Annotated in this window: 50 protein-coding genes (2 of these 50 running past the window's edge); 16 read left to right on the top strand and 34 right to left on the bottom strand. The window is 47.9% G+C overall.

Features of this window, described 5'->3' with window-relative positions; all coding sequences use genetic code 11:
* Positions 1-810, top strand: partial view of a DUF3772 domain-containing protein gene (locus KU392_RS08395; protein ID WP_217735071.1) — the final stretch only. Its footprint begins 1572 nt before the window's first position; 810 of the gene's 2382 nt are visible here — the last part of the coding sequence; the start codon falls outside the window, past its left edge; it ends in the stop codon at positions 808-810.
* 156 nt (positions 811-966) lie between these two features.
* On the opposite strand, the gene KU392_RS08390 is transcribed toward KU392_RS08395, so the two are convergent.
* From KU392_RS08390 to KU392_RS08345, 10 genes are all read right to left on the bottom strand, one after another.
* On the bottom strand, positions 967-1554 hold the full coding sequence (locus KU392_RS08390) for a nitroreductase family protein (RefSeq protein WP_169294472.1): 588 nt from the start codon (positions 1552-1554) through the stop codon (positions 967-969).
* Positions 1555-1592: 38 nt separating this feature from the next.
* Positions 1593-2303, bottom strand: coding sequence for a pyridoxine 5'-phosphate synthase (locus KU392_RS08385; protein ID WP_169294473.1), 711 nt, complete (start codon positions 2301-2303; stop codon positions 1593-1595).
* Positions 2304-2322: 19 nt separating this feature from the next.
* Complete coding sequence (locus KU392_RS08380) at positions 2323-3771, bottom strand: efflux transporter outer membrane subunit (RefSeq protein WP_217735070.1); 1449 nt, start codon at positions 3769-3771, stop codon at positions 2323-2325.
* Entirely contained in the window at positions 3768-7025 is a 3258-nt protein-coding gene (locus KU392_RS08375) for an efflux RND transporter permease subunit (protein ID WP_169294475.1), read from the bottom strand. The genes KU392_RS08380 and KU392_RS08375 overlap by 4 nt, the downstream gene beginning before the upstream one ends.
* 8 nt (positions 7026-7033) lie before the next feature.
* Positions 7034-8236 (bottom strand): efflux RND transporter periplasmic adaptor subunit, encoded by a 1203-nt coding sequence (locus tag KU392_RS08370; RefSeq protein ID WP_217735069.1) that lies wholly within the window; start codon positions 8234-8236, stop codon positions 7034-7036.
* 272 nt (positions 8237-8508) lie between these two features.
* On the bottom strand, positions 8509-9303 hold the full coding sequence (locus tag KU392_RS08365) for an ABC transporter ATP-binding protein (protein WP_169294477.1): 795 nt from the start codon (positions 9301-9303) through the stop codon (positions 8509-8511).
* Between the two features lie 4 nt (positions 9304-9307).
* Positions 9308-10195 (bottom strand): ABC transporter permease, encoded by an 888-nt coding sequence (locus KU392_RS08360; RefSeq protein WP_169294478.1) that lies wholly within the window; start codon positions 10193-10195, stop codon positions 9308-9310.
* A gap of 112 nt (positions 10196-10307) precedes the next feature.
* Complete coding sequence (locus KU392_RS08355; protein ID WP_246587398.1) at positions 10308-11213, bottom strand: ABC transporter substrate-binding protein; 906 nt, start codon at positions 11211-11213, stop codon at positions 10308-10310.
* 158 nt (positions 11214-11371) lie between these two features.
* Positions 11372-12151, bottom strand: coding sequence for a spermidine synthase (locus KU392_RS08350; RefSeq protein WP_169294480.1), 780 nt, complete (start codon positions 12149-12151; stop codon positions 11372-11374).
* Positions 12151-13332 (bottom strand): acetyl-CoA C-acyltransferase family protein, encoded by a 1182-nt coding sequence (locus tag KU392_RS08345; RefSeq protein WP_169294481.1) that lies wholly within the window; start codon positions 13330-13332, stop codon positions 12151-12153. Before KU392_RS08345 ends, KU392_RS08350 begins: the two co-directional genes overlap by 1 nt.
* A 104-nt stretch (positions 13333-13436) precedes the next feature.
* Between KU392_RS08345 and xth the strand changes: the two genes are divergently transcribed.
* Entirely contained in the window at positions 13437-14210 is a 774-nt protein-coding gene (xth, locus tag KU392_RS08340; RefSeq protein WP_169294482.1) for an exodeoxyribonuclease III, read from the top strand.
* A gap of 110 nt (positions 14211-14320) precedes the next feature.
* Here xth and KU392_RS08335 read toward each other — a convergent pair whose 3' ends face one another.
* Both KU392_RS08335 and KU392_RS08330 read right to left on the bottom strand, forming a co-directional pair.
* On the bottom strand, positions 14321-14878 hold the full coding sequence (locus KU392_RS08335) for a SecDF P1 head subdomain-containing protein (protein ID WP_169294483.1): 558 nt from the start codon (positions 14876-14878) through the stop codon (positions 14321-14323).
* Between the two features lie 17 nt (positions 14879-14895).
* Entirely contained in the window at positions 14896-15621 is a 726-nt protein-coding gene (locus KU392_RS08330; protein WP_169294484.1) for a pseudouridine synthase, read from the bottom strand.
* A gap of 86 nt (positions 15622-15707) precedes the next feature.
* Between KU392_RS08330 and KU392_RS08325 the strand changes: the two genes are divergently transcribed.
* Complete coding sequence (locus KU392_RS08325; protein WP_217735068.1) at positions 15708-16292, top strand: chorismate--pyruvate lyase family protein; 585 nt, start codon at positions 15708-15710, stop codon at positions 16290-16292.
* A 36-nt stretch (positions 16293-16328) separates the two neighbouring features.
* Here KU392_RS08325 and KU392_RS08320 read toward each other — a convergent pair whose 3' ends face one another.
* Both KU392_RS08320 and KU392_RS08315 read right to left on the bottom strand, forming a co-directional pair.
* Entirely contained in the window at positions 16329-16667 is a 339-nt protein-coding gene (locus KU392_RS08320; RefSeq protein ID WP_169294486.1) for a P-II family nitrogen regulator, read from the bottom strand.
* A 64-nt stretch (positions 16668-16731) separates the two neighbouring features.
* Positions 16732-18402: an NAD+ synthase gene (locus KU392_RS08315; protein WP_169294487.1), complete on the bottom strand. Its 1671-nt coding sequence runs from the start codon at positions 18400-18402 to the stop codon at positions 16732-16734.
* Positions 18403-18533: 131 nt separating this feature from the next.
* Between KU392_RS08315 and argH the strand changes: the two genes are divergently transcribed.
* Positions 18534-19949, top strand: coding sequence for an argininosuccinate lyase (gene argH / locus KU392_RS08310; protein WP_169294488.1), 1416 nt, complete (start codon positions 18534-18536; stop codon positions 19947-19949).
* Between the two features lie 62 nt (positions 19950-20011).
* On the opposite strand, the gene recX is transcribed toward argH, so the two are convergent.
* The gene (recX, locus tag KU392_RS08305) at positions 20012-20707 is read right to left on the bottom strand and encodes a recombination regulator RecX (protein WP_169294489.1); all 696 of its coding nucleotides are present in this window, start codon (positions 20705-20707) and stop codon (positions 20012-20014) included.
* An 86-nt stretch (positions 20708-20793) separates the two neighbouring features.
* Positions 20794-21858: a recombinase RecA gene (gene recA / locus KU392_RS08300; RefSeq protein WP_169294490.1), complete on the bottom strand. Its 1065-nt coding sequence runs from the start codon at positions 21856-21858 to the stop codon at positions 20794-20796.
* Positions 21859-22212: 354 nt separating this feature from the next.
* Here recA and KU392_RS08295 point away from each other — a divergent pair, with 354 nt between their 5' ends.
* Positions 22213-23121 carry a recombination-associated protein RdgC gene (locus KU392_RS08295; RefSeq protein ID WP_217735067.1) on the top strand — a complete coding sequence of 303 codons (909 nt, stop codon included), beginning with the start codon at positions 22213-22215 and terminating at the stop codon, positions 23119-23121.
* 4 nt (positions 23122-23125) lie between these two features.
* Here the strand turns inward: KU392_RS08295 and KU392_RS08290 are convergent, their stop codons facing one another.
* The 4 genes from KU392_RS08290 to KU392_RS08275 form a co-directional block, all read right to left on the bottom strand.
* The gene (locus KU392_RS08290; protein ID WP_169294492.1) at positions 23126-23635 is read right to left on the bottom strand and encodes a hypothetical protein; all 510 of its coding nucleotides are present in this window, start codon (positions 23633-23635) and stop codon (positions 23126-23128) included.
* Between the two features lie 131 nt (positions 23636-23766).
* Positions 23767-24963 (bottom strand): serine/threonine transporter SstT, encoded by a 1197-nt coding sequence (gene sstT, locus KU392_RS08285; RefSeq protein WP_217735066.1) that lies wholly within the window; start codon positions 24961-24963, stop codon positions 23767-23769.
* 209 nt (positions 24964-25172) lie between these two features.
* Positions 25173-27446: a nitric-oxide reductase large subunit gene (locus KU392_RS08280; RefSeq protein ID WP_217735065.1), complete on the bottom strand. Its 2274-nt coding sequence runs from the start codon at positions 27444-27446 to the stop codon at positions 25173-25175.
* Between the two features lie 70 nt (positions 27447-27516).
* Positions 27517-28029 (bottom strand): hemerythrin domain-containing protein, encoded by a 513-nt coding sequence (locus tag KU392_RS08275; protein WP_246587386.1) that lies wholly within the window; start codon positions 28027-28029, stop codon positions 27517-27519.
* Positions 28030-28180: 151 nt separating this feature from the next.
* Between KU392_RS08275 and norR the strand changes: the two genes are divergently transcribed.
* Positions 28181-29722 carry a nitric oxide reductase transcriptional regulator NorR gene (norR, locus tag KU392_RS08270; protein ID WP_169294495.1) on the top strand — a complete coding sequence of 514 codons (1542 nt, stop codon included), beginning with the start codon at positions 28181-28183 and terminating at the stop codon, positions 29720-29722.
* 87 nt (positions 29723-29809) lie between these two features.
* On the opposite strand, the gene uvrB is transcribed toward norR, so the two are convergent.
* A complete protein-coding gene (gene uvrB / locus KU392_RS08265; protein ID WP_169294496.1) occupies positions 29810-31831 on the bottom strand; it encodes an excinuclease ABC subunit UvrB in 2022 nt (673 codons plus the stop codon).
* Between the two features lie 99 nt (positions 31832-31930).
* On the opposite strand from uvrB, the gene KU392_RS08260 reads away from it, so the two are divergent.
* Together KU392_RS08260 and lexA are read left to right on the top strand one after the other, a co-directional pair.
* Positions 31931-33130, top strand: coding sequence for an amino acid aminotransferase (locus KU392_RS08260; RefSeq protein WP_169294497.1), 1200 nt, complete (start codon positions 31931-31933; stop codon positions 33128-33130).
* Positions 33131-33210: 80 nt separating this feature from the next.
* The gene (gene lexA, locus KU392_RS08255; RefSeq protein ID WP_169294498.1) at positions 33211-33867 is read left to right on the top strand and encodes a transcriptional repressor LexA; all 657 of its coding nucleotides are present in this window, start codon (positions 33211-33213) and stop codon (positions 33865-33867) included.
* Positions 33868-33962: 95 nt separating this feature from the next.
* On the opposite strand, the gene KU392_RS08250 is transcribed toward lexA, so the two are convergent.
* The 4 genes from KU392_RS08250 to KU392_RS08235 form a co-directional block, all read right to left on the bottom strand.
* Entirely contained in the window at positions 33963-34994 is a 1032-nt protein-coding gene (locus KU392_RS08250) for an NADP-dependent oxidoreductase (protein ID WP_425514653.1), read from the bottom strand.
* A 181-nt stretch (positions 34995-35175) separates the two neighbouring features.
* Positions 35176-37809, bottom strand: coding sequence for a TRAP transporter permease (locus KU392_RS08245; RefSeq protein WP_217735064.1), 2634 nt, complete (start codon positions 37807-37809; stop codon positions 35176-35178).
* Between the two features lie 93 nt (positions 37810-37902).
* Positions 37903-38898: a TAXI family TRAP transporter solute-binding subunit gene (locus KU392_RS08240; protein ID WP_169294500.1), complete on the bottom strand. Its 996-nt coding sequence runs from the start codon at positions 38896-38898 to the stop codon at positions 37903-37905.
* A gap of 266 nt (positions 38899-39164) precedes the next feature.
* Positions 39165-39776: a transglycosylase SLT domain-containing protein gene (locus KU392_RS08235; protein ID WP_246587385.1), complete on the bottom strand. Its 612-nt coding sequence runs from the start codon at positions 39774-39776 to the stop codon at positions 39165-39167.
* A gap of 183 nt (positions 39777-39959) precedes the next feature.
* Here KU392_RS08235 and KU392_RS08230 point away from each other — a divergent pair, with 183 nt between their 5' ends.
* A complete protein-coding gene (locus tag KU392_RS08230) occupies positions 39960-41063 on the top strand; it encodes an AI-2E family transporter (RefSeq protein ID WP_169294501.1) in 1104 nt (367 codons plus the stop codon).
* Positions 41064-41210: 147 nt separating this feature from the next.
* Here KU392_RS08230 and eco read toward each other — a convergent pair whose 3' ends face one another.
* The gene (gene eco, locus KU392_RS08225; protein ID WP_217735063.1) at positions 41211-41690 is read right to left on the bottom strand and encodes a serine protease inhibitor ecotin; all 480 of its coding nucleotides are present in this window, start codon (positions 41688-41690) and stop codon (positions 41211-41213) included.
* Positions 41691-41868: 178 nt separating this feature from the next.
* Here eco and KU392_RS08220 point away from each other — a divergent pair, with 178 nt between their 5' ends.
* Genes KU392_RS08220 through KU392_RS08210 form a run of 3 tightly spaced genes read left to right on the top strand, consistent with a single transcriptional unit; the run spans position 41869 to position 44847 of the window.
* Positions 41869-42822 carry a Bug family tripartite tricarboxylate transporter substrate binding protein gene (locus KU392_RS08220; protein ID WP_169294502.1) on the top strand — a complete coding sequence of 318 codons (954 nt, stop codon included), beginning with the start codon at positions 41869-41871 and terminating at the stop codon, positions 42820-42822.
* Complete coding sequence (locus KU392_RS08215) at positions 42812-43327, top strand: tripartite tricarboxylate transporter TctB family protein (RefSeq protein WP_246587384.1); 516 nt, start codon at positions 42812-42814, stop codon at positions 43325-43327. Before KU392_RS08220 ends, KU392_RS08215 begins: the two co-directional genes overlap by 11 nt.
* 32 nt (positions 43328-43359) lie before the next feature.
* Entirely contained in the window at positions 43360-44847 is a 1488-nt protein-coding gene (locus tag KU392_RS08210; protein WP_217735062.1) for a tripartite tricarboxylate transporter permease, read from the top strand.
* Between the two features lie 19 nt (positions 44848-44866).
* Here the strand turns inward: KU392_RS08210 and KU392_RS08205 are convergent, their stop codons facing one another.
* Positions 44867-45349 (bottom strand): Lrp/AsnC family transcriptional regulator, encoded by a 483-nt coding sequence (locus KU392_RS08205; protein ID WP_169294505.1) that lies wholly within the window; start codon positions 45347-45349, stop codon positions 44867-44869.
* Positions 45350-45497: 148 nt separating this feature from the next.
* On the opposite strand from KU392_RS08205, the gene mdeB reads away from it, so the two are divergent.
* Positions 45498-48161 carry an alpha-ketoglutarate dehydrogenase gene (mdeB, locus tag KU392_RS08200; RefSeq protein ID WP_217735061.1) on the top strand — a complete coding sequence of 888 codons (2664 nt, stop codon included), beginning with the start codon at positions 45498-45500 and terminating at the stop codon, positions 48159-48161.
* 67 nt (positions 48162-48228) lie between these two features.
* Here the strand turns inward: mdeB and ahpF are convergent, their stop codons facing one another.
* The 5 genes from ahpF to KU392_RS08175 form a co-directional block, all read right to left on the bottom strand.
* A complete protein-coding gene (gene ahpF / locus KU392_RS08195) occupies positions 48229-49815 on the bottom strand; it encodes an alkyl hydroperoxide reductase subunit F (protein WP_217735060.1) in 1587 nt (528 codons plus the stop codon).
* A 122-nt stretch (positions 49816-49937) separates the two neighbouring features.
* The gene (ahpC, locus tag KU392_RS08190; protein ID WP_169294508.1) at positions 49938-50501 is read right to left on the bottom strand and encodes an alkyl hydroperoxide reductase subunit C; all 564 of its coding nucleotides are present in this window, start codon (positions 50499-50501) and stop codon (positions 49938-49940) included.
* A 161-nt stretch (positions 50502-50662) separates the two neighbouring features.
* Positions 50663-52069, bottom strand: coding sequence for an ATP-binding protein (locus tag KU392_RS08185; RefSeq protein WP_217735059.1), 1407 nt, complete (start codon positions 52067-52069; stop codon positions 50663-50665).
* Between the two features lie 6 nt (positions 52070-52075).
* Positions 52076-52729, bottom strand: a complete 654-nt coding sequence (locus KU392_RS08180; protein ID WP_169294510.1) for a response regulator transcription factor — start codon at positions 52727-52729, stop codon at positions 52076-52078.
* Positions 52729-53109: a PepSY domain-containing protein gene (locus KU392_RS08175; RefSeq protein ID WP_217735058.1), complete on the bottom strand. Its 381-nt coding sequence runs from the start codon at positions 53107-53109 to the stop codon at positions 52729-52731. Before KU392_RS08175 ends, KU392_RS08180 begins: the two co-directional genes overlap by 1 nt.
* A gap of 157 nt (positions 53110-53266) precedes the next feature.
* Between KU392_RS08175 and KU392_RS08170 the strand changes: the two genes are divergently transcribed.
* Both KU392_RS08170 and KU392_RS08165 read left to right on the top strand, forming a co-directional pair.
* On the top strand, positions 53267-53575 hold the full coding sequence (locus KU392_RS08170) for a PepSY domain-containing protein (RefSeq protein WP_169294512.1): 309 nt from the start codon (positions 53267-53269) through the stop codon (positions 53573-53575).
* A gap of 56 nt (positions 53576-53631) precedes the next feature.
* Complete coding sequence (locus tag KU392_RS08165) at positions 53632-54954, top strand: ferredoxin reductase family protein (RefSeq protein WP_169294513.1); 1323 nt, start codon at positions 53632-53634, stop codon at positions 54952-54954.
* 92 nt (positions 54955-55046) lie between these two features.
* On the opposite strand, the gene KU392_RS08160 is transcribed toward KU392_RS08165, so the two are convergent.
* Together KU392_RS08160 and nadC are read right to left on the bottom strand one after the other, a co-directional pair.
* Positions 55047-55772, bottom strand: coding sequence for a glutamine amidotransferase (locus KU392_RS08160; RefSeq protein WP_169294514.1), 726 nt, complete (start codon positions 55770-55772; stop codon positions 55047-55049).
* A gap of 24 nt (positions 55773-55796) precedes the next feature.
* Positions 55797-56666 carry a carboxylating nicotinate-nucleotide diphosphorylase gene (gene nadC, locus KU392_RS08155; RefSeq protein ID WP_169294515.1) on the bottom strand — a complete coding sequence of 290 codons (870 nt, stop codon included), beginning with the start codon at positions 56664-56666 and terminating at the stop codon, positions 55797-55799.
* Between the two features lie 255 nt (positions 56667-56921).
* On the opposite strand from nadC, the gene KU392_RS08150 reads away from it, so the two are divergent.
* Positions 56922-57671, top strand: the start of a protein-coding gene (locus KU392_RS08150; protein ID WP_217735057.1) for an LTA synthase family protein. 1188 nt of this gene lie beyond the right edge of the window; 750 of the gene's 1938 nt are visible here — the first part of the coding sequence; the start codon lies at positions 56922-56924; its stop codon lies off the right edge, out of view.

Here is a 57671-nt window from a genome sequence, read left to right as displayed (position 1 = left end):
TGGCAAAATTTCATTACGCCAGGTATGCTGCTAAGTGCAATCATGATCGTTTTGGGTGGAATTATTGTTGGCCGCCTGCTTAAAAACTGGCTTGTCAGTAAATATTTCCCCAATACCAATATTGATACGGGCGTACGCTTAAGTATTGTGACCGTTCTGGGTTACATTGTGGCCATTATTACCGTAAGCCTCATGTTATCCACCCTGGGAATCAGTCTTGAAAAACTGACCTGGATTGCCAGTGCCCTTTCTGTGGGTATCGGTTTTGGTCTTCAGGCCATTGTGCAAAACTTCATATCCGGTTTAATCATGTTGGTTGAAAGACCGGTTAAAGTAGGTGATTGGGTGGTTATTGGCACACAAGAAGGTGATATTCGCCGCATCAACGTCAGGGCTACTGAAATTCAACTGGGAGACCGCTCTACTTTGATTGTCCCCAACTCCGAGTTTATCACCAAGTCCGTCAGAAACATGACCCTTAGTAAAAGCGAAGGTCGTGTGCAAATCCGTCTTCCCCTGCCACTGTCAGTCAATCCAGCACAAGTCAGGGACATCATCCTGGCAATTTTTGAAAATAACGAGGATGTTCTTGACGATCAGGGCCTGGAACCCTACATTCGTCTTGATGGCATCGAAGGCGGTAGCCTGATCATGGTAGCGACTTGCTTCGTGATCAGTCCGCGCCTGGCAGGACGTATCAAAAGCGAATTGTTATTTGAAATAATCAACAAGCTTCATCAGGAAAGCATCCTGTTAAGCATGCCTTTGCAAATTGAACAAATTAACCCGACACGAGAAAATGTGAACTGAAACAGGTACTGTGCTGTTTATTGATTAGCCAAATGCCGCTTATCAAGAACCTGTCAGAAAATTGTATATGAATAAAGCCCATTCTGATATGGTCTGGCGTGACAGGGGCAATGCCTGAATAATCTAAGCTCGCGGCATTCCCCCTTAGTCTTAGTATTAGTTCTTTTCAGTAATCGGACCTGTCCACTCTTCGGTAAAAAGCTCGTAACTTAAACGCTCTTTTTGCGGCACAGGCATTTTGGGGGTACCAATAGCCAAAAAGCCCATGAACCGATAATCAAGTGCATCAAATCCCAACCCGGTTTGGAACTCATCGATATAAGTGGCAATACCTGTACTCCAGAACGCACCATATCCCAGCATATGTGTCGCATTCAAAATATTGGTAACAGCCGCGCCTGTTGCCAGCATACGTTCAGACTCACTGATTTTCGTATTGCTGTAATCAATATGGCAAGCAACTGCAATGATCAGGGGTACTTCCGCAAGCCATTGACGTGTAGCCGCTTCCTTATCGGGATTAAATGGCTCGGCACTGGCCTGTTTTAAAGCAATGGAAAAATCGGCAAACTTTTTAATGGCTTCGCCACGAATAATCTTGAATCGCCATGGGCGAAGCGCACCATGATCAGGCGCAGACATGGCTGTTTGCAGTATAAGTGCCAGCTCCTCGTCAGAAGGAGCCGGAGCGGTAACCATTTTCATGGAATTACGATTCAGAAGATAATTAATTGCTTCATTCATGGCATAACCTGTATAAATATTATTCAGTTAAGGAGGGATTAACGCAGCAACGCCTTCATGTCGCGAACTGCCTTTTCCCAACCGTCAAAAATGGCCTGAGCTACGATGGCATGACCGATATTCAACTCTGAGATACCTCCAAGTGCAACAATGGCCTGAACATTCTGATAGTGCAAACCATGACCGGCATGTACTTTCAGGCCAGCTCCAAGTCCTTCAGCAATCGCAATCCTTAGACGTTCCAATTCCGCCTCTACCTGCTCTCCCCTTGCCTCGGAATAGGTACCCGTATGCAATTCGATCACGGTAGCCCCTGCCTTGGCAGCTGCATGAATTTGATCGATATTGGGATCAATGAACAGGGAAACCCTTGAGCCGGCATCATGCAATCTTGAAACAGCCAATTTAACCTGTTCAAAGGATTCAATTACATTCAACCCACCTTCCGTGGTTAATTCCTGGCGACGTTCGGGTACCAGACAAATATCGTGCGGCTTGACATCACAGGCAATATCCAGCATTTCAGGAGTGATGGCACACTCAAGGTTCATCCGGGTGGTGAGCAACGGAAGAATGGCATAAACATCCTTATCCTGAATATGGCGACGATCCTCACGCAAATGCAATGTGATGACATCTGCCCCAGCCTGCTCAGCCAACAGAGCTGCCTTGATAGGGTCTGGATATACGCTATGGCGTTGCTGCCTGAGAGTCGCCACGTGATCAATATTTACGCCTAAATCAATCATAAAATACGGAATACAAAATTTATTTTGAAATAATGGAGGTTTGTGTCCAACCGCCACCCAATGCTTTATAAAGTTCTATACGGTTCTGAATGGAATCAAACCCGGTTTGCAAAAAACTTTGCTGAACAGCAAATAAAGCAACCTCTGCTGATTGTACCTGCAAGAAACTGTCTATACCGTTTGAATAGCGCAAATTGGCAATTTTAAGCGTTTCATAGGCAGAAGCCTGCTGTGCTCTCAAAGCATCAAGCTGTGACTGGTAAGTAGACTCACCTGCCAGGGCATCAAGCACCTCACGAAAAGCGGTCTGAATCGACTTTTCGTATTCGGCCACGGCAATATCATTGCGTATTTCAGCCAGGTTAAGGTTATTGCTTAATTTTCCAGCGGTAAATATGGGAATATTAATAACAGGATTAAATGACCACATACCATTACCACCATCAAACAGGGAACCCAGATCGGGACTGGCAATACCCAAGAGTCCCGTCAAGGAAATGGATGGAAAAAAGGCTGCCCGGGCTGCACCAATATTGGCATTGGCCGCTTTCAACCTGTTCTCGGCTGCAAGGATGTCTGGTCGACGGGTTAACAAATCTGAAGGTAGTCCCGTGGGCAATTTGGCCATGACAACATCACCGGTAAAAGGCGGTGCTGGCGGTAAATTGTCAGGAATGGGCTGACCAAGAATTAGCTGCAAGGCATTTCTGGCACGCATTTCAGCACGGGTAATTTCAGCCAGGATCGCTTTGGCCCCTTCAAGTGTGGTTTTTGCCTGATTGACATCAAGTATTGTGGCAACACCACCTTTGTATCGACTTTGAACCAGATCATACGTTCCCTGACGCGACTTGATGGTTTTGTTAACCAGTTCTTTTTGCGCCTCAAGATTTCTGACCGTAAAGTACGTGGATGCAAGCTGACCGATCAGATTGATTTGAACGGTGGTGCGGGCCTGTTGCGTTGCCAGGTATTGTTCAAAGGCCGCTTCAGATAAACTTCTTTGTCGACCAAAAAAATCAAGTTCAAAATTGGTCATGCCAATACCTGCGACATTGCTGCGGGATACCGAGGGCGCCAAAGCACCACCCGCACGCATATCCTCAGGCATGCGCTGAGCCGTTTGCTGTGCATTGACACCAATTTGAGGAAATTGGTCACTGCGTTGAATGCCATACAGGGCACGAGCCTCTTCGACCCGCTGAACTGCTATCCGCATATCACGGTTGTTTTCAAGCGCAATAGGAATCAGCGCTTTCAGGCGTTCATCCTTGAAAAAAGTTTCCCATCCCAGGTCAGCCGTATGCTGGAGACCGCCAGACTGTGAGGATGAACTGTCTTGTCCCGGAAACTGGTCAGGAACTGGCAGCCCAGGACGTTCGTATTTGGGGTTTAAAGAACACCCGGTCAATACAGTTGCCAACAAGACTACCGACAACTTGGGAGAGAAATGTTTCACGATATTCATTTTTCAGGGTTACTCTCAGTAGGTTGATCTTTGTTTTCGCCTGAATCTGAGGGATCCAGCGTTTCTATTTCGGCAACATCTTTATAAATCTCGTGCCGGTAAGCGTACGCTTCTTGTTCAGTTTCGAAAGACTGGGCTTGCTCGCCTAATAAACGTGGCCGTGTTTTGAAAATTTTCATGACGACAACAAAAAAGACGGGAACAAAGAGTACAGAGAAAGGCGTGGCAGCCAGCATTCCACCAATCACACCAACACCAACGGCACGCTGACCTGCGGCACCGGCGCCATCTGCCAATACCAACGGTAACACACCAAGAATAAAAGCAAAAGAGGTCATGAGAATAGGCCTGAAACGAAGTCGGGCCGCCTGCATCGTTGATTCGATCAGATCCCTGCCCGATGCATAGGCATCTTTGGCGAATTCTACAATCAGAATCGCATTCTTGGCGGATAAACCAATAACAGTGATCATGCCCACCTGGAAATAAATGTCATTGGACATACCTGTCCAGGTCGTCAGGCCAACGGTACCGAGCATACCCAGAGGAACGATCAGCATGGCAGACACCGGAATGGTCCAGCTTTCATACAGGGCAGCCAGAACCAGGAAAACCACAATCAGGGACAGGGCCATGGTAATGGGGGCCTGGTTACCGGCCTGAATTTCCTGAAATGATAAGCCCGCCCATTCATAGCCAATGCCAGAAGGCAATTGTGCAATCAGGCGCTCGATTTCAGCCATGGCTTCACCGTTGGAATAGCCCGGTTGGGCCTGACCACTAATGGTGATGGCATCAAAACTGTTGAAGCGGCTGACCTGGGTTGGTCCCTGGGTCCAGTCAAGCTTGACGAAAGAAGACATGTCCACGAGTTCTCCAGAGGCGTTATGCACCTTGAGCTTGAGAATATCTTCGGGGGTCATGCGGAATTGGGCGTCAGATTGAACCCAAACGTTTTGCATCCATCCGGTATTGGGGAATTTACCCAAATAACCCGAACCGATTGCGCTGCCCAGCACATTGGCAACTTCAGTCATATTAACGCCCAATATCGCCGCCTTTTCACGATCAATATTCACGTTAAGCTGTGGCCCTGGCCCCAGGCCTGAAATGCGCACTTGCGTGAGGATGTCACTTTTCTGGGCCAATCCCAACAGTTGATTGGCAGCATCACGTAAAGCCAATTGACCCAGTGATCCCCTGTCCTGCAGCCTTAAATCAAAACCGGTAGCTGTACCCAACGAGGGAATCGCAGGTGGAATAACGGCAAATACCATGGCATCGGGAATACCAAATAACAGACTGCCGGTTGCTTTGGCTGAAAGTGCCTGAGCAGATTGTCCGGGCCCCTGCCGTTCGGAAAATCCTTTCAGTGGAACGAATGCAATCGCCGAGTTAAGACCCGTGCCACTAAAACTGAACCCCTGAACCGTAATGATATTTTCCGTTTCAGGCAATTTTGAGAAATATTCTTCTACCGTATCAATGACTTCCATGGTTCGGTTGGCCGAAACACCCGATGGCAATTCAATATTGGCAATCATAAAGCCCTGGTCTTCATCGGGAAGAAATGAGCTGGGCAAACGCAGGAACATATATGCCATGCCAACTGAAAGAATCAGATAGATGAACATCATGCGTCCGCCTCGCTTGATAAAGGCACCCACCCAACCGGAATAGCCGTTGGTTGTTTTATCGAAGACGCGGTTAAACCAGCCAAAAAAACCTTTTTTGACTTCATGATGCCCCTTGGCTACGGGTTTCAGAATAGTTGCACACAAAGCAGGGGTAAAGGTTAAAGCAAGGAAAGCCGAGAAACCGATTGAGACAATCATGGATACGGCAAACTGGCGGTAAATAACGCCGGCTGAGCCACTCATGAAAACCAGCGGAAGAAATACCGTCATCAGGACCAATGTAATACCAACAATGGCTCCGCCAATTTGTGGCATGGCCTTATAGGTGGCATCTTTCGGTGAAAGCCCTTCTTCAGACATGATCCGCTCGACGTTTTCAACCACCACAATCGCATCATCCACCAAAATACCAATGGCCAGAACCATGGCAAACATGGTAAGCGTGTTAATGGAGTAACCCAGAAACAGCAAGGTGGTCACTGTTCCCATCAGGGCAATGGGCACAACGACAGCAGGAATGACCGTATACCTGACATTTTGCAAGAACACGAACATGACAATAAACACCAGAATCATGGCCTCTACCAGCGTATGTACCACTTGCGTGATGGATGCCTCGACATAAGGTGCCGTATCGTAAGGAATGCTGTATGTCACGTTCTCGGGGAAATAACGTGACAGGCTTTCCATTTCTTCCTTGATCAGTTTTGCCGTAGAAAGCGCATTCGCATTGGGGGCCAGGGAAATGGCAAACGAAGCGGATGGTGCACCATTCAGGCGAGAGCTGAACTGATAGGAATCTGAGCCGATCTCAACCCTGGCCACATCTTTCACACGAACGACAGAACCATCAGGGTTGGCACGCAAAACGATATTGGCAAACTCATCAACGGTTTCCAACTGGCCGTTGGTGGAAACAATGGCACTGGTTGTCTGGTTTTCAGGTGTTGGGGGGGCACCCAAAGTACCGGCTGAAATAGCCCTGTTTTGTGCTGCCAGAGCGGCACTCACATCGGTCATGGTCATGCCATAACTGGTCAGTTTGGCAGGATCAGTCCAGATACGCATGGCCCTGGGTGCGGCAAACAGCTGAAAAGTACCCACCCCTTCAATCCGGGAAATCGAGTTTTGAATATTCCGGGTGATGTAGTCACCCAACTCGGCCGCCGAGGTCGAGCCGTCAGTAGAACTAAGGGCAACAATCAGCAGGAAACCGGCTGAACTCTTGCTGAACCTGAGGCCTTGATCCATAACGGCCTGGGGCAGTTTGGAAGAGACGTTGGCCACTTTGTTCTGCACTTCAACCTGGGCCATATTGGGATCGGTACCCGGCTTGAAAATGACATCAATGTCTGAACGGCCATAAGCATCGCTGGTTGATGAATAATAAAGCAGGTTTTCCGCTCCATTCAGCTCATTTTCAATGACGCTGGTAACCTGTTGCGCTACATCTTCAGCAGAAGCGCCAGGGTAAGAGGCACTAATGTTAATGGTGGGCGGGGCAACTTCCGGGTATTGTGCTACCGGCATGAACGGAATCGCAATCACGCCTGCGAAGAAAATGATAATGGCAACAACCCAGGCAAAAATCGGGCGATTAATAAAGAAGTTGGACATATATCTTCTCAGCTTTCGGCAGATTTATTGGAGTCGGCAGTTTCTTCATCCGACGTTTTTTTCCAGGGCATGGGTTTTACCGTGCCACCTGGCTGCGCTTTCTGAAAGCCCTCGACAATGACTTCGTCATTGGGACTCAGGCCTTTATTGATAATGGTCTTGCCATCGACTGAGTTACCTTCTTCAACCGCGACTGAGACGACCTTATCGTCTTTAACCAACAACAGTTTTACCAAACCGTCTGGTGTGCGTTGCAAGGCCTGGTTTGGAACCATCAATGCCTGTGGATTCACTCCCTGCTCCAACCTGACCTGGGTAAACATGCCTGGCAACAGTAGATGTTGCGGATTGGGGAAGATGGAACGCAAGGTAACCTGGGCGGTTGTCGGGTTGACAGAAACACCGGTAAAAAGCAATTTACCATTTTCCGGATAAAGAGAACCGTCCTCCATTTCAAGCTGGACAACAGCCATGCCCGTTTCTGTCTGTTTGAGCTGTCCCTCAGCAAGCGCCTTGCGCAGATTGCTTAATTCACCCGTGGTTTGTGAAAAATCCACATAAACCTGGTCAATTTGTTGCACAGTGGCCAGGTGGGTACCGGTGCCCGCACTTACCAACGCGCCCTCAGTGACAAATGCCTCACCAATAATTCCATCAATGGGTGAGGTGACATCCGTGTAACCAAGATTGATTTGGGCGGCATCAAGGGCAGCCTTGGCCTGACTGATTGCTGCTTCTGCCTGGGCAGCCTGGGCAATCGCATTATCATACTCTTGACGGCTTACCGCCGCAGATTTGACCAGGGTTGAATAACGTTTTGCCAGTAACCGCGCGCTTTTCGCATTCGCTTCTGCCTGCTCAAGCGCCGCGGCAGCCTGATTGACCGCAGCCTGATAGGTGGCCGGATCTATTTTAAACAGTAACTGCCCTTCTTTGACAACACTGCCCTGCTTGAATTCAATGCTTTGTATAATGCCAGTGACCCGGGCACGAACCTCGGCATCTTTAATGGCCGCTACCCGGCCAGATAATGTGGTGTAAATACGGGCCTCAGCGGGCTCTACTTTAATGGTGGAAACCGGAAACACGGGAGGGCCTCCGGCTGCAGCGGGATCGGCCGCATCTTCTTTTCCACAACCACTTAGTAGAAGCACCGAACATGCAAGCAATGCCGCGATTTTATGATTGGCAAAGGTTGATTTTATTCTCATTTGACTGTGACCCGAAAAATACCCTTAAGGATATTTTTATTGAAAATGTTGATTCGATTAAAAGATACTGCAAATTATAGTGGAAAAATAATTGCCTAAGCAACATTCTGTTCGCCACAAGAAAAACAATTGCCTAAGCAACAGTTAAACTCTATAGGTATTTATTTGGTTATTCAAATATAAAAAAATGGATAAATGGCGTAAACAGGCAAAAAAATGCTTATCGATGCAATAATCGCACATTTTAGATCAGCATAATGAAATTGTTTTGACTAGCCCAATAAAAGGGCATCATCAGAAACCTGCTCACCCCTGACTTTTTCAAACATTTGCAGCAAGTCGGAAACACTCATTCCTTTGCGCTTTTCCCCACTGACATCAAGCACGACCTGACCTTGGTGCAGCATAACAGTTCTTTCGCCAATTTCAAGAGCCTGTTTCATGCTATGGGTTACCATCATGGTGGTTAATTTTTGCTCCGCGACCAGTTTCTGTGTTAACTCAAGCACAAAATGGGCGGTTCTTGGGTCTAGTGCCGCCGTATGCTCATCAAGCAATAAAATCTTGCTCGGTTGCAAGGCTGCCATCAATAAACTGACCGCTTGCCGTTGCCCACCTGAAAGCAGACCGATACGATCAGTCAGGCGATTTTCAAGCCCCAATCCAAGAATGGCCAGGCGATCCCTGAAAAGTGCTTTCATGAACGGCTTGATGGCAGGAGCAAGTCCCCTTGACTGCCCCCGGTTATAAGCCAAAGACAGGTTTTCTTCGATCGTCAGGTCTTCGCAGGTGCCTGCCATCGGGTCCTGGAAAACACGCGCCACATTGCCGGCCCGTTGCCAGCCTGGAACACGAGTGACATCAATATCATTAAGCAGTATGCGACCGGAATCCACCATGGTTTCACCGGCAATGGCATTCAAGAAAGTGGATTTCCCGGCACCATTCGAACCAATGACCGTGACAAACTGACCTTCCGGGATGGTTAAGGACATACCTTGCAAGGCACGGGTTTCAATCGGTGTGCCTGGATTAAAAGTGATTCGTAAATTTTCTGCTTTCAGCATGACATTAACCTTTTTTCGCTTTCAGCATTTTATTAAGTTTGGGCAAAATCAGTGCAAATGTAACCAGCAAGGCAGTCACCAGATTAAGATCTTGCGCTTTGAGCCCGATGAAGTCACTGTTTAAGGCCAGGGCAATGAAAAAACGATACAGTACAGCACCAATAATCACCGCCAGCGTTACATAAACAAACCTACGGGCAGGAATGATGCTTTGTCCAACAATAACTGCTGCCAGGCCGATCACAATGGTGCCTATTCCCATTGAAATATCGGATCCGCCTTGCGATTGTGCAAACAAGGCGCCACCCAGCCCGACCAGGGCGTTTGAAATGGCCATGCCTAACATGACCATGCGGTCGGTTGAAATACCCTGTGCCCTGGCCATCCTGAGATTTGAACCGGTTGAACGCATGGCCAGCCCTGATTGAGTGGCAAAATAGCGATCCAAAAGCAATTTGACAATGACCACAATCAATAATAAAAGAAGTGGGCGCCAGAAATGCTCTTCGAGGGAAGCGGGCTGCAAGAGAGAAAAGACGGTATCACTGGTAATAAGCGGTATATTCGGCCCCCCCATTATCCTCAGGTTAATGGAATACAGGGCAGTCATCATAAGAATACTGGCCAGCAAATCCATGATTCCCAGTTTTACATTAAGCCAACCAGTTAGCATGCCCGCAAACGCGCAGGCCAGCATGGCTAACGCCGTTGCCAAAAAAGGATCACCTCCCATGCTGATAACCAGTGCCGCAATGGCGCCACCCGTGGCAAACGTTCCGTCTACAGTCAGGTCTGGAAATCGAAGGATGCGAAAGGAAATAAATACACCAAGTGCCACAAGACTGTAAATGAAACCCAGTTCAAATGCACCAAGAGAGGAAAATAAGGACATGTTTTATGAGTAATTATTGGTCGGATAAAGTACAACGATACACATCAATACCGTTAAATTCCAGCTTGAATTGCAAATCCCGTTAAAAACGGGATTCGCAATTCAGTCATTTTTACTCCACAACAACAGCAGCCGATTTCAGGAGCTCTTCAGGCAGTTCAATACCCTGGTTTTTAGCCGCGGCAGGATTCACATAAAGCTCCAGTTTTGAGCTGGTTTGTGAAGGAATGGTGCCCGGATCTTCCCCATTCAGGATGCGGGCTACAATTTCACCTGTTTGGATACCGAGGTCTTTATAGTTAATACCCAAGGCAGCAATGGCACCACGCTTGACGCTGTCAGTATCGGAAGCAATCAGGGGAATGTCGGCTTCATTTCCAACCTTAACCAGTGCCTCATAGGCAGATACCACGTTGTTGTCGGTGTTGGTATAAATAACATCCACTTTGCCAATCAGGCTTCGTGCGGCAGAGCCCACATCAACAGACCGGGGAGCTGATGCTTCAACAAGCTCCATACCCTCCATGGGAAGTAAAGTTTTCAAGCGCTTTACAACAACCGCAGAATTGGCCTCGCCAGGGTTATACACCATACCCACTTTCTTGGCATTGGGTACAACGCGCTTGATCAAATCCACCTGTTTTTCAAGCTCAAGCACATCAGACACCCCGGTCACGTTCGTGCCAGAAGCTTCGACGGTTGAAACCAGTTGTGCCGCTACCGGGTCGGTAACTGCGGAGTACACTACAGGAATTTGCTTGGTGGCGGCCACAACAGCCTGGGCAGAAGGTGTGGCAATCGCTACGATGGCATCAGGTTTGTCACCGATAAACTGACGTGCAATTTGTGCTGCCGTACCTGTATTGCCCTGTGCGCTCTGGTAATCCAGGTCCAGGTTTTTACCTTTTACGTAGCCATTTTTCTCAAGTGCCTCGATCACGCCATCACGAACCGAATCAAGTGCGGGGTGTTCAACAATGGCAGTAATGGCCACGGATTTTTCCTGGGCATAAGCCATATTAGATGCCAATACGGCTGCCAATAAAGCAGTTCCAAAACCCAATTTAAATTTTTTCACCAACATGACAACTCCACAGACTAAATAATAATTCCAAATTCTCACACATGCCATTTACCCGTAACACTGGTAAAAACCAGCATGTGCCAAGACATCGCCTAAAACTTCAATAAACCATCAGCTTGAGGCTCTACAGACAAAGCCTTTATCCATTTTGTTGCAGGCAGACCATAACGACGCTCGACATCGACCGCCCGTGCGGCCAACACTTCTGCCTCAATTTCCAGCGCTGGTCCGGTAAAAGCCAGAATGATCCGGTTACCATCCTCGGTTTCAGGAAACATGATCACCCTGTTTGCAAAAGCTTTATTGATATTCCTGATGTTGGAATGGAAACTGGGGTGATGTCCAAAAAGGTTGATGACAGCAATACCCAAATCACCCAACACGCGGTGACATCCCTGATAAAACACTAATGAATTGCATACCGGCCCTTGGGCGGTGTAATCATATAAATCCACCATGAGCACAGAACAGCTGTCATGGTTGAGGGGATCGGTCACCCACTCATGGGCATCCTCATGAATCATGGAGTGCCTTTTGTGATGGCCCAGACGGAAATAAGACTGGCATATTGCCGTCACCATCGGATTCCACTCCACAGTGATTACCTGGCTTTGCGTATGCCTGAGGCAAAAACGCGTTAATGCCCCTGCTCCAAGACCCAAAATGCCAATGCTTTTATCTTTGGGTGGAGACAGGAACAGCAACCAGGCCATCATTTGCTCGGTATATTCAAAAACAAGGCGTGAAGGTTTGGAAACCTGCATGGCACCTTGCATCCAGACACTGTCGAAATGTAAATAACGTATGCCATCCTGTTCTGACATTGAAGGTGTATCATGTACAGGATGGGGTTCCAGTTTTCTGCTTGCCATTAAACTCGCTCAAAAATCGCTGCAATACCCTGACCACCACCAATACACATGGTAACCAGTGCGTACTTGCCCTGAATACGTTGCAGCTCGTACAAGGCTTTTACTGTAATAATAGTGCCGGTTGCCCCAATAGGGTGCCCCAGACTAATGCCACTGCCGTTGGGATTGACCTTTGCCGGATCAAACCCCAACGCTTTGCTGACGGCACAGGCTTGTGCCGCAAAAGCTTCATTAGCCTCTATGATATCCATATCATTAATGGTAAGACCGGCCTTGGCCAATGCTTTTTGCGTTGCCGGCACCGGACCGATTCCCATTAACCCGGGCTCTACGCCCGCATGCGCATAAGCCACCAGACGGGCAAGCGGCTTGGCATTGCGTTCCCTGACCATTTCCTCATTCATGAGCACCACAGCCGCAGAACCATCGTTAATGCCTGAAGCATTGCCTGCGGTTACCGTACCGTTTTCGCGAACAAAAACCGGTTTTAGTTTTGACAGGCCTTCAAGGGTGATATCGCGGCGCACATGTTCGTCGGTATCGAATATTACATCACCTTTACGTGATTTTTGTACGATTGGAACAATTTGCTCTTTAAAGTAACCGTTATCAATGGCATGAATGGCCCGGCGATGTGATTCCAGAGCCAAGGCATCCTGCTCTTCACGGGTGATTTCGAATTTCTTTGCCACATTTTCGGCGGTGACCCCCATATGGATATTTTCAAAAGGATCCGACAAAGCCCCTGTCATCATGTCCATGGCAACGCTATCTCCCATACGGGCGCCAAAACGATGGGCCGGCAGTATATAGGGAGCACGACTCATGTTTTCAACACCGCCTGCCACGGCCACCGATGTATCTCCCAGCATGATGCTTTGCGCGGCAGATACAATGGCCTGCAATCCCGATCCGCAAAGACGGTTCACATTGAGCGCGGGAGTTTCGATGGAGACACCCGCGTTTACGGATGCCACACGGGAAACATACATATCACGGGGCTCGGTATTGGCGACATGACCAATGACAACATGCCCCACATCGGACCCGGCAAGATTTGCCCTGGCAAGCGCCTCCTTAATTACCGTGCTACCCAATTCACAGGGCGGCACATCTTTTAAGGAACCACCAAAAGTGCCAATAGCCGTTCTAACACCAGAAACCACGAAAATGCCGCTCATCTCTTCACTCCTTTGGGTAAAAAAAAACGTAAACATTATTTTGAACTAAAATAGCCTTTAAATTTAACCCAGATCGCCTTCTATCTCAAAGGATTTATTCATACATGAAAATTGCAACCTGGAACGTCAACTCACTAAAGGTAAGATTGCCACAAGTGATTGCCTGGCTACAGGAAAACCCCGTTGATGCCCTGTGTCTTCAGGAACTGAAGCAGGAAACCGATAAATTTCCGCTTGATGCCTTTAAAGAACTGGGCTATGAATGTGCTTGGACCGGTCAGAAGACCTATAACGGTGTAGCCATTATTTCCAGACAGAAACCATTTGATATCACGCTGAACAACCCGTTTTTCCCTGATGAACAGCAAAGACTGGTCAGCATTACCGTCCCCTCTTCAATCGGAGACATACGGATCATTTGTGCCTACTGCCCAAATGGCAGCTCACTGGACAGTGAAAAATATGCCTATAAACTTGAATGGTTCAAGGCCTTGCATCAATACCTGGAACAACAACTTCAGAAATATCCCAATTTGGCGGTTTTGGGCGATTATAATGTGGCTCCGGAGGACCGTGATATCCATGAGAAATACAGTGGTGACATTTTGGTCTCGCCGCCTGAACGTGAGGCTTTCCAGCGCTTGCTCAATTTGGGGTTAAGCGATTCGTTTCGACTGTTCGAGCAGGAAGAAAAATCGTTTAGCTGGTGGGATTACCGCATGATGGGATTCCGGCGCAATGCCGGTTTGCGAATTGATCATATTCTGCTTTCAAAGCCATTGCGGGATTTATGTACTGAATGCGTGATAGATAAACAACCACGCCGGAATGAACAACCCTCCGATCATACCCCGGTCATCGCCACCATCGACATTTAATGTAAATGGCCTGAGTTTGTCAAAATATCCAACTCAGGCCATTATCGTTGCCGGTCAATCAACCCGTGGCTGGGCACATTTGCCTTTATTGACAAGCTGATATCGCTTAATTATTCACCGTCCTGTATCCGCTGTTCAAGATCACTGGCTTGCGCAGCAGTACTCATGGGTACAAACAAATGCCCTGTATCAATAGCCTGGCTAATGGCCAGGATGGAAACCAGCTTGTTATTCATGGTAACGGTTAGATTTTTACCAATATTGCGACTGGTAAAATCGGCAAGTTTTGCACTACCCTGAGGGGAAAAATGCAAATCAACAAAAACATTGCCCGCACTATCCTGTTTGGCAATGGCATTTTGCAAGTCATTCCGGACTAAAGTCTGGGTTGGATCCACATAAACAAGCTGACCACTTTGTTGAACAGGGATATAGCCCGCCAGCGGCGTCATGGATGACACATAAATGACCAGGGAAGAGGCAACCTGGGACTGTTGAGGCAACGAAGGTGGCTGCACGACAGGCACCTGCTCGGCAGGCAATACAGGAACATCGCTCCGCAAAGTTCCTCCTTGGCGACCATCAGGAAATAGCTCTACGGTCTCGCAACCGGCAAGCAGAGCAGTCGATCCAAGTATAGTGAATTTTACAAATTTTTTTATACTCATACTATTACCAATCAATGTTAGAGGAAGCGTTCGTGTCCTTTCAGGTATCGCCACTGCCCTACCGGCAAGTCTGCCAGAGTGACATTGCCCATACGCACCCGTTTAAGGCCAACCACTTTCAGGCCAACCAATTCACACATGCGACGAATTTGACGTTTTTTGCCTTCATGTAAAATAAATTTTAACTGATCATCATTCAACCATGAAACTTCTGCCGGGCGCAAGGCCTGACCATCCAGAGTCAGGCCATGATTCAACAGACTCAGGCCATTACCCATCATTCTACCTTCAACCCTAACCAAATATTCTTTTTCCACCTCTGAGTCTTCACCAATTAACTGCTTGGCAATACGACCATCCTGGGTCAATACCAACAAGCCCTGTGAGTCGATATCCAGCCTGCCTGCAGGCGCAAGACCTCGAAGATGAGAGGGCTCAAACCGTTGACGGCCTTTATCAAACTGGCGTTCCGGGGTGATCAGGCTGGCAGCGGGTCGATACCCGCCTTCAGCCTGTCCGGACACATAGCCAACCGGCTTGTTAAGGATAATGGTTACCCTTGCGGTTTGTCTTGCCTGCGCCATTTTATCAAGTGTAATCGTTTGGTTGGGATAGGCTTTGTCACCCAGTCCCACCACTCTGCCATCCACTTTTACCCACCCGCGTTCAATGTAGGCATCTGCCTCACGGCGTGAACACATCCCTTTTTCGGACATGAGTTTAGAAATTCTTGCTTTTTCCATTTATTTCTCAATTTTTTTAGCATTTCAACTCAATGCTGAGTGAATTATTGATATATTCCATTTATAAAAAATGAACAATTGTAGTAATGAACACTTATACAGATACTCCCAACTGGTTATCCGCTCCCCCTCCAAAACTTGAAGGCTTGCAAAAGCAATGGTTGTTTCGACCGGGCGCACTCACAGGCGGTTTGCGACAACTTGGCATTGTTGAGATAAGGATATTGAAAGAATGCATACAAAGCCTGCCCTATGATGAGGCAGGCACGTGCAGGCAGTTTGCATCCAGTCCTGTATGGGTCCGTGAAATTATAATGTCCATCAATGGCATTCCGGCTGTTGCCGCACGCAGTCTGACTCCATTAAAAGCCTCGCATGGCGTTTGGCAAGGCATCAGGAAATTAAGAACCCGTCCTTTGGCGGACATTCTTTACACTGATCGGGCCATCGTACGGTCAAACTTTGAATGCGGGCTTGTTAAAAGAACCATGCCCATTTACAACACGCTGGCCAAGGTTTTACATCCTGTACCAGCCAAACCAACACTTGCCAGACGGTCTACATTCTGGAAAAACGGGCAGCCTCTATTGGTAACCGAGTGTTTTTTACCTGCATTCTGGAATGAAATCATTCCTGCTGCAAGTCAAAACAAAAAACAGAATGTAGCATAAAAATGCCTGGGCTTGAATACCAGGCCATTATATTTTCTAGAGTGCCTGGTCATCCAGTTCGCCCGTACGAATCCGGACTGCTTTTTCAATATGAGTGACAAAAATTTTGCCATCTCCAATTTTTCCTGTGCGGGCCGCTTTTACGATGGCCTCAAGAGCCGCGTCAACCTGACTGTCGGGGATGGCCAGTTCGATTCTCACCTTGGGTAAAAAATCTACAACATACTCTGCACCCCGATAAAGCTCAGTGTGCCCCTTCTGGCGACCAAAGCCCTTGACTTCAGTTACCGTCAGGCCACTCACCCCAATTTCAGCCAAGGCTTCGCGTACTTCATCGAGTTTAAAAGGTTTGATTATTGCAGTTACTAATTTCACCTTGTCTGTCCTTTTATCATGTTCATTATTTTGAATTTTAACCTGAGCAGGTTATTTGAGGATGCTAGAAACGATATCCATTGGTAATTGGATAGCGCCAGTCACGTCCAAATGCCCTTCTCGTTAATTTCGGGCCAGGTGCACCCTGGCGACGTTTGTATTCATTGATTTTCAATAGACGGGCCACTTTCTCAACCTCTTCACGGACATAGCCGGCCGCAATAATTTCTTCTGACGCCTGGTCTTGTTCCATCATGCGTTCAATGATGCCGTCCAGGATATCGTACTCGGGCAAACTGTCCTGATCGGTTTGATCGGGCCTAAGCTCTGCTGATGGAGGACGGGTGATAATTCTTTCAGGAATGACTGAAGTAATAGTGTTACGCCATTGGGCAAGGCGGTAAACCCAGGTTTTGGGCAAGTCTTTAAGCATGGCGAAACCACCCACCATATCCCCGTACAAGGTACAGTAGCCGGTTGCCAGTTCGGATTTGTTGCCAGTGGTTAAAACTACCGAACCAAACTTGTTGGAAAGTGCCATTAACAGGGTGCCACGAATACGTGCCTGCAAATTTTCTTCCGTTGTATCAACAGGAAGACTGTTGAAAATGGGCGACAAGGCGTTCAGGTAAGCCTCAAACATGCTGGCAATGGCAATTTCATGGTAACTAACACCCAATCGCTGTGCCATGTCCTGGGAATCAGTCACTGAAATATCTGCCGTATATTCTGACGGCATCATGACCGCCTGCACATTTTGGGCGCCAATGGCATCGACAGCAACAGCAAGCACCACGGCTGAATCAATGCCGCCTGACAAACCCAGCAAGGCTTTTTTAAAAAAGTTCTTGCCAAGGTAGTCTTGCGTGGCTAGCACCAATGCGCGCCAGATCTCGGACTCCAGAGGTTCATCATTGTTTTTGAGCAAGCTATTGAATGGCAGGCTATTGTCCACTTGGGCCAGTGGCAAGGCTTGTGCTGCCGTTAATTGTTTTTCTTTTAATTCCACAATACCCAGAGTCTGGACAAAAGTATTCAGTTCCTGAACAAGCTGGCCCTGTGCATCGAGCACAAAAGAGTTACCATCAAAAACCAGTTCGTCCTGTCCACCTACCATATTGCAATAAACAACAGACATACCATGTTCACAGATATTTCCCTGCATGACTTCAATACGCAGATCATCTTTATTCATGGTGTAAGGTGATGCATTCAACACCAGCAATGTTTGGGCACCGGCCTGGGCAGCCTGTTGGGGCACGGTAGGCAACCAGGTATCTTCACAAATAGCCACGCCAAAACAATGGCCCTTAAGCGTAAAAACAAAAGGTTCTGTGCCGGCAGTAAAGTAACGCTTTTCATCAAAGACGGAATAATTGGGTAATTCCTGCTTGAAATAAACCCCTTCTACCTTGCCGTTAACCACCAGCGAAGCACAATTATGTATGCCTTTGGGGGTTTTGAAAACATGCCCTATTAATATATGCAGATTGGTAAAGCCTGCCAGATTGGCACATAATTTCTCGAACTCGGAAGCCTGCGCATGGATGAATTCGGGTCGCAGCAGCAAATCTTCAGGTTGATAGCCCACCAACGCCAGTTCAGGCAAAACAAGGATATCCACACCATGCTCATGAGCCTTTTGTGCCGCCTGCACGATAAGCGCCGCATTGTCTGCAAAACGCCCCACCGTTGCATTAATTTGAGCCAAACCGATTAAAATAGGTGCTTCCATGATAGAAAAATCAAATATCCATTAAACTTTTAATTAAAACACAGTTGTGCTTTCTCAACGAATAAAATACTTATAATTAGTATAAATTTCTTCTTCCAATTTTTTACTTTTTTTCATACTCCCGCATAATTATGACCAACAATACATCTTCGCAAAATCAATTTGACAACAAGGCACAGGCCTGGTCTGCCCGTTTCAGCGAACCGGTCTCCGATCTGGTCAAACGCTATACCGCTTCGGTTGATTTTGACAAACGGCTGGCACGCTTTGATATTCAGGGTTCCTTGGCCCACGCTGATATGCTGGCTCATGTTGGGGTCATTTCTGCTCAAGATCTTGCCGATATTCAAAAAGGCATGCAGCAAATCCTGACTGAAATTGAACAGGGCCAGTTCGAGTGGTTGCTTGATCTTGAGGATGTTCACCTGAATATTGAAAAACGTCTGGTTGAATTGATCGGAGATGCGGGTAAGCGCCTGCATACAGGACGCTCACGAAACGACCAGGTAGCCACCGATATTCGCTTATGGCTGCGTGAGGAAATTGATATTTCCAGCCAGTTGCTGGTGCAACTGCGCCAGGCACTGGCAACCGTTGCGCTAGAGCACCACGATACGATCATGCCCGGCTTTACCCACCTTCAGGTTGCCCAACCCGTTACTTTCGGCCATCATCTGCTGGCCTACGCCGAAATGTTTGCCCGCGATGCCCAGCGCCTGCAAGACTGCCGCAAGCGGGTCAATCAACTGCCCTTGGGCGCTGCTGCCCTGGCTGGCACCTCTTACCCGATTGACCGCGAACGCGTGGCAAATACCCTGCAGTTTGAGGGCGTATGCCGCAACTCGCTTGATGCGGTTTCCGATCGTGACTTTGCCATCGAGTTTTGCGCCGTTGTTTCATTAGTGATGACCCATATTTCACGCCTGTCAGAAGAATTGATTCTGTGGATGAGTCCCCGTGTCGGCTTTATTGAACTGGCAGACCGTTTCTGCACAGGCAGTTCCATCATGCCACAAAAGAAAAACCCCGATGTACCCGAACTGGCCCGAGGCAAAACCGGACGTGTCAACGGCAATCTGATTGGCTTGCTAACCCTGATGAAAGGCCAGCCCCTGGCCTACAACAAAGATAATCAGGAAGACAAGGAAGGCCTGTTTGATTCGGCCGATACCTTACGGGACACACTGACCATTTTTGCTGACATGGTGGGTGGCATCAAGGTCAAGCCTGAAAACATGCGTGCCGCTGCCCTGCAGGGTTTTTCCACAGCGACCGATCTGGCTGACTACCTGGTTAAAAAAGGCCTGCCTTTCAGGGATGCCCATGAAACTGTTGCACTGGCCGTCAGAAAATGTGAAGAGTCCGGTTGTGACCTGGCTGACTTAAGCCTTGAGCAATTGCAGGAATTCAATGCCAGCATTGAAGAGGATGTGTTTGAAGTGTTAACGCTGGAAGGTTCCGTATCTTCACGCAATCATATTGGTGGAACAGCACCGGCAAGGGTTAAAGAGGAAGCCGAGCGTATTCTGGCAGAAACCCGCAACTGATGGCTGAACGACAAATGTTCCGGAAGAAAAGGCCTTAGCGTTTCAATGGCTTATTGGCGAGATTAATCCTCAAAATAATCTCCATCCACTATCTTCCGCACCACATCAGAACTAAACCCCCGGGACAGTAAAAAGCGCATTTGTCGTGCGTATTCCTGGGGGGTTTCATATTTTACTCCCCGAAACTTCTTGAGCCAGACTTCGTAAGCACGTTGTTGCTCGGTTTGTTCCAGTTCTTCTTTGATGTTGGAAATATCTTCAGCATTAAGTTTATGCTGTTTTAATTCCTGAAGGATTTTTGCCGTTCCCCATTTTGATGATTTCTGCTGTGCAAATACTTGGGTAAACCGTTGGTTGGATTGCCAGTTTTCTTTTTTCAGTCGTTCCAATACCTGCTCAACTTCTTCAGGGGATGCTGCATGGGGAAGCAGTTTTCGGCCTAATTCAAGCTCTGAATGTTCGCGATGGGAAAGCAGATTGACTGCCCTTGCCAGCAAAGAGAGGCCCGTTTTTTTATTGGCGGCCTGGGTGGCTTTTTTTGTTTTTTGCAAGTCAGAAGTTCGTACTGTTTCCTGACTATTGTTGTGTGGTGGCTGGCTGTTCTTACGGGTAAACAGCCCCTTACCTTGGAAAGAGTCACCTGAACGCCCTGCCTTGGCAGCGCTTGATGCTTCAGGCACAGGCGGTGACTTTGAAACACGAACCGTTTCAAAGTCATCGTTATCATCATCTAAATCATTAAAGTAATGGCGATTCATTTGATATGCATTCCCACGCGGGAGCGTGGGAATGAGAGCCTAAGAGCGTAAGATTGAGTAAACGAGTACGCATTCGATACGAGCCATTATTCGATTTCAGCCTCATCGTCGGTGGGCGCTACGGATTGTGCCTGGGAAATAATGCCCAGGTTTTCACGGATCCTGTTTTCAATTTCAAAGGCAAGGTCGGGATTTTCTTTAAGGTACTCACGAACATTGTCTTTGCCTTGGCCAATTTTAGTGCCATTGTAGCTGTACCAGGCACCGGCTTTGTCCACAATACCGGCCTGAACGCCCAGATCAATAATTTCACCCTGACGGGAAATGCCTGCCCCATACATGATGTCGAATTCGGCCTGTTTGAAAGGCGGAGAAACCTTGTTTTTAACCACTTTGACCCGGGTTTCATTACCAATGATTTCATCGCCTTTCTTGATGGAACCAATACGACGGATATCCAGGCGAACGGAGGCATAGAATTTGAGGGCATTACCACCTGTGGTGGTTTCCGGGCTGCCAAACATGACGCCGATTTTCATGCGAATCTGGTTAATAAAGATAACCATGCAATTGGTGCGTTTGATGGAGGCCGTTAATTTACGCAAGGCCTGGCTCATTAAGCGGGCTTGCAGGCCTGGCAGGCTGTCGCCCATATCGCCTTCAATTTCGGCACGAGGCGTTAAGGCCGCCACCGAGTCGATAACGATCAGATCGACCGAACCGGAGCGCACCAGGGCATCGGTGATTTCAAGCGCCTGTTCACCGGTATCTGGCTGGGAGATCAGCAAATCGCTTAGGTTAACACCCAATTTTGCAGCATACTGGACATCCAGGGCATGTTCGGCATCAACAAAAGCGCAGGTGCCGCCCAATTTTTGCATTTCAGCAATAACTTGCAGGGTAAGCGTTGTTTTACCGGAAGATTCGGGGCCGTAAATCTCAATAACACGGCCGCGTGGCAAACCTCCAACACCCAGTGCAATATCCAGGCCAAGGGAACCAGTGGAAACGACCTGGATATCGTGCGCCACCTCGTTGTCGCCATAGCGCATGACAGAGCCTTTGCCAAACTGTTTTTCTATTTGAGACAAGGCGGCCGCCAGGGCCTTCGCGCGTTCTGCTGATGCTGTTTTGGATTGTTTGTCGTCCATGGAGGGTCCTTAATTGGGTGACTTCAAAATAAACTCAATTGGATATTATCGCATTAAATTATACTGTATGCATAGACAGTAGTGATAATATTTGCATAATTTCACCAAACAGTAAATATTAACCTGTTTATCCTGGCAATTCAGGACATTGTCAGATGATATCTTTATAGTTAGGAAATGGGAATAAACTGCCTGGTCAAATTTCAAGCACCTATTTGTCAACAGTTTTTTTCTCATCGCTGTGCAACGCCCCGCAACTTTTGCGTTGTACACGTTCCCGTATTTTCCTGCCAGCAACCCTGGCAGGTTTTTTTTGCCTTCATACGTTAAAATCGATACTTTTGGCAGAAAAATATGTGGTTCAAAAACCTGAAAGTCTTTCGTTTATCGCCCGCTTGGCAACTTTCTGTCCAGGATCTCGAGGCCAAGCTCGAGAAACAGCTTTTTCAGCCCGGCAACCGGTCGGACATGCAGAACATGGGCTGGGTTTCACCCGGTAATAATGGTGCCCTGGTACATGCGTTAAACGGTCAGTACCTGTTGGCACTGCGCGTTGAAAAAAAATTGCTGCCAGCAACCGTCATTAATCAGTTCACCAAGGAAAAAGCCCAGGAAATTGAAGAGCAGCAAGGCTACCGCCCGGGGCGCAAACAACTTAAAGAAATCAAGGAACAGGTTACCGAAGAGTTGTTGCCCAAGGCCTTTAGTATTTTTCGTGACACCAAAGTATGGATAGACACCCGAAACCATTGGTTAATTATTGACGCTGCCGCGGCAGCCAAATCCGATGAGGTCATTGGCATGCTGGCAAAAGTACTGGACCCCTTACCGGTTCAAAGTCTGTTCACCGAACTGTCCCCATCTGCCGCCATGACCGAGTGGCTGCTCCAGGATGAAGCCCCTGCAAACTTTAGCATTGACCAGGATGTCGAGTTGCGCTCCAGTGCCGAAAACCGTGCCACCGTCCGCTATGTGCGCCAGACGCCTGAAAAAGAAGATGTCACCAAACACATAGAGGCAGGCAAACAATGCACTCGCCTGGCGCTTACCTGGGCAGACAGAGTGTCATTTATCCTGAACGAATCACTGGATATCAAACGCGTCGCACCACTGGATATCCTGACGGAAGGCAGCGATTTTTCCAATATGGATGATGCCGAGCGCTTTGATGCCGACATGACATTGATGTGTGCCGAACTGGCAAATTTACTGGATGACCTGGTGGGTGCACTGGGTGGCGAAAAAAAAGTCGGCCCGCAATAAGTCGCTACTTCAGGGTTAAAGTGATAGTATAGGGAACTGCCTGCGCTGTATTTTCAAGCGCAGCTTTTTCCTGTTGGATTTCCATACTTTCCTTGAACATGACCCGCAGCTCATAAAGCCCTTCAACAGGAATAATAAAGTCGGCATCCCGCTCCAGCACTTTGGTCTCTGGGCCGAATAAAACAATATCCAGAAAATCATCTCCTTTGAGACTGACCCGCAATGTCTGGTCTTGCGTGGCCCTGAACTGATAAGCCGAGTACCCTGCCCCCATAATATAACCGGTATAAACCATGGCAGGTTCTTCATCAGAAAAACTAACGTTTTGGGTCATATTGGTCAATGAATTGATGATGGCTTCATTGCGTTTCTTAGACGTCAGTTCGATTTCCTGCTGCATTTTCACAGCCTCAGAAGCATAATGCGTTTCCAGTTTGCCAACGACCACCACCGAGGCAACAGTAAAAACAATAATAATTCCTATAAGAACTTTGGAAAACGTTGAAAAATGCATATAAGTGCTTTTAAGTAATACGTACGGGGTACGCCACCTTTTTAAAGTGGCAAGGGCAAAAGTCTACATCAATATATCGCCCCTGAACAGTTCCCCGCTTGAAAATACGCATTCCCGGTAAATTCAGCCAGTTATCTTAACGGGTCTTTGGATAACATGGCCGCTGCCGTGAACAGCACGTCCGTAGATGAGTTAAGGGCTGTTTCAGTTGAATCTTGCAATACCCCTATTACAAAACCCACCCCCACCACCTGAATGGCGACATCATTGGGAATGCCAAACAGACTACAGGCCATCGGGATGAGTAACAAGGAACCTCCCGCCACACCTGACGCACCACATGCCGAAAGGGTAGAAACAATGCTTAACAATACAATCGTTGGAAAATCAACACTGATATTCAGGGTATTTACCGCAGCCAGCGTCAGTACCGTAATGGTAACTGCAGCCCCTGCCATATTAATGGTTGCTCCCAGTGGAATGGAAACCGAATAGGTTTCCCTGTCAAGACCCAGTTTTTCACACAGGGCCATATTAACCGGGATATTGGCCGCCGAGCTACGGGTAAAGAAGGCCGTAATACCACTTTCGCGCAAGCACTGGAACACCAAAGGATATGGGTTGCGCCTGAGTTTGAGGAAAACAATGACCGGGTTGACCACCAAAGCCACAAACAGCATCGATCCAAGCAATACCAGTAATAGATGAGCATAACGAAGCAACTCACCGGCACCTGACTCAACAATCGTGGTCGCCACAAGACCGAAGATACCCAATGGAGCCAAACGGATAATTATTCGAACCACAGCGGTTATCGCATTGGAAAAATCAGTAATGAAAATCTTGGTACTGTCACTGGCATGACGCAGAACCATACCAAATGCAATGGACCAGGCCAGAATGCCAATATAATTTGCCTCCATCAACGCCTGTACGGGATTGGTTGTCATACTTAAGACCAGATTCCTGAACACCTCGAATACATTGCCGGGCGGATTTAACTGGGCCGACTCAACCTGTAAATTGAGCACGGAAGGAAAGGCCAGGCTGGCCATCACCGCCACCAAGGCAGAAAAAAAGGTTCCCAGCACATACAGTAGCAGCACGGGTTTGATCTGGATATCCGTACCTTTCCGATGGCCTGAAATGGCAGCCATAATCAGGATAAAAACCAGGATGGGCGCAATGGATTTCAACGCATTGATAAACAGCGCTCCCAAAATACTTATTGAAGGAACGGCCGAAGGCCAAATGATAGCTAGCAGAATACCCGCCACCAGACCAATAAAAATCTGAAGCACCAGACTGCCATTTTTTATAAAATTCATGACGGGATTCCCCGTTGGCTGATCTGCCAGATCCATGACTCAGTCCCTATAAAAAAATTAAAAATAAACCCGATTAAATTCAAAAACAATGCAATCGGAAAACGCGTAAATCTAACATATTTTTATTATTCCTTGAATAATATATGAATAATAATGGCCCGATCCCCAGGGATCAGGCCATTCATCAAATCACGTTAACTATTAATAATTTAAGCAGCGTAAGCCTTTTGGGCTTGCACTTGGCCGGATTTGCCGGTAACACCAATAAATACCTGCCACGCAACGGCCAGGGCACCTATGATGAACACAACGTCACTAAAGGTACGGATCCAGCGCAAGGTTTCAAGAATACCTTGCTGCAGGAAGGCTTCACCGCGAGCATACCACATACCTTCGCTCAGGCTGGCATGGAACTGAATAAGCCCCACTGGCAACAAACTGGTTACGATCATGCCCACCAGGCCCAGGTTCAGGCACCAGAAAGCGGTTTTCATCAAACTGGCACTAAACACCATGTTTGGACGGATATAACGCAGGACCAGTAAAACAAAGCCAAGCGCCAGGAATCCATACACACCGAACAGTGCTGCATGAGAGTGAACGGCCGTTGTATTCAGACCCTGGATGTAATACAAGGCAATAGGTGGGTTAACCATAAAACCGAACACACCTGCACCCAGCATATTCCAGAAAGCAACGGCAATGAAGAAGACCAATGGCCAGTGGAGGTTTTCCATCCATGGGGCCAAGGATTTCAGTCTCCAGTTTTCCCAGGCTTCGTAACCCAGAACCACCAAAGGAACGACTTCAAGTGCACTGAAAGAAGCACCAACAGCCATGACAGGAGTGGTTGTACCCGCAAAATACATGTGGTGGAAAGTACCGGGAACTCCACCCAGCATGAACAATGAAGCAGAAGCCAGGCTGGCAGCAGTTGCCATGCGTTTTGAAACCAGGCCCATGGAAGAGAAAATAAAAGCCAGGGCTGTGGTGGCGAACACTTCAAAGAAGCCTTCAACCCACAGGTGAACCACCCACCAACGCCAGTATTCCATGACGGTGATATGAGAGCGCTCGCCATAGAACAGGCCGGCGGCATAGAACAAACCAATACAAATACATGATGCGGTAAACAGGATCAACAGGTGCTTGTCACCTTTTTGTTTAAGCGCACCGACTATGCCATTCAGCATCAGGACCAGCCAGAAAGCCACACCGATGAATTTTACGATTTGCCAGAAACGGCCCAGTTCAAGGTATTCATAACCCTGGTGACCAAACCAGAAGTTCAGTTCACGCGGCATAATATTGGAAATAGCCAGGTAGTTGCCAATAAAAGAACCCACAACCAGCACAATCAGGGCCCAGAAAAGAATGTCAACACCCAGTTTTTGGTATTTGGGATCTTTTCCACCGTTAATGATAGGAGCAAGGAACAGGCCGGCAGCCAGGAATCCGGTTGCAATCCAGAATAGCGCGCTTTGCAAGTGCCAGGTTCTTAGCAGTGAATACGGAAACCATTTTGAAAGCTCAATACCATAGAACGTTTGACCTTCTACCGTATAGTGGGCAACGGCACCGCCCATAAATACCTGGAAGACAAACAGAGCCACAACCAGAACACAATACTTGCCCAAAGCTTTTTGTGATGGCGTCAGAACCAGTCTTGTAATGGGGTCACGGTCAGGTGCTTTATGTTCCTCATGATCCTCTTTGCGCAGGAAGGCCCATCCCCATACCAGGAAACCGACACCGGCAATCAAGACCACCACACTAATAATGGACCAGATGATGTTTTCAGCGGTTGGCACATTATCAATCAAAGGCTCATGCGGCCAGTTGTTGGTATAAGTGGCATTATTGTAATCAGGACGCTCGGTTGATGCGGTCCATGCTGTCCAGAAAAAGAACTTGGCCAGATCAAAACGATCCTCTTCACCTGGCAATGTATTGGTTTTCATGGCAAAGCTTTCACGAGAGCCATCCAGTGCCGGATCATCACCAAACAGGGCTACATAATAGTTGGCCGTGTCTTTCATGGCGGCAAGACGGCGATCGGACACGGTCACTTCATCTTTTCCAAGATCATAGGTGTTGGTGCGATACTCGGCTTTAAGCTTGACTTTCAGAATCGCTTTTTGCTCTTCCGACGTTTGCTCATAAGGAATACCATACTCGTCCAGCGAGGCCAGATTCAGCCAGGCTACCAATTCGCGATGCAGCCAGTCTGAAGTCCAGTCGGGTGCCTGTAAGGCACCGTGACCAAAAATCGAACCCACCTGCATACCACCTGCATGTTGCCAGGCATTCTGGCCATCAAGAATATCTTCCTTGGTGAACAGAACATCACCGGAAGCCGTCACAACCTTTCCGGGAATAGGGGGTGCATTGCGATATACCTCGACACCGAAATATCCCAGAATACTGAACGTTACCGCAAGAATCGCGATTAACATCCACCATAATTTTTTATAACTACCCATTTTAATTCCTTAAATTAACTGTATTGGCCTTATGTTTCATCAATAGCCAGCATCAGCCAGAAATTCGCTTTTATTTAAACAAGACTTCATTTTCAAGTGCTAGATGTAATCGCAGATCTTCAATAAACTCCCCTATTCCAGAATATAATTTTTCCCATGAACCACAGGCGCTATCCGGCAACAACAGGTTCCCGGTTAACGCCAGTAAGCTGTCAATTCCCTCTTCGTGCTGTTCATGCTCAAGTAACATGACCGAGATCGGTACTCTCGCCATTTCCTTCATCCCCCTGCCCAACATGGGAAACAAAACGTTTTCCTCTTTCAACATATGACTGTCCAGTTCCTGCCATATGCCCGCCAGAACATCGGACAGCCCTGTCGGGCATGCCGGATCATTTTCATGGACCATTTCTATTTTTTTAGACAGCTCGATCAATGCGGGCAATTGAGCTCGATGCTTATCGTGAAAATTGATTTGAATGTAAGAAATCAATACATCCGGCTGATCACTGCCCAGTTTCAATACCTTGAGAATAGAAGGCACCTGATCCGATTCCATTTCGCTTTTTAGTAAGGCACTCATCGTGCAGACTCCTGTCGCAATTACACACGGAGCATTAAGCAATATTCATGCCATTATTTTTTTCAACGAAATATCAATAAGTTGAAAAATTGATGGTATATAATACCCTTCTCAATTAGGGTAAAATTAACCATGAAAGGTAAAAAATACCATGCTATATAGTGTCCTTGCCGATATGAACGATGAATTGCCCGGCGCATTAAGGCTTGAAAAACTGGTTCAAACCATCAAAACCCAGTTTAATTGCGGTGCAGTTGGGCTTTTGGCCATTGATGATGATGCCCTCAAACTGGTTTCTGCCAAGGGTCTGGTTCATGAAGCACTGGGTCGCCGCTTCAAAATTGCAGAACACCCCCGCTTTGCCGCCATTTTGTCCAGGCGCGAACCCATTTTGTTCGATCCTCACACGCCTTTGCCCGACCCTTATGATGGCCTGCTGGATGACCGGGCCGGTGAACCCCTTCTGGTCCATGATTGCCTGGGCATGAGCCTGCATGTGGAAGGCAAACCATGGGGTGCCATCACCCTGGATGCCATAGAAGACACTTTTACCGAAGAATCCATGGATATTCTTGCCCGCCATGCCGTGCTGATTCAAACCTGCATCCGTATGACGCAACTTGAAAAAGACAATAAAAGCCTGCGCCAACTCAGCATGACTTCCGGTCAAAATACCGTCATTAAGGTCGAACAGGAAATCATTGGGCAAAGCGACCCTATCCGCAAATTGATGCAGGAACTCAATGTCATTGCCGATGCCAACCTGCCGGTTTTGTTGTTGGGTGAAACCGGTGTGGGCAAAGACCTGTTTGCCCAACATATCCACCGTCATTCAAAACGTAACAACAAGCCCATGATTCATGTCAACTGCGCTGCCCTGCCCGAGAACCTGGCGGAAAGTGAATTGTTCGGGCATGTAAAAGGTGCTTTCTCAGGTGCGGAAACAGAGCGCCCCGGTCGCTTTGAAGCCGCCCATGGTGGTACAATTTTTCTGGATGAAGTGGGTGAGTTATCCCTGAATATTCAGGCCAAGCTGTTACGCACCCTGCAAAATGGCGAGATCCAGCGCCTGGGCGCTGACAAATCGAAAAAAGTGGATGTAAGAATTATTGCCGCCACCAACCGTGACCTCAAGGCCAGCACAATGGATGGCAGCTTCAGAATAGACTTGTATCACCGTCTGTCGGTTTATCCTATTCATATCCCCCCCTTGCGTGAGCGAGGCAAGGACATCCTGATGCTGGCCGGCTATTTTCTGGAGTTCAACCGGGCCCGGCTGGGTCTGCGCGGCATTCGGCTTACCAAAGAGGCCGAACAGGCATTAATGTCCTATGATTGGCCCGGTAATGTCAGGGAGCTTGAACACATCATCAGCCGGGCAGCGATTAAAATGCTGGGAAGCGGTGCCTCGCGCAATAGCATTTTAAGCATCGAGCCCCAGTACCTGGACATCGTTAATCATCAGCCGATCATATTCAATCAGGCGGAAATACAATCCACCTCTTTCATATCACCACCTGCCAGTCGCACACCGGCCGTACAGCCCATGAATGAAGCGCTCAGAATTTTTCAGCAGGACCTTATTCAGGCAGCCCTGGCGCAAAGCGGACAAAACTGGGCCAATGCGGCACGTTTGCTCGACATGGATGCCAGCAACCTGCATAAGCTGGCCAAACGGTTGGGAATGAAGTAAGTGAAACCTCAAACCAACGAAATAAAAACGCCGACAACGACGTCTTTATTCAAGTTAAAGAATACGGTGCATGAATAAATAAGCCCTTTAACTTAATAACGCCTTTTGCTTGAGCCGGGTCAGGGTATCGCGCACTGCCGCTGCCTGCTCGAACTCAAGGTTACGGGCATGCTCATGCATTTGCTTTTCCAGGCGCTTGATTTCACGGGCCAGGGATTTTTCATCACCAATGACATCCATGAATTCCAATTCATTATCAAGGTTGATCTGTGCGGCATTGGAAATCACGCCATCAATCATTTCCCTGACAGCCTTGCTGACGCCTTTGGGCGTAATACCATGCTCCTCGTTATACTTCATTTGCTTGGTACGACGCCTTTCGGTTTCACTAATGGCCTTGTGCATGGAATCGGTAATTCGATCTGCATATAAAATCGCCTTGCCATGCAGGTTACGCGCGGCCCGACCAATGGTTTGAATCAGACTTCGCTCGGAACGTAAAAAGCCTTCTTTGTCTGAATCCAGAATGGCAACCAAAGATACCTCAGGAATATCCAGTCCTTCCCGTAAAAGGTTAATGCCCACCAGCACATCAAAATGCCCCAGGCGCAAATCGCGAATAATCTCAACCCGCTCAACAGTATCAATATCAGAGTGCAGATAACGGACTTTAAGCCCGTTTTCAGTCAGGTAGTCGGTCAAGTCTTCGGCCATGCGTTTGGTTAAGGTGGTTACCAGAACCCGCTCACCCTGGGCAATACGTAACTTGGCCTCGCCCAGCAAATCATCAACCTGGGTGCTTGCCGGCCTGACTTCAACAACCGGATCGATCAGTCCGGTTGGACGAACCACCTGCTCTACGATGTTATCGGAATGCTCTTTTTCATAATCGGCGGGGGTGGCGGACACGAAGATACTTTGCCGCATGCGCTGCTCGAATTCTTCCATTTTAAGTGGACGGTTATCCAGCGCCGAAGGAAGTCTGAAGCCAAATTGCACCAGCGTTTCCTTACGCGAGCGGTCACCACGATACATGGCCCGCAACTGCCCCATCATGACATGACTTTCGTCAAAAAACATCAGGGCATCTTCGGGCAGATAATCTATCAAGGTGGGTGGCGGATCTCCAGGAGCCGCACCAGACAGGTGCCGAGAGTAGTTCTCGATGCCTTTGCAAAAGCCCAGTTCCTGCAGCATTTCTATATCAAACCGGGTGCGTTGTTCTATTCTTTGCGCTTCCACCAATTGATGGTTATCGATAAAAAACTGCACCCGCTCACGCAGCTCGGCCTTGATGGTTTCAATCGCACGCAATACCGTATCTCGTGGCGTCACGTAATGCGAACTGGGGTAAACTGTAAAACGCGGTACTTTTTGCCTGACCTTGCCCGTTAAAGGATCAAAAAGCTCAAGCGTTTCAATTTCATCATCAAAAAGCGTCAAGCGCACGGCCAGTTCGGCACTTTCCGCCGGGAAAATATCAATTACTTCGCCACGTACCCTGAAAGCGCCCCGGTCAAAATCAACGTCGTTGCGCTCATATTGCATGGCAACCAATCTGCCCAACAGTTCTTGTCGGGGAATCCGGTCTCCGGCGCGCAAAATAAGCACCATGGCATGATAATCGGCCGGATTACCAATACCATAAATACAGGAGACCGTCCCGACAATAATTGTATCCCGCCTTTCAAGCAGGCTTTTGGTAGCTGAAAGCCGCATCTGCTCGATATGTTCATTGATGGAAGAGTCTTTTTCTATGAACAGATCACGGGTGGGCACATAAGCTTCAGGCTGGTAATAGTCGTAGTAAGAAACAAAATATTCAACCGCATTATGCGGAAAAAATTCGCGCATTTCAGCGTATAATTGTGCGGCAAGAGTTTTATTGGGTGCCAGAACCAAGGCAGGCCGGCCAAGTTGCGCAATGGTATTGGCCATTGTGTAGGTTTTGCCTGATCCCGTCACGCCCAGCAAAGTCTGAAACATCAGGCCATCACGAATCCCTTCTGTCAAGGACTCAATGGCCTTGGGTTGGTCTCCGGCGGGCGGGTATGGCTGATACAGCTTGAAAGGACTGCCCGGATATTCTATGAAACCTGGTTCACTCATGCTAGACTTTTACTTTAATGATCTGATTGAAAACAAACTTGCAATCATACATTATCCTCTTTATTTAACAACTCCGGCAAATCCGCCGCATATCTGAAGATGACCACACTTTTTGAATCTGTCGAGCTGGCTCCTCGCGACCCTATTCTTGGCCTGAACGAACAATATAATGCTGACACCCGCTCTTCCAAAGTCAATTTGGGCGTTGGCGTATATTATGACGACGAAGGACGCATTCCCCTGTTGAAAGCAGTGCATAAAGCAGAAGTGGCCCGCATTGAAGCGGCTGCGGCACGTGGCTACCTGCCCATTGAAGGCATCAAGAATTACAATAAGGGTGCCCAGGAACTGCTACTGGGCAAAGACTCGCCCTTGGCCAAAGAAGGACGCACCTTAACGTTCCAGGCACTGGGCGGAACCGGTGCCCTTAAAATTGGCGCAGACTTCCTTAAACAAATCACGCCCGATTCAAAAGTATTCATCAGCAACCCCAGCTGGGAAAACCATCGCGCCCTGTTCGAGCGTGCGGGCTTCCCGGTAGAAACCTATGCCTACTATGATGCCGCCACTCACGGTCTTGATTTTGAAGGTATGCTGGCCTCTTTTAAAAACATGCCTGCAAAATCAATTGTTGTTTTGCATGCCTGCTGCCACAACCCGACCGGTGTTGATCCCACCCTTGAACAATGGAAACAAATTGTCCAGCTTATCCAGGAAAAAGATCTTATTCCTTTCCTAGATATTGCTTACCAAGGCTTTGGTGACGGCCTTGAAGAAGACGCAAAAGTGGTTCGTCTGTTTGCGGATTTGGGCATCTCCATGTTTATCAGCTCTTCATTCTCCAAATCATTCTCCCTTTACGGAGAACGGGTTGGCGCCTTAACCCTGATCACCAGCAGTGCCGATGAATCCACTCGTGTTTTAAGCCAGGTCAAACGTGTCATTCGCACCAACTACTCCAACCCGCCCACCCATGGTGGCACCATTGTCAGCAGCGTCCTGAATTCTCCCGAGTTGTTTGCCCTGTGGGAAGAAGAACTGTCAGGGATGCGTAACCGTATTCGTGACATGCGCCAACAACTGGTGGCCAAGCTGAAAGAGCACGGTGTGACACAAAACTTTGATTTTGTCCTGTCTCAGCGCGGTATGTTTTCTTACTCTGGCCTGACCTCAGACCAGGTAGATCGCTTGCGCACTGAACACGGTGTATATGCCGTATCAAGCGGCCGTATCTGTGTTGCTGCACTTAACAGCCGCAATATTGATTACGTTGCCAAGGCGATTGCACAGGTACTGTAAACAAGCGCTTGCAATTTAGCTGTAAATGAAGCAAAATCGGGCTGTATGAATATACAGTCCGATTTTATGGCATATACAGCATGACAATTAAACTAACCGCAAGACAGCAACAGGTCCTGGATTTAATCCAGCAAAATATCCTAAAAACCGGTTTCCCACCCACGCGTGCTGAAATCGCCAAAACACTCGGCTTCAAATCTCCCAATGCCGCTGAAGACCATCTGAAGGCCCTGGCCAAAAAAGGTGCCATTATCCTGACTGCAGGTGCATCCCGTGGCATTCGCCTGGCAACAACCAATCCCGACTCAAATATCAACAAGGAAGAATCCTTTCTGGAAAAGGTCTCCCAAATACTGCTGCCGGTAATAGGTCATGTGGCAGCCGGTAATCCTATTCTGGCGGCAGAGCATATTGATCGTGAAATCAACGTAGACCCTGCCCTCTTTACGCAACAACCCGATTTCCTGCTTAAGGTCAAAGGCCAAAGCATGAAAGATATCGGCATTCTTGATGGCGACTTGCTGGCAGTAAAAAAATATCCGGAAGCGCGCAACGGTCAGGTCATCGTGGCTCGAATCGAAAACGAAGTCACCGTCAAGCGCTTCATCAAAAAAACCTCGCATATCGAACTTTTACCTGAAAACCCCGATTTCGCACCTATTATTGTGCGGCCAAACCAGGAATTCACGATTGAAGGCATAGCCGTAGGCCTTATCAGAACCCACAACCTGAACTAATGGCGTATTAAAAAAACATATCGACATGGTTCTTCAAGCTTCAAGAACCATGTCGGTTTAAATTTCAAAAAAAGCCAGCTTGAAAAGTATAATAATCAAATCAGCTTGACCAGTTGCTTGCCAAAGTTATGTCCTTGCAGCAATCCTATAAACGCATCGGGCGCACTTTCAAGCCCGACGCTTACCGATTCCCTGAAAATAAGCACGCCCTTGGCAACCGCTTCGGCCAGTTCAGCCAGTGCCTGAGGCCAAATATCCATATGATCCGAGATAATAAAACCGGTAATGCTGGCGCGGGCAACCAAAATGGCCCTTGGATTACTAATTGGAATGGCGCGACCGTCATAACCGGCAATCAGGCCACAAATGGCAACCCTGGCAAACGCGTTAAGATTATCAAGCACGGCATCCATAATATAGCCGCCCACGTTTTCATAATAAGCATCCACGCCATTGGGAGCCAGCTGCCTGAGCTCATGTGACAGGGTTTCAGCATCAGGATAGGCCTTGTAATCGATACAATCATCAAACCCCAGGGTTTCAACCACGTACTCACATTTTTCCGGACCACCGGCAATACCAATTACGCGACACCCTTTTTGCTTGGCCAGTTGCCCGACCACGCTACCCACCGCACCCGAAGCGGCACTGACCACCAGCGTTTCACCGGACTGTGGTTTGATGATTTTATTCAGGCCATACCAAGCGGTAATCCCTGGCATGCCCGCTGCACCCAAATAAACACTCATGGGAATACGTGAAACATCTATTTTTCGTACATGATTACTATCCATGGTGGGCGCGGTACGATAATACAATTGCCAGCCACCCGTACAAATAACCGTATCCCCCACCTTGAAATCAGCGTGTTTAGACTCAACCACCTCACCCACTGTTCCGCCCTGCATGACTGTATTCAGCTCTTGCCCGGCAGCATAGTTTTTGGCTTTGCTCATTCTGCCGCGCATGTAGGGATCAAGGGACAGATAGTGATTACGCACCAGGATTTCCCCTTCATCAATTTGGGAAATAATCTCATCATGCAGCTTAAAGCACTCAGAGGTCACCACCACATTGGGATAGTGGTCAAACAGATACTGCCTGTTCATATAGGGAAACCCGGACATAGTTACTTCCTTTTTAATTGATCAAAAATATTCCAGAACTGAAAAAAATGGCTTGTTTTGCAGCATGATACCTGTATTCCCCTTATACCTGAAATGCCCATAAAATTCAAAACACCATATCCTGATTATCAATAACCGAATATGGTGCTTTATTTCAAGGTTTATAAACGTTGCCAGCCATTTAAGCCATAGTGACTCGGACTCTGTCGGTGTGACCAGGCAACCTTTTCATCCTTCTTCCCTGCGCCAGCCAAACCAGCAAAATGATAATGAGCGCAGGTACAAAGAACCACAGTTCAGAAGGACGAGCCGGGTTTGGAACTTTAAGCTCCAGTACATCCCACCCTGCATCCCAGCCTGACTTCTGGGCATTGCTGCCAAAACGGACACTGGCCAACTGAACCTGGTCTCCCAATACCATGAAATTAAGTCCGGCACCGTTCAGACGTTTTCTGCCTGCCAGTTCTTTATTGGAGAGGTCATCGTCTTCAGCCAGGGCTGGCAAATTGACCGCCACGGTTTTGACAATTTCATCTCCTTCAATACTGAAACCCTGCAGAACGGCGACAAACCGGGTGGATTCAGGCAAATCTGCCGCTACCGTGTAGAGTTCCGACACGGGACGAGACACATACTCATCTGCCAGTTTATTCATGAACCAATCCGGCCTGAACAACAGGAAAGTCGCCAGCAAAAGCAGTATGACCTCCAGCCAATTACATTTAATCCTGAACCAGAACATGGTTGCCGCTGCAAAAGTAAGCGAAGCCAGCGTGGCACCAAAAACCACCAGAATGAGCTCCCACACGCTGCCAATACCAATTAACAGTATCAGGGGATTGAAGATAAAGATAAATGGCAAAATGACGGTACGCATTGCGTAGATAACGCCCATAATCCCGGTTTTAAGGGGATCTTCTCCGGAAATTGCCGCTGCGGCAAATGTGGCCAGGCCTACCGGCGGTGTAATATCGGCCATAATGCCAAAATAAAACACAAACATATGCACGGCAATTAAGGGGATGATAATGCCATTTTGCGCACCCAGTTCAACCACAACCGGAGCCATCAGGGTTGCCATCAGGATATAGTTGGCCGTGGTTGGCATGCCCAATCCCAAGATCAAACAGACAGCAGCGGTAAAAAACAGCATGATCAGCACGTTGCCCATAGAAACCAACTCGACAAACGCAGTCATGCGCAGCCCCAGTCCAGTCAAGGTAATGGCCCCTACAATCAAGCCGGCGGTACCGCAGGCGATTGCAATGCCAATCATATTGCGAGCCCCTTCCTCAAGACCGGTCAGAGTTTCGGAAACCCCCTGTTTGGCAGCGGAAGACACGTTTTTCTTGCGAAACCAGGCAATAATCGGATGCTGCGTGAGCATCTGGAAGATCATTGAAATACAGGCATAGAAGGCAGACAGGCCTGCGGAAAGCTGCTCTACACTAAGGCACCATACCAAAATACCGATAGGAATCAGGAAATACAGGCCTGCACGCACTGTTGGCCATGCTTCTGGTCTGACCGGATTGGCAATATCAATTTCCGTTGGTAAATCGGGATGTGAAGCGGTAATGCGCAAAAGCAAAACATACAGCACCAACAACAGGGTCAGCAAGATCCAGATAGCGGCCGCACCGGCTATTTGCTGCACACCCACACCTATCCAGTAAACCAGACCCATGACGATAAGGGTACCCGAAATACCAAACCCCCAACCGGTCAGTTTTTGTGTAACGGTTTTGGGCTTGCCCCCACTCATCATGGGCTCAATCCCTAATTTCAGGGCTTCAAGGTGAACGATATAAAACAGGGCCACGTAGGAAATACTGGCGGGTAAAAGCGCATGCTTGATGACATCGGTGTAAGGAATACCGACATATTCAATCATCAGAAAAGCGGCTGCCCCCATGACCGGTGGCATGATTTGACCGTTCACGGAGGAAGCGGTTTCAATCGCCCCAGCACGTATGCCGCCATAACCCGACTTTTTCATGAGCGGGATGGTGAAAATACCCCCCGTTACCACGTTGGCCACTGATGAGGCCGACACGATACCGTTAACTGCGGATGAAACCACGGCCACTTTTGCCGGACCGCCCCGTAAATGTCCGAGCAAGGCAAAAGATACCTGCATCATGTAGTTGCCGGCACCACAGCGGTCAAGCAAGGATCCCAGCAACACGAAAATAAAAATGTAAGAAACCGATACCCCCAACGCGACACCAAAAACCCCTTCTGTGGTCAACCACATATGGGATACCATTCGTTCTATCGATGCCCCTCTGTGAGCCAGAACATCAGGCAAGTGCGGGCCCAGGAACACATACAGCAAAAAGACGGCACCAAGAATCGTCATGGGTGCGCCCAAGGCACGGCGAGTCACTTCCAGCAACAGAAGCAGGCCAATACTGGCAGAGACCACGTCTAGCGTTGTTGGCAAACCCGGACGGGTTGCCAGCTGGTTATAGAATAAATACAGATAGGCGCCACAAAAACCGGCCATAATAGCAAAGGCCCAATCATACCAAGGCATGTAATTGGCGGCTTTTTTATTGAACGGATAAGCCAGATACCCCAGGAACATGGCAATACCCAAGTGAATTGACCGTGCTTCGGTATCGTTAAAAATGGCAAAATTAAACGTGAATGGCAGCGGTGACGAGTACCATAACTGAAAAAATGACCAGATAAGCGCGCCAACAGCCAATACGCCACCCGCAACACCACCTACATGTCGCCCACCTCTGTCAACATCGGCGACCATTTGTTCGAGTGCTGCATTTTTTGTTGCGTCTATATCAGTACTCATAATTTTCCTTCATCTATATACAACAAAAGGTCACTGTTGGAACGCTCTAAAGATAAATTCCAGACCAGTGACCTTAAAAAACACTATTTATTATTACTTGATCAGGCCTTTTTCTTTGTAATATTTTTCAGCGCCAGGATGCAAGGGGGCAGACAGACCGTTTTTGACCATCTCTTCTTTATTAAGATGTGCCAGTGCCGGATGCAGCTTCTTGAAATCCTCGAAGTTGTCAAAGACGGCCTTGACTACGTTATACACGGCATCATCAGGCACATCGGAAGACGTTACAAAAGTAGCCAATACACCATAGGTTTCGGTGGGATCCGGGTTGTTTTGATAAAGACCACCGGGTATTGAAACCTTGGCATAGTAAGGATTGTCTTCGACCAGTTTATCAACCTCGGGGCCTGTAATAGGAACCAGTTGCGCACCACACGTTGTGGTTGGATCCTGGATATTGGCAGAAGGGTGACCTACGCCATAAAAGAAACCGTCAATCTTTCCGTCACACAATGCTGAACCATGCTCATCGGGGCGCAGCTCGGAGGCAAGGGAGAAGAATGACATGTCCAGGCCTTTTGCCTTCAGCAATTGTTCCATGGATGCACGTGTACCCGAACCCGGGTTACCAACGTTAAAACGTTTACCCTTCAGGTCATCAAATGACTTGATATTGGCTTCTTTGCGGGCAAGAATGGTAAACGGCTCTGGATGAATGGAAAATACGGAACGCAGTTTTTCGAAAGGCTCCTTGAATTGACCCTCTCCTTTGTAGGCATTGTAACCAACATCAGATTGCACAACGCCCAGATCCAATTCGCCCGCTTTAATCGTATTGGCGTTAAAGACGGACCCACCGGTTGACTCTACTGAGCAACGCAGGCCATGATCGGCACGATCTTTATTGACCAGTCGGCAAATGGCACCACCAGCGGCATAGTACACTCCTGTGACCCCCCCAGTACCGATACTGACAAATTTTTGTTGGGCAATTGCTGCACCGGGAGCGGCAATAACTGAAAACAGCGTCAGCGCGCTCGCTGACAGGGCAAAACGTTTACTTAGTGATTTTTTCAATAGTTTATTCATGAATTATCCCCGCTATGTGTTGAGTACAATGGCTAAATACTAACCATTTTCCCGATAGTACACGAATATCCCGGCTTACACATTCAGGGAAACACTAATAAATCACTATCTGTCTTGCAAAAAACGATAATTCAAGCCAAATATAAACCATTCGCCTGCTTTCTTCCTGAAAGGCGAGGTTAACCATGTTCCTGATTCAACTCACACTATTCAGGCAAGGAAAAACAGTTTAATATCTGAAGTTATCATCATTGATACTGTTCAAATTATAAATTACCTGAACAGGCCGCATATTGGGCACTGTAACGTGAAGCCCTGTCCTTGACTTTTTGTGCCGTATTCAGCAGCCATTTTTTACTTTGGTGCGTACCGTTACGGTAACCTGTCCAGCCCTCATGATAATTCAGGTATTGGGCATAGGCATCCCACTTCGAAACACCGTTTACCTTTTGTGCCTTACTCATATACCAGCCCATAAAATCCAGGGCATCCGAAAAATCATCGCGGTCGGGGCTCCAGCGATTGGTTTCTTTACGATAATCGCTCCATACTTCATCTTTGGCCTGGGCATAACCATACGCAGAGCTTACCCTACCCCAGGGAATGATACCAAGCAGATAATCTTTGGGCGGCTTGGCATCATGACGGAAAGTGGACTCCTGATACATCATGGCCATGGGAACATGAACCGGCACACCCCACTTCTCTTTGGCGTCAAGTGCGGCTTCATGCCATGACGGTTTTTCCCGGAAAATCTCGCAGATGTTCTCAGGATTGGCGGGAGGCGTGGTACTGCAGGCCGATAGCAGCAATAAAAACGATGCGCAAATACCAATTTTAGAAATACCGTTTTTTGTTAAACCCCTGATGGTATCCATACTGTCCTGTAATACAAGTAATACATAAGAATAATAATTATTGTAAAGCAATGGATGCATGCTGACCATCCACATCACCTTATGGAAAAATAAGCAAAATCAACTATACTGACGTTTTTACCGGGCTTTGGAAAATGCCTTCTTTCTTGTCTACCTATCAACCCGTTATTGTACGGACACATGATGTCGCCGAATCAAAATAAAAACAGTACCCAGTATCACTTTTTTCTTCTTTTGCTAATTGGTGTTTCCATTGGCTTTATATGGTTGCTCTTGCCCTATTACGGTGCCATTTTCTGGGCGGTCATTTTCGCTGTTCTGTTCAGGCCCCTTAATTTATGGCTTCTAAAAAAAATACCCAAGTCGCCCAATACTGCAGCCCTGATAACGTTGGTAAGTGCATTGCTATTGGTCATCATTCCGCTCATTACCATCACCACCTCCCTAATAAAAGAAATTTCATTGCTCTATCAAAGAGTCCAATCCGGTGAGCTTAATTTAGGTTTGTATTTTGAGCAAATCATCCAAAACCTCCCCCCTTTCTTTAAGGATATTCTTGACCGTTATGAAATTCACAGTCTTTTCGGTCTGCGGGAAAAACTGACTGAAGCGGCAGCACAAGCCAGCAAATTCCTGGCAAATCAAGCCCTTACTATTGGTCAGGACACTTTCCAGTTCCTGATTACCTTTGGAATCATGCTGTATTTGCTATTTTTCCTGCTCAGGGATGGTGGCTATCTGGTGAATAAAATCAAATCGATGATTCCGCTTGAGTATGAACAAAAGCAGCATTTGTTAAATAAATTTGCCACCGTTGTCAAGGCAACCGTCAAGGGCAATATTCTGGTCGCAGCTACCCAAGGCGCATTGGGCGGGTTCATTTTCAGTGTATTGGGCATCCAGGGTTCTTTATTGTGGGGAACCATCATGGGTTTCCTGTCTTTGTTACCTGCTATCGGTGCTGCCATCATCTGGTTGCCGGTATCCATTTATTTTCTCGTCACCGGTGAAACCTGGCATGGCGTGGTACTGATATCTTTCGGTGTACTGGTGATTGGTCTTACCGATAACGTACTTCGACCCTTACTGGTCGGTAAAGATACAAAACTGCCTGATTACGTCATTCTGATTTCCACAATCGGTGGCCTGACCGTTTTTGGTCCCAATGGTTTCGTGATTGGTCCTTTATTGGCCGCACTGTTTATTTCATGCTGGGATCTGTTTCCTGCCTCTCTTGATTTGACTGCTGACCCTGATGAAGAACAGGACAAGAGCATTGAAACATAAAAATTAAAAAAGGGCGTTGTTAAAATTCCTTTGACAACACCCTTTGACTTTAACAACCATTATTTATGGGATGAACCTCGATAAACCCGAACCAGATTTTTGTCTTGGACTGTAACACAAATAATGCCAACAGCGCTTGCCTGACGGCTATTCTTGAGTGGCTTTTTCCACTTTATCACCTGCTTGCCAAATTCGATATTTCACTTCCACATCAGACGGTGTATAAACCACAATTGGCAAACGGCTATTGTAATCAAGCAAAAAGTCATTGCCACCAAGCTGAACAAACTGCTCGGTCAAATCCTGATCAGGACAAGCCATCAAGGTTGCCATGGGGCCATTTAATGCCTCAATGCTGTAATAAGGATACCCCCACCCCTCAAGAGTGTGCTCTTTAAGTTCCCCACCAAAAAACTGCCGATTGCAGTCAACCTTTAAAGTCTTGCCCACCATCAATTGCACTTTCAGATTTTCCTCTTCGGGCACGGATGGAAGATCAATGACTTGCCGCACCTGGCTTGGCTTGGCTGCCGGATAAGGCACTTTGGGATCAATGCTGCCAGCGTTTACATTAAACGCAATCATACCCATACAAAAAAACAAATTAAACCGTTTAAGATTGCTCATATTCAAGGTTCACCTGTTGTTGGATTTTTCAATTACAAAATAAATGGCGATCAGGACAATCCAATCGCCGGGGTTATCTGCGGGTTTATCTGTTTAACCCTTATTGACAAAGCAATAGCTTCAACCTATTCTAGCTTAAAAGCGTAACAGACAATAATTCACATTTACTGGAGTAGACATGAAACGAAACAATTTTTTGCGCACTCTTTTTACCGCTGCTGTCATGTTCAGCAGCGCTGCCTATGCACAGGTTAGTGTCATGCTACCCGCCAACCCGGGTGGTGGCTGGGATGCTACCGGCCGCCAGGCATTTAGTGCCATGAACAAGGCGGGCATTTATACCGGCCCCGTTAACTTTACCAATAAAGGGGGTGCTGGCGGTACCATCGGTCTGGCGGAATTCCAAAACACCCAGGATGGCAAAGCCAATGCATTGGCTGTTTTTGGTGCTATTACGGTAGGATCCATCACACTAAACAAATCCCCCATAGACCTAAGCAAATTCAAGCCAGTGGCTCGTTTAACGGCTGAATATCTGGTTATTGCCGTCCGTCCCGACTCTCCCTACAAGAATCTGGATGATTTTGTCAAAGCACTCAAAGAAAACCCAGGCGGAACGCCCGTCGGTGGTGGCTCAGCCGGTGGTGTTGACCATATCGCCCTGGCCCTCTTGGCACAAGCTGGTAACGTACCTGTCAAAGATCTGAATTACATTCCACAGGCCGGTGGTGCCGATACCGTTACCGGCATTGTCAACGGAACCCTCAAGGCAGGTATTTCCGGCATTTCAGAATTCCAGCAGTTTGCCAAATCAAATCGGGTGAAAATCCTCGGTATTACCTCGGCAGAACGCATGGAAGGCCTGGACGTCCCCACTTTCAAGGAAGCCGGTTTCGATGTTGAAATTGCCAACTGGCGTGGTATTTTGGGTGCCCCGGAAATGCCAGAGGACAATTACAAACTTTGGGTGGATCGCTTCACTCAACTGAATGACAGCGCAGAATGGAAGCAGGTTCTGCAAACTCAAGGCTGGGATCAGTTTTTCCTTGCTGGCGCTGAATTTGGTGATTTTATAAAAAGCGAAAGCGAGCGTATTAACACCATTCTGAAGGATGCAGGTCTTGTCCAATAAAGCTGTTCCATCCGCTAATACAACACCCCAACCACCTGCAAAGCCCTGGTGGCTGGGGCTGGTGGTTGTATTCATGGGTGCGGTTTGCCTGTATTCGGCCGACGAGCTTGCCAATACTGCCAGATACTCTGCCATTGGCCCAGGCCTGTTTGTGACCGGAACCGGTATCGGGCTGATCGTACTTGGCGTGCTTTTACTTATACAAATAGCACGTGGTGAGAAATTCGAACCACAGGATACTGAAAATGCCGAAGGTGACACGCCCATGGATAAACGGGCGTTTTTCATTGCCCTTGCAGCTGCCGTTGTTCCGGTTTTGATTATTGAGCATTTGGGGCTTCCCATTACCGCGATGGTGTCATTTACCCTGGTAACACTGGCTTTTGGTTCAAAACAAATTGTGCTGAACCTCATTTCCGGTTTCATACTTGGCTCGGCCAGCTGGTATTTATTTAGTCTGCTAGGGCTTCAGCTCGGAGACTTTATTCCTTTGCTGGGCATTTAATCCTCCTGCCACATTAATAATTCAAGTTAAATATGGATACACTGGGTTTACTGCTTCATGGGTTTGACGTTGCCCTTACCCCTACCAATCTGTTTTGGGCACTGATAGGTTCCACACTGGGCACTGCCATTGGTATTTTACCTGGCATTGGCCCTGCCCTTACCATCGCCCTGCTTTTACCGGTTACGGTTTCTGTAGGACCGGTTTCTGCCTTCATTATGTTTGCGGGTGTTCTTTATGGGGCCATGTATGGCGGGTCCACGACCTCTATTTTAATTAATACCCCCGGTGAAGCCGGCTCCATGATGACTGCCCTGGAAGGTAACAAAATGGCCCGGGCAGGAAGAGGTGCCGCTGCACTGGCTACCGCAGCCATAGGGTCTTTTGTCGCAGGCACACTCGCTACGATTGCGCTAACTTTTGCGGCCCCTTATGTTGCGGAACTGGCTTTTTATTTCAAGCCTGCCGATTATTTTGCCTTGACTATTCTGGCGTTTACTTCAGTTGCTGTCGTCATGGGCAGCTCCCGGGTTCGTGGTTTTATTTCCCTGTTTATTGGACTGGCCTTTGGAGTCATCGGTATTGACAATATGACCGGTCAACCCCGTATGACTTTAGGGTTTGCGGATTTGCTGGATGGTATGGAGTTGACTGTTGTTCTTGTCTCCCTGTTCGCAGTGGGTGAAATCATTTACGTGGCCAGTCGCTATAAAAACCAGAAAGATGAAATCATTTCCGTCAAGGGCGGAATGTGGATGAGCAAATCCGACTGGAAACGCTCTTTCATGCCATGGATTCGTGGCAGTGTAATTGGTTTCCCAATGGGTGCGATACCAGGTGGCGGATCTGAAATACCCACCATGCTTTCTTATACTCTTGAAAAAAACCTCTCCAAGCACAAAGATGAATTTGGCAAGGGTGCTATTGAAGGTGTCGCAGGCCCGGAAGCGGCCAATAATGCGGCAGCAGCGGGTATTCTGGTACCTCTGCTCACGCTGGGTTTGCCAACCTCTGCCACCGCCGCAATATTGCTGGCAGCCTTCCAGAATTTTGGCTTGCAACCCGGGCCTTTTTTGTTTACCAGCAATCCCGAACTTATTTGGGGGCTAATTGCCTCGCTGTATATTGGCAACGTTATGTTGCTGGTGCTTAACCTGCCACTCATTGGGATTTGGGTCAAACTCCTGCTCATTCCAAAACCACAGTTATATGCCGGCATTCTCGTTTTTGCCATGATTGGCATTTGGGGGGTCTCAGGCTCGGTTTTTGACCTGGCATGCATGGCCTTGATCGGTTTAATGGGTTATGCCATGAGGGTGTATGATTTTCCCATCCCTCCCCTGTTAATTGGCTTGATTCTGGGACCTATGGCAGAAAACCAGCTGCGTACCGCACTGGCTGCCGGACAGGGAAATCCGGCAGTCTTGGTAGAGAGTCCAATGTCTATCATTTTCCTGACCCTCTCTTTCCTGTTCCTGTTTGTACCCTTCCTGCTTAAACGCCTGCGCAAGGTTGCCTGAAAATAGCCAAGCCTCTTCCTTAAGCAGTTTTATTCTGTATCCGGGTCAGGGGCAAGGCTGTTTTATACAAAACCTGCTTAAGCGCAAAGCTTGAACGGATCTTGTCAATACCCGGTATTGGGGTTAACTGCTCCAGGATGAATCTTTCCAGTGCCCCAATATTGGTAACCGCCACCCTGATCAGATAATCAGAGTCGCCAGTCATTAAATAACATTCCATGACTTCATCGTGCTCGGAAATTCGTTGCTCGAAATCCGCAAGTGCCTGTTTGTCCTGGGATTTCAGACTGATAGAAATAAAAACATTCAGATCCAGTCCCAGTGTCGAAGGATTGGCCAGGGCCACGTAACGGGAAATAATACCGTTTTCTTCCAGCGCCTTGACACGTGACAGACAAGGTGAAGGCGATAAATGCACTCGCCTTGACAACTCCACATTACTTAAAGAGCCGTCTTTTTGAAGTTCATCCAAAATTCTAAGGTCTACCAAATCCAGTTTCATAAAATGCTGCCATAAATAATATTTACAGTATTTTATGCTGAAATTGCTATTTTTACTCAAAAAATTCAGCATCTCATTTTTGGGTATTTTAATTAGAATATCAAGCAGGATATTTAAAATAAATGGCTAATAAAAAGGAGGGAATCGTATGAATGCCCCATTACCCAAACCTATTGAGACAATGATGAAGACCCTTTTGCAAACAGATATTGATCCGCAAGAGACCCAGGAATGGAAAGACTCATTGCATTCACTGGTCGCCACCCATGGCCGTGAACGGGCCGCATTTATCCTGGATGAATTGTCTGTATTAGCCCAACAATTAAAAATAAGCTGGCAACAGAAAACGGCTCCCGTGAATAGTTGTTCCTACGTAAATACCATTTCTCTTGATCAACAACCTGCTTATCCCGGCAATATCAAGATAGAAGAAAAACTGGGTGCCTTGATACGCTGGAATGCACTGGCCATGGTGGTCAGGGCCAATAGCGCCTATGGTGAATTGGGGGGGCATATTGCCAGTTACGCCAGTGCTGCCGATTTGTTTGAGGTGGGTTTCAACCACTTTTTCAGGGCCCGTGAAAACTCAGAAAACGGCCATAAGGGAGATCTGGTATTTTTCCAGCCTCACAGTGCTCCTGGAGTTTATGCCCGCGCCTTTCTTGAAAACCGCCTGACTGAAAAGGACTTAAGCTTTTTTAGGCAAGAGTTGCGTGCCAACCGTGAAGGTGCACAAGGCTTATGCAGCTACCCTCACCCGTATCTGATGCCTGATTTCTGGCAATTTCCCACCGGATCTATGGGAATTGGTCCCATCAGTTCCATTTACCAGGCCCGTTTCATGCATTATCTGACACATCGTCAGTTGCAAAACTGCGAAAACCGCAAAGTATGGGGCATTTTTGGTGACGGCGAAATGGATGAACCCGAATCCATGAGCGCACTGACATTGGCTGCCCGTGAAAAACTGGACAACCTGGTTTGGGTCGTCAACTGCAATTTACAACGTCTTGATGGCCCGGTTAGGGGAAATGGACAAGTCATCAAAGAACTGGAACGCCTGTTTACCGGTGCCGGATGGAATGTCATTAAAGTGCTATGGGGCAGCGACTGGGACCCTCTGTTTGCCAAAGACCTGACGGGTGCCTTGACAAAAGCTCTTGGCGAAACCGTTGACGGACAAATGCAAACCTTTGCCGCTAACGATGGTGCCTTTAACCGTGAGCATTTTTTTGGGCAAAATGAAGCACTTCAACGGTTGGTTGAAGGTATGAGCGACGAACAAATCGACAAGCTCCGTCGCGGTGGTCATGATATAGTCAAAATTTACGCGGCATACGCGGCTGCCGTCAATCATAAGGGACAGCCCACGGTTATTCTGGCCCATACCAAAAAAGGTTATGGCATGGGCAATGCAGGCCAGGGGAAAATGACCACCCATTCACAGAAAAAACTCGGGGACACCGAGTTGCTTGCCTTCAGGGATCGTTTCAATTTGCCGTTAAGCGATGAACAAACCCTTAACCTGGATTTTTACCGACCCGATGAAAACAGCGAAGAAATACGTTATTTACATGCACAGCGTCAAAAACTGGGGGGTTATTTACCCAAGCGCTATACCGATACACCAACACGCCAGGCTTCACCGGTAGAACAATGGGCCGGTTTTGCCTTGCAGGCCGAAAATAAAAACATGTCCACCACCATGGCTTTTGTACGCATGCTAGGCAACCTCCTGAAAGATAATGAAATCGGCCAGCGGATTGTTCCCATTGTCGCTGATGAAGCACGCACTTTCGGCATGGCCAACCTGTTCAAGCAGGTGGGCATTTACTCTAGTGTAGGCCAACAGTATGAGCCCGAAGATATCGGTTCTATCCTGAGTTATCGTGAAGCACTTGATGGCCAAATTCTTGAAGAAGGCATTAGTGAAGCAGGGGCCATTTCCAGTTGGGTGGCTGCGGCAACCAGCTATAGTGCTCATGGTACTCCCATGTTACCTTTTTATATTTATTATTCCATGTTCGGTTTTCAGCGTATTGGGGATTTGATCTGGGCGGCAGCCGACCAGCGCCCGCGTGGTTTCCTGATTGGTGCCACCTCGGGCAAAACCACTCTTGGCGGCGAGGGTTTGCAGCACCAGGATGGTTCCAGTCATATCTGGTCTGCCACCATTCCCAATTGCAAATCTTATGACCCGGCTTTTGCGGGTGAACTGGCCGTTATTATTGAACAGGGCACGAAGGAAATGATGACGGAGCAAAAAGATGTGTTTTATTACATTACCGTCATGAATGAAAACTATCCGCAACCTTCACTGAAACCCGGGATGCGTAAAAATGTCCTTAAAGGTGCTTATCATTTCAGGCACTACCCGGCACAGTCAGTATCTGGAACGCAAGAAAAGAATGCCGTCACACTGCTGGGTTCCGGTGCCATTCTTACCGAAGTCCTGGCTGCCGCCGGGGAATTGTCCTCACAAGGCATTGCATGCGATGTTTTCAGCGTTACCAGTTGGACCGAGCTGGCCCGTGACGGCCAACGCAGCGAACATTCAAGCAATTCTTCCGACCAGCCAGCAATGCCTTTTATTGAAGAACAATTGCAAAACAGTAAAGGGCCAATTATTGCCGCCAGCGATTACGTCAGGATGCTGCCCGAATCAATCCGTGCTTATGTACCGGCAGGACGCAAATACATCACCCTCGGTACGGACGGATTTGGCCGAAGCGATACCCGCGCTGAATTACGTCAACATTTTGGCGTCAACGCACAGGCTATTGTTCAAATGGCACTTAAACAACTGGCTTGATAAAAAATATAAAAAATGGCACGTATTTTTACGTGCCATTTCAAACTACCTTCTGAATAAGCTGCAACTAGGCTGCAACACCCTCGGAATTGGTTTCTTCCTCGGTCACTGAAGTACGAATGATGTGATCAAAAGCACTCAAAGAAGCTTTTGCACCTTCGCCAATTGCAATCACAATCTGCTTGTAGGGAACCGTGGTTACATCACCGGCGGCAAACACCCCGGGAACCGATGTCTGGCCTTTGGCATCAATCTCGATTTCACCGTGCTTGCTTAAATTAACAGTACCTTTGAGCCATTCTGTATTGGGTACCAGACCAATCTGGATAAATACGCCTTCCAGATCGATTTTATGGATAGCTTCGGTTGTGCGGTCTTTATAAGACAAGCCATTTACCTTGTTGCCATCACCATGAATCTCGGTGGTTTGGGCAGACACAATGATATCAACGTTAGGCAAGCTGCGCAGTTTACGTTGCAATACATCATCGGCACGCAACAGGTCTCCGAACTCAATCAATGTCACATGGGCTACGACACCGGCCAGGTCGATTGCCGCCTCTACACCCGAGTTACCGCCACCAATAACGGCAACCCGTTTACCTTTAAACAATGGACCATCACAGTGCGGGCAGTAAGCAACACCCTTGGTACGATATTCCTGTTCACCGGGAACATTGATGTTGCGCCAACGGGCACCAGTCGCCAGAATAACGGTTTTACTTTTCAGTACGGCACCATTTTCCATCCTGACGGAAATTTCCTTATCGCCAGGAATCAGTTCTTCGGCACGCTGCAGGTTCATGATATCCACATCATAGGCACGTACGTGCTCTTCAAGCTGGGCGGCAAAACGGGGGCCTTCGGTTTCTTTGACAGAAATAAAGTTTTCGATAGACATCGTATCCAATACCTGACCACCAAAACGCTCTGCGGCCACACCGGTGCGAATGCCTTTACGGGCGGCATAAATCGCAGCGGCAGCACCAGCAGGACCGCCACCAATCACCAATACATCAAAAGGATCCTTGGCATTGAGCTCTTCGGCCTTGCGGCTGCCTGCATTGGTATCCAGTTTGGCCAAAATTTCCTCTACACTGGATCGACCTTGACCAAATGGCTCACCATTCAGGAACATGGTGGGTACTGACATGATCTGGCGACTATCGACTTCATCCTGGAACAAGGCGCCATCAATGGCAACGTGCTTGATCCGCGGGTTGATGATTGACATGACGTTTAATGCCTGGACAACGTCAGGACAGTTTTGGCATGACAATGAGAAATAGGTTTCAAACTTATAATCGCCATCGAGATTACGGATCTGTTCAATGACGGACTCATCCAGCTTGATCGGATGCCCACCGACCTGCAACAGGGCAAGTACGAGTGAAGTGAATTCATGGCCCATCGGAATACCGGCAAACTGAACGCTGATATCGGTTCCGGGGCGATTAATGGTAAAAGATGGCTTGCGTGAGTCAGTACCTTGTTCATTCAAAGTAACACGGTCTGAAACAGAAGCGATTTCCTGCAATAACTCTTTCAGTTCCTTCGATTTAGCGCCATCATCCAGTGAAGCAACAATTTCGATAGGCTGTGAAACCATTGCAAGGTAAGTTTTTAATTGTGATTTGATATTTGCATCTAACATGATGATGAACTCTCCGGATCTTGATTTATTTAGCTTTGGGGGATAAGGTTCGGGCAAAACCCGAACCTGGCAACCTGAAATAAATTCAGGTTGCAATTATGACTGACTGAATTGACAGTTAATTAGATTTTGCCAACCAGATCCAGTGAAGGAGTCAATGTAGCAGCACCTTCTTCCCATTTGGCTGGGCAAACTTCACCTGGGTGAGCGGCAACATACTGGGCAGCTTTAACTTTACGCAGCAGTTCAGAAGCATCACGGCCAATACCGTTGTCGTGCACTTCCATCACTTTGATTTGACCTTCTGGACTAATAACGAATGTACCACGCAGAGCAACACCCTCTTCAGCAATCAGAACTTCAAAGTTGTTGGCCAATACGTGGGTTGGGTCACCAATCATTGGGTATTTAACTTTAGAAATCGCGTCAGAAGTGTCGTGCCATGCTTTGTGTGAGAAGTGAGTATCGGTTGATACTGCGTAAACTTCCACGCCCAGTTTTTGGAACTCGTCATAGTGATCAGCCAAGTCTTCCAGTTCTGTTGGGCAAACAAATGTAAAGTCAGCAGGGTAGAACACAACAACAGACCATTTGCCTTTCAGGCTGTCCTGGTTAACGTCAATGAATTTGCCGTTGTGGTAAGCCGTTGCGCTGAAAGGTTTGATTTCTGTATTGATTAATGACATTTCTTTCTTCCTTTATTTGTTGGTTAGAAAACTTAATATGTGACCAGTATAGCCCGATACAGTTAATATGTATAATTTATTGTTTTTATAAGCATGTTTAGTTTTAACTATAGCGGATATCCCAGTCACATAGTTATACTATATCAGAACATTATTGCAATTTAATGTTTTAACCCCAGACTGGCGGCGGGTAATCTTAATACTACCCGCAACCCACCAAAAGGAGAAGAAGCCGTCACGACAGCCCCTTGATACAAATCAGTCAAATCACGAACGATATCCAGTCCCAATCCGGTGCCCGGTTTTTTTTCATCCGCCCTGATCCCTCTTTGGAAAATCAGGTCTTTTTGGTTTTCCGGCAACCCTTCCCCATCATCATCAACCGTGATGACAATGTCATTCCGGACCTGTGCCACGGTTACGCTAATGGCATGACTGGCCCATTTGCAGGCATTATCCAGTACATTACCAAGCATTTCCTGAAAATCCTGCTCTTCACCCCTGAAGGCACAATGATCTTCCTGCAAATGCAAACGGATATCCAGATTGCGCTCTGCGTACAAGCGTTGCATCACCCTGATAAGGGCTTCCAGCGATTTCTTTACCGGTGTGCGGCTGGTGCTGGCCTGCATGGCAGCGGCAGCCCTGGCTCTGGCCAGATGATAATTAACCTGTCGCTGTGCCATGGCAACCTGTTCCTGGACCAGGGCAGAAAAGGACGTTTGTTCTTTGGCTGCTGCATTGGATAAAATGGCCAATGGGGTTTTGACGGCATGCGCAAGATTACCGGCCTGCGTTCTTGCCCTTTCAATCACCTTGGCATTCACATCCAGAACCTGGTTAAAATCATTAACCAGAGGTTCGAGCTCTGCGGGAAAATCACCTTCAATATGCGACGTTTTTCCCTCATGAACATCAGCCAGGCTTTTCCTGAGTCGGCCAAAGGGACGCAACCCCAAAATAACCTGTATCGTCACCGCCACCATAAGACCGATAGCCAATATGGTTAATGCCAATATCAACATATTGCGAAACCGCTCGGCAGGCAAGGCGACAATATCGTGGTTAACAGCCACCACCAGCCGCAAGGGATATGAGGACTCTTCTTCCGGTTGAATAATTCTGCCCACAGCGTCCAGTACAGTGCCATCGGCATCAGTGATTGTAAAATCCTGCAGTGCCGTACTGGTATTGCCAATGTCCGAGGTGGGCAACACATTGTCCCAAAGTGAACGGGAACGCAACAGCCCTGTGGTTGCCGTCCGCCCTTGCCCATCCTGCTGGTCTATTTGCCAGTAAAGGCCCGATAAGGGCTGATCAAAGCGTGCATCGCTAAGTGCATGTGGAACACTGACTTTGCCATCGGGATCAACCGCTACAAAAGACAGCAGCTGGTTAAGGTGCAGGGTCAGCTCTGCCCTTACCTGCTGCATCATATGTTGCTTGAACAGGCTATTTAGCCCCCAACCGGCAACGATAATGGTTAACAAAACCCAGGCCAATGTGCCCGCCAGCAGACGAAACCTGAGCGATGACCAGAACGACAAGGCGGTTTTACGTGGCATCATGATTTTCTAGACCAGTCGATACCCCATTCCTCGCACCGTTTCTATGGTACCCGCAGGCAGCTTCTTGCGCAGGCGTGCAATAAAAACCTCGATGGTATTTGAATCACGATCGGCATCCTGGGCATAAATATGTTCGGTCAGGATGGAACGGGAAATCACTTCCGCGGGATGATGCATAAAATACTCCAGCACCTTGAACTCATGACTCGTCAGGGCAAGTGGCACGCCATCGACACTGACCCTGGCATTACGCGTATCCATTTCAATGGGGCCATTTTTAAGAATGGCATTGGCATGGCCACTGGTACGCCGTAACAAGGCCCTGACTCTTGCCAGCAGCTCTTCCATATGAAAAGGCTTGGTCACATAGTCATCAGCCCCGGCATCAATACCCATGACCTTTTCATGCCAGTTATCCCGTGCGGTTAAGATTAGGACGGGCATGGCAAGTCCGGCCTCACGCCATTTTTTCAACACGGAAATACCATCCATCAATGGCAAACCAAGGTCAAGAATGGCCAGATCAAATGTTTCCACCTCTCCCATGAACCAGGCATCTTTTCCGTTCATGGCCACATCCACCACATACCCGGCATTCTCCAGTGTTTCTTGCAATTGCAAGGACAAGGTCGGCTCATCTTCCACAACCAGTATGCGCATTAGTCGTTTCCCTGTCTGTTTTTATACACTTTTTTGCCTTTTTTCTTCAAAATCGAACCGTTTTCGGCATCAATCACCAATTTAAGCATTTGACCCGAGCCCTGGACCAACTTAATTTCATAAAGCCAGCGGCTTTTACCTTTATCATCGTCGTCATCATCATGGTCATCCTCATGCTCAAATTCGATCTTGACCACCTGCCCGCCAAATTCTTTTTCCACTTTTTCAAGCACTGTACGCAAAGGCATGATTTTGCCCTCTGCCAAGAGCTGTCGGGCCCGTTCATGATCATCGGAGTCCGCATAAGCATGCGCGGAAAACAATAGGGTACAAGCCAGCAGGCCACCCAGCACTCCGTTATAAAACCTCGTTCCTTTCATGGTGTCTCCTGCATTTGAGCTCATTAATCATCAAATTCTTTATATCACAGGAAAGATGAACGAAACATGAACAAATCCTTCAGATCCTATTCATTTATCTCCATGCATAATGCGTTCATGATCAATACCGATCATATCGAAACTACGGAGAATGACCATGAAAACTACTCGTTTATTAACTGCCCTTACCCTTGGTTCCAGCCTGATTTTTTCTGGCGCTGCCCTGAATACCGCTCTGGCTCAAACCACAACAGCTCAAGTGCAGACCGCCCCCGCCCAGTCACGTTTGAATATCAAACAGATTTACGACAAGGTGGAAGCGGCCGGCTATACAAATATCACCGAAATCGATCTGGATGATAACGTTTATGAGGTCAAGGCACGGAACCAGGAGAATCAACGCGTGGAACTCAAGCTTGATCCAAAAACCGGAGAGATCATCAAAACCAAAACAAAAAACAAATAACGATTGATGAAATTGATGAATCCCTGTCCTGAACAATCAGCGTAAAGGTGGCGCGCATGAAAACACGGCTTATTTTCTTTATATCACTTATCACCCTGGCCTGGGGGTATGATGTATTTTACCTGAACCCGCTCCGGCAGGGAGCCTTGCCGTGGTTGATTCAAAGACAGGGGCTTTATTTAAGCGGCCTGTGGGCGATTGCACTCATGTCGCTGGTCATGGTGCTTTCCATTCGTCCGGCCTGGCTTGAAAAGCCACTGGGCGGCATGGATAAGATGTACCAACTGCACAAATGGGCAGGCATTCTGGGCATTTGTGCGGCCGGCCTGCACTGGTTGCTGGATATGTCCAGCGACCTGCTCAAGTCCTGGGTTGGCACAACAGGACGCCCCCCAAAGGGCGACCTGACCGAGTTTGCCGCCATGTTCCGTTCTTTTGCCAAAGACAGTGGTGAATTGATTATTTATGCCCTGCTTATCATGCTGGTGCTCACCCTGTGGAAAAAATTCCCTTACAAATTCTGGCGTTATGTCCATAAAGTGATGCCGGTTTTCTTTCTGTTACTGGTCTTTCACACAATCGTGCTTGCACCAGCCAGCTACTGGGTACAACCCATCGGCATCCTGCTTGTTATCCTGTTTGTACCCGCCTGTATTGCCAGCATCATTTCCCTGGCCGGTTTAATCGGCAAACCACGTCAATCAGAGGGCACCATTGAGTCCATTCGGGTTCATGATGAAGACATGACGGAAATCACCTGCAAAATGAATGCCTCCTGGAAGACGCACCATGCGGGACAATTTGCCTTTTTGACTTTTGATCGACACGAAGGTGCACACCCTTTTACCATCTCCAGTGCACCCGGGAATGACGGACGTATCAGTTTTCAGATTAAGGCACTGGGTGACTATACCCGTCACTTATCCAGAAAGATCAAGATTGGTCAAAAAATCAAGGCGGAAGGTCCATACGGTTGCTTTGACCTGAGCCATCTGGATGCCAGCTCGCACCATACCATGATTGCCGGTGGTATTGGCATCACCCCGTTTCTTTCATGGCTGGAAGCATCTCAGAAATCGCCGGACACCACACCTTCAGCTGACTTGCATTATTGCTTGCGTAATGCGCAAAAAGATCCCTTCATTGAACGTATCCGGCAACTTTGCGAGACACTGCCTTCTGTCAGGTTGCATGTGCATGAAAGTGAAAAAGGAAATTACTTCAATGCAGAAAAACTGGCTCTTGCACTGGCGCAAAAAGATCGTACCGCAATCTGGTTTTGTGGTCCAACCAGCCTGGCTGACAATATTAAATCAAACCTGAAGAAATGGTGGCATGGCAAATTCACTTTCCATCAGGAGGCCTTTGAAATGCGTTAAAGCAGCTTACAACCCCAAAAAAGCCGTCCGGTTTGGGCGGCTTTTTTGGCATTTCAGGCATTATTCAAAAACAGCATGGAACACTCGCATAATCAAACAGCCTGGCACACAAACTGCAAGAGTATATTTCTGGCGGAAACGGTATCAACAACCGCATCAAGCAAAGAGGTTTTGTTTTCAGGTGATAAAGACTTGTTATTTCCGGCAATAACATGTCGCATCAATTCCTCCATAAATTCGGGGTGGAACTGTACCGACAAGGCATTTTTTGCATAACGAATGATCTGGTGGGAATCATGCTCGGACGAGCCCAAAACAACAGCACCGGATGGCACTTGCAGCACACTTTGCCAATGGGTTAAATGAGCCTGGAACTGCTGCGGGAAACTGCTGAAAAACGGATCTGCCTGTCCTGCAGGATTAAGGCTGACAGGCCTGCAGCCGATTTCGGGGCCATCAGGGTGATAGTCAACCACCCCACCCAAGGCATGGGCCATAAGCTGATGACCATAACATACACCCAGCAAGGGCCGCTCTTGCGCAATGACCTGTCTTACCCATTCAGCAGTGCGCTCACTCCAGTCAAGCCGGTCAGTCACCATGGACCAGGAACCGGTAATCACCGCCACATCAAAATCCCCCGGTTCCGGAAGTGTCTCACCCAAATCGGGCCGGGTAACACGAAGATCCAACGACAAGGGGTTGGGCCCCCTGGACAGTGCCGACTGAAACCATTGGTACTGATCACCATAAACAGTATGAACCGCTTCAGGTGGAATCCCCATCTGAATCACTTGGAGCACAATTTGATCGGACATGATGCACATACTTCCTTTTAAGCTTTATTCAACCGCATCAAGTCCGAAATCAAAAACAGAAACGCTATGGGTAATCCAGCCAACAGCGATCAGATCAACACCGGTTTGGGCAATCGCAGGCGCCGTTTGCGCATTGATTCTGCCTGAAGCTTCCGTAACGGCACGTCCATCAACCATGGCAACCGCTTTTTTCAGCATGTCGGTATCCATGTTGTCAAGAAGGATGACATCAACTCCCAATTCCAGCGCTTCGGCCAATTGCGCCAGGGTATCCACCTCCAGCTCAATCTGCACCATATGTCCAACATTGGCGCGCGCCCTCAAGACAGCTTCACGCAGGCTGCCTGCCACGGCAATATGATTGTCCTTGATTAAGACGGCATCATCCAGGCCAAAGCGATGATTGCTGCCACCACCAACCCGTACCGCGTATTTTTGCAAGGCTCGCAAGCCTGGCAGGGTTTTACGGGTACAGGTGACCTTGGTACCATATTCGCGAATGGCATCGGCAATGGAAGCGGTTGCCGTTGCTACCCCGCTTAAATGCCCCAGAAAATTAAGGGCTGTACGCTCGGCGCTTAAAATGGCTCCAGCCGGGCCTGAAATACTGGCAACAAGATCACCGGGATTCAAGCGGGCACCATCGCTACGGGAAATACTGACCTTGATATTCTCATCCAGCAACTCAAACGCCAGGCAAGCAAGCTCAAGGCCGGCCAAAACGCCCGTTTGACGAGCCACCAGATTCATGGTTGTTTGGGTTTGTGGCGGGATAATACTGCTGCTGGTTAAATCACCCGCCCTGCCAAGATCTTCCAACAAGGCCATGCGAACAACAGGTTCCAGCATTACTTTTGGCAAGGGAGGGACACGGACTGAATGGGCAATACTCATTTTTAGCGCTTTACAATTATCATGGGTTCAAAAAAACCATTATATGCCCATCCGGACTTTATGGATTACATTTGCACCCAGTGCTGCAAATCCGGCATTCACCCAAGCTGCCTACCTGTTGCATAAGACGGATTTTGATATTTTCTTGATATTTAATTGATATTTGATTGACAGCATAAACACTACTATTAAAGCATGACCACACCCAACCCATCCTCCTGAATCCCCATCAGGATTTGTCATGCAGGTTAAGATTTGAGAATCCAGTTAATCACGTTTGTTGTCTCCCTGTTTGCCCTTTTCACCCTAAGTCGCCTGTTACTGATGATCTGGCAATATCAGCGGGTACTACAGGCCAGGGGGCTATGGCCCATTCTTCTGGGGGGCTTACGCATAGACCTCAATCAAATCGCCACCTACGCCTCACTACCCGCACTGCTAATGCCCTGGCTGGAAAACAGCCCACTGTTTCTGAACATCACTGCGATCTGGTTCACCTTCTGGTGGTTATTGGCTGCCTTCATGGAAATTGCCACACCGCAATTCATAACCGAATACGATACCCGCCCCAACCGCTTGTTTATTGAATACCTGAAACACCCCAAGGAAGTTTTTGGAATGCTATGGCGTGGTTATAAGGGCGTTCTGGCAGGTGGGTTACTGCTTTTCATCTTAATGGCCGTCATGGCCCACTCGCTGTTCTTTGGTTTTGCACCTGTACAGCCGGGGCCTGTCTGGCTTAGCATCATCGAATCATTTTCTTATGCCCTGCTTGCTTTCCTGTGTATTCGTGGCACGCTGAAAAAAAGGCCCATCAATCCATCTACCGTCGCCTTTGCCGGCGATGGCCTGATCAACAGTCTGGCACTCAATTCCATTTACAGCCTGTTATATGCAATTTATGCCATGAAATACGAAATGTCGGCCGAAGATGTGTATGGCAAAATGCCGGCAGATGAAATGAACCTGCTGATTCGTAAAACCGCAGGTATCCATGCCCCCCAG

The organism is Advenella alkanexedens (genome assembly GCF_019132845.1).
GTDB classification, from domain to species: domain Bacteria; phylum Pseudomonadota; class Gammaproteobacteria; order Burkholderiales; family Burkholderiaceae_B; genus Advenella; species Advenella alkanexedens.
The sequence above is the reverse complement of the archived record's forward strand: the minus strand, read 5'-3'. Positions and strand labels throughout refer to the sequence as shown.

What these genes read in the sequence shown, in the direction of transcription:
- KU392_RS08325 (WP_217735068.1), top strand. Translation starts at nt 15,708, where the DNA reads ATGAACACTTATACAGATACTCCCAACTGGTTATCCGCTCCCCCTCCA.
- argH (WP_169294488.1), top strand. Translation starts at nt 18,534, where the DNA reads ATGACCAACAATACATCTTCGCAAAATCAATTTGACAACAAGGCACAG.
- KU392_RS08160 (WP_169294514.1), bottom strand. Translation starts at nt 55,772, where the DNA reads ATGTCCGATCAAATTGTGCTCCAAGTGATTCAGATGGGGATTCCACCT.
- ahpC (WP_169294508.1), bottom strand. Translation starts at nt 50,501, where the DNA reads ATGTCATTAATCAATACAGAAATCAAACCTTTCAGCGCAACGGCTTAC.
- xth (WP_169294482.1), top strand. Translation starts at nt 13,437, where the DNA reads ATGAAAATTGCAACCTGGAACGTCAACTCACTAAAGGTAAGATTGCCA.
- KU392_RS08390 (WP_169294472.1), bottom strand. Translation starts at nt 1,554, where the DNA reads ATGAATGAAGCAATTAATTATCTTCTGAATCGTAATTCCATGAAAATG.
- KU392_RS08360 (WP_169294478.1), bottom strand. Translation starts at nt 10,195, where the DNA reads ATGTCCTTATTTTCCTCTCTTGGTGCATTTGAACTGGGTTTCATTTAC.
- KU392_RS08210 (WP_217735062.1), top strand. Translation starts at nt 43,360, where the DNA reads ATGGATACACTGGGTTTACTGCTTCATGGGTTTGACGTTGCCCTTACC.
- nadC (WP_169294515.1), bottom strand. Translation starts at nt 56,666, where the DNA reads ATGAGTATTGCCCATTCAGTCCGTGTCCCTCCCTTGCCAAAAGTAATG.
- KU392_RS08240 (WP_169294500.1), bottom strand. Translation starts at nt 38,898, where the DNA reads ATGAATAAACTATTGAAAAAATCACTAAGTAAACGTTTTGCCCTGTCA.
- KU392_RS08370 (WP_217735069.1), bottom strand. Translation starts at nt 8,236, where the DNA reads ATGAGAATAAAATCAACCTTTGCCAATCATAAAATCGCGGCATTGCTT.
- norR (WP_169294495.1), top strand. Translation starts at nt 28,181, where the DNA reads ATGCTATATAGTGTCCTTGCCGATATGAACGATGAATTGCCCGGCGCA.
- KU392_RS08385 (WP_169294473.1), bottom strand. Translation starts at nt 2,303, where the DNA reads ATGATTGATTTAGGCGTAAATATTGATCACGTGGCGACTCTCAGGCAG.
- KU392_RS08280 (WP_217735065.1), bottom strand. Translation starts at nt 27,446, where the DNA reads ATGGGTAGTTATAAAAAATTATGGTGGATGTTAATCGCGATTCTTGCG.
- recX (WP_169294489.1), bottom strand. Translation starts at nt 20,707, where the DNA reads ATGAATCGCCATTACTTTAATGATTTAGATGATGATAACGATGACTTT.
- KU392_RS08315 (WP_169294487.1), bottom strand. Translation starts at nt 18,402, where the DNA reads ATGGAAGCACCTATTTTAATCGGTTTGGCTCAAATTAATGCAACGGTG.
- KU392_RS08230 (WP_169294501.1), top strand. Translation starts at nt 39,960, where the DNA reads ATGTCGCCGAATCAAAATAAAAACAGTACCCAGTATCACTTTTTTCTT.
- KU392_RS08275 (WP_246587386.1), bottom strand. Translation starts at nt 28,029, where the DNA reads ATGAGTGCCTTACTAAAAAGCGAAATGGAATCGGATCAGGTGCCTTCT.
- lexA (WP_169294498.1), top strand. Translation starts at nt 33,211, where the DNA reads ATGACAATTAAACTAACCGCAAGACAGCAACAGGTCCTGGATTTAATC.
- KU392_RS08335 (WP_169294483.1), bottom strand. Translation starts at nt 14,878, where the DNA reads ATGAGTATAAAAAAATTTGTAAAATTCACTATACTTGGATCGACTGCT.
- KU392_RS08290 (WP_169294492.1), bottom strand. Translation starts at nt 23,635, where the DNA reads ATGCATTTTTCAACGTTTTCCAAAGTTCTTATAGGAATTATTATTGTT.
- sstT (WP_217735066.1), bottom strand. Translation starts at nt 24,963, where the DNA reads ATGAATTTTATAAAAAATGGCAGTCTGGTGCTTCAGATTTTTATTGGT.
- KU392_RS08350 (WP_169294480.1), bottom strand. Translation starts at nt 12,151, where the DNA reads ATGGCAAGCAGAAAACTGGAACCCCATCCTGTACATGATACACCTTCA.
- ahpF (WP_217735060.1), bottom strand. Translation starts at nt 49,815, where the DNA reads ATGTTAGATGCAAATATCAAATCACAATTAAAAACTTACCTTGCAATG.
- KU392_RS08205 (WP_169294505.1), bottom strand. Translation starts at nt 45,349, where the DNA reads ATGAAACTGGATTTGGTAGACCTTAGAATTTTGGATGAACTTCAAAAA.
- KU392_RS08345 (WP_169294481.1), bottom strand. Translation starts at nt 13,332, where the DNA reads ATGAGCGGCATTTTCGTGGTTTCTGGTGTTAGAACGGCTATTGGCACT.
- KU392_RS08170 (WP_169294512.1), top strand. Translation starts at nt 53,267, where the DNA reads ATGAAAACTACTCGTTTATTAACTGCCCTTACCCTTGGTTCCAGCCTG.
- recA (WP_169294490.1), bottom strand. Translation starts at nt 21,858, where the DNA reads ATGGACGACAAACAATCCAAAACAGCATCAGCAGAACGCGCGAAGGCC.
- KU392_RS08245 (WP_217735064.1), bottom strand. Translation starts at nt 37,809, where the DNA reads ATGAGTACTGATATAGACGCAACAAAAAATGCAGCACTCGAACAAATG.
- KU392_RS08220 (WP_169294502.1), top strand. Translation starts at nt 41,869, where the DNA reads ATGAAACGAAACAATTTTTTGCGCACTCTTTTTACCGCTGCTGTCATG.
- KU392_RS08260 (WP_169294497.1), top strand. Translation starts at nt 31,931, where the DNA reads ATGACCACACTTTTTGAATCTGTCGAGCTGGCTCCTCGCGACCCTATT.
- KU392_RS08380 (WP_217735070.1), bottom strand. Translation starts at nt 3,771, where the DNA reads ATGAATATCGTGAAACATTTCTCTCCCAAGTTGTCGGTAGTCTTGTTG.
- KU392_RS08185 (WP_217735059.1), bottom strand. Translation starts at nt 52,069, where the DNA reads ATGATGCCACGTAAAACCGCCTTGTCGTTCTGGTCATCGCTCAGGTTT.
- eco (WP_217735063.1), bottom strand. Translation starts at nt 41,690, where the DNA reads ATGAGCAATCTTAAACGGTTTAATTTGTTTTTTTGTATGGGTATGATT.
- KU392_RS08235 (WP_246587385.1), bottom strand. Translation starts at nt 39,776, where the DNA reads ATGGATACCATCAGGGGTTTAACAAAAAACGGTATTTCTAAAATTGGT.
- uvrB (WP_169294496.1), bottom strand. Translation starts at nt 31,831, where the DNA reads ATGAGTGAACCAGGTTTCATAGAATATCCGGGCAGTCCTTTCAAGCTG.
- KU392_RS08175 (WP_217735058.1), bottom strand. Translation starts at nt 53,109, where the DNA reads ATGAAAGGAACGAGGTTTTATAACGGAGTGCTGGGTGGCCTGCTGGCT.
- KU392_RS08365 (WP_169294477.1), bottom strand. Translation starts at nt 9,303, where the DNA reads ATGCTGAAAGCAGAAAATTTACGAATCACTTTTAATCCAGGCACACCG.
- KU392_RS08250 (WP_425514653.1), bottom strand. Translation starts at nt 34,994, where the DNA reads ATGTCCGGGTTTCCCTATATGAACAGGCAGTATCTGTTTGACCACTAT.
- KU392_RS08375 (WP_169294475.1), bottom strand. Translation starts at nt 7,025, where the DNA reads ATGTCCAACTTCTTTATTAATCGCCCGATTTTTGCCTGGGTTGTTGCC.
- KU392_RS08165 (WP_169294513.1), top strand. Translation starts at nt 53,632, where the DNA reads ATGAAAACACGGCTTATTTTCTTTATATCACTTATCACCCTGGCCTGG.
- KU392_RS08295 (WP_217735067.1), top strand. Translation starts at nt 22,213, where the DNA reads ATGTGGTTCAAAAACCTGAAAGTCTTTCGTTTATCGCCCGCTTGGCAA.
- KU392_RS08180 (WP_169294510.1), bottom strand. Translation starts at nt 52,729, where the DNA reads ATGCGCATACTGGTTGTGGAAGATGAGCCGACCTTGTCCTTGCAATTG.
- KU392_RS08330 (WP_169294484.1), bottom strand. Translation starts at nt 15,621, where the DNA reads ATGGAAAAAGCAAGAATTTCTAAACTCATGTCCGAAAAAGGGATGTGT.
- mdeB (WP_217735061.1), top strand. Translation starts at nt 45,498, where the DNA reads ATGAATGCCCCATTACCCAAACCTATTGAGACAATGATGAAGACCCTT.
- KU392_RS08355 (WP_246587398.1), bottom strand. Translation starts at nt 11,213, where the DNA reads ATGGCTTATGCCCAGGAAAAATCCGTGGCCATTACTGCCATTGTTGAA.